This is a genomic window from Bacillus inaquosorum (genome assembly GCF_023238325.1).
GTDB lineage: Bacteria > Bacillota > Bacilli > Bacillales > Bacillaceae > Bacillus > Bacillus inaquosorum.
Genome location: NZ_CP096592.1, coordinates 35,001 through 92,671 on the forward strand (window position 1 = coordinate 35,001; position 57,671 = coordinate 92,671).

General features: G+C 43.2%; 59 protein-coding genes, 2 tRNA genes and 2 rRNA genes (2 of these 63 cut by a window edge). 62 read left to right on the plus strand and 1 reads right to left on the minus strand.

Features of this window, described 5'->3' with window-relative positions; translation table 11 throughout:
* The 13 genes from csfB to rsmI all read left to right on the plus strand — a co-directional run.
* Positions 1 to 162 carry the 3' portion of an anti-sigma-G factor gene (csfB, locus tag M1M80_RS00180; RefSeq protein ID WP_032732378.1) on the plus strand. It extends 33 nt beyond the left edge of the window, so only the last 162 of its 195 coding nucleotides appear in the window; its start codon lies off the left edge, out of view; its stop codon occupies positions 160 to 162.
* Positions 163 to 294: 132 nt separating this feature from the next.
* Positions 295 to 909, plus strand: a complete 615-nt coding sequence (locus tag M1M80_RS00185; protein WP_060397754.1) for a 5-bromo-4-chloroindolyl phosphate hydrolysis family protein — start codon at positions 295 to 297, stop codon at positions 907 to 909.
* 18 nt (positions 910 to 927) lie between these two features.
* The gene (locus M1M80_RS00190; RefSeq protein WP_060397755.1) at positions 928 to 2,085 is read left to right on the plus strand and encodes a toxic anion resistance protein; all 1,158 of its coding nucleotides are present in this window, start codon (positions 928 to 930) and stop codon (positions 2,083 to 2,085) included.
* Between the two features lie 81 nt (positions 2,086 to 2,166).
* Positions 2,167 to 3,609, plus strand: coding sequence for an aminotransferase class I/II-fold pyridoxal phosphate-dependent enzyme (locus tag M1M80_RS00195; RefSeq protein ID WP_060397756.1), 1,443 nt, complete (start codon positions 2,167 to 2,169; stop codon positions 3,607 to 3,609).
* Positions 3,606 to 4,244, plus strand: coding sequence for a dTMP kinase (gene tmk, locus M1M80_RS00200; RefSeq protein WP_060397757.1), 639 nt, complete (start codon positions 3,606 to 3,608; stop codon positions 4,242 to 4,244). Before M1M80_RS00195 ends, tmk begins: the two co-directional genes overlap by 4 nt.
* A gap of 74 nt (positions 4,245 to 4,318) precedes the next feature.
* On the plus strand, positions 4,319 to 4,648 hold the full coding sequence (gene darA / locus M1M80_RS00205; RefSeq protein ID WP_003218295.1) for a cyclic di-AMP receptor DarA: 330 nt from the start codon (positions 4,319 to 4,321) through the stop codon (positions 4,646 to 4,648).
* Positions 4,649 to 4,660: 12 nt separating this feature from the next.
* The gene (locus tag M1M80_RS00210) at positions 4,661 to 5,101 is read left to right on the plus strand and encodes a YaaR family protein (RefSeq protein ID WP_060397758.1); all 441 of its coding nucleotides are present in this window, start codon (positions 4,661 to 4,663) and stop codon (positions 5,099 to 5,101) included.
* 11 nt (positions 5,102 to 5,112) lie between these two features.
* Positions 5,113 to 6,102 carry a DNA polymerase III subunit delta' gene (holB, locus tag M1M80_RS00215; RefSeq protein WP_084993281.1) on the plus strand — a complete coding sequence of 330 codons (990 nt, stop codon included), beginning with the start codon at positions 5,113 to 5,115 and terminating at the stop codon, positions 6,100 to 6,102.
* 2 nt (positions 6,103 to 6,104) lie between these two features.
* Complete coding sequence (gene ricT / locus M1M80_RS00220) at positions 6,105 to 6,932, plus strand: competence/sporulation regulator complex protein RicT (RefSeq protein ID WP_060397760.1); 828 nt, start codon at positions 6,105 to 6,107, stop codon at positions 6,930 to 6,932.
* A gap of 14 nt (positions 6,933 to 6,946) precedes the next feature.
* Positions 6,947 to 7,306, plus strand: a complete 360-nt coding sequence (gene yabA, locus M1M80_RS00225) for a replication initiation-control protein YabA (protein WP_003218308.1) — start codon at positions 6,947 to 6,949, stop codon at positions 7,304 to 7,306.
* Between the two features lie 58 nt (positions 7,307 to 7,364).
* A complete protein-coding gene (locus M1M80_RS00230) occupies positions 7,365 to 8,108 on the plus strand; it encodes a tRNA1(Val) (adenine(37)-N6)-methyltransferase (protein ID WP_060397761.1) in 744 nt (247 codons plus the stop codon).
* The gene (locus M1M80_RS00235) at positions 8,095 to 8,394 is read left to right on the plus strand and encodes a GIY-YIG nuclease family protein (protein ID WP_003242154.1); all 300 of its coding nucleotides are present in this window, start codon (positions 8,095 to 8,097) and stop codon (positions 8,392 to 8,394) included. Before M1M80_RS00230 ends, M1M80_RS00235 begins: the two co-directional genes overlap by 14 nt.
* Positions 8,369 to 9,247, plus strand: a complete 879-nt coding sequence (gene rsmI / locus M1M80_RS00240) for a 16S rRNA (cytidine(1402)-2'-O)-methyltransferase (RefSeq protein WP_060397762.1) — start codon at positions 8,369 to 8,371, stop codon at positions 9,245 to 9,247. The genes M1M80_RS00235 and rsmI overlap by 26 nt, the downstream gene beginning before the upstream one ends.
* Before the next feature lie 48 nt (positions 9,248 to 9,295).
* On the opposite strand, the gene abrB is transcribed toward rsmI, so the two are convergent.
* The gene (gene abrB, locus M1M80_RS00245) at positions 9,296 to 9,586 is read right to left on the minus strand and encodes a transition state genes transcriptional regulator AbrB (protein WP_003226760.1); all 291 of its coding nucleotides are present in this window, start codon (positions 9,584 to 9,586) and stop codon (positions 9,296 to 9,298) included.
* A gap of 494 nt (positions 9,587 to 10,080) precedes the next feature.
* Between abrB and metG the strand changes: the two genes are divergently transcribed.
* From metG to M1M80_RS00490, 49 genes are all read left to right on the plus strand, one after another.
* On the plus strand, positions 10,081 to 12,075 hold the full coding sequence (gene metG / locus M1M80_RS00250) for a methionine--tRNA ligase (RefSeq protein ID WP_060397763.1): 1,995 nt from the start codon (positions 10,081 to 10,083) through the stop codon (positions 12,073 to 12,075).
* A 78-nt stretch (positions 12,076 to 12,153) separates the two neighbouring features.
* The gene (locus tag M1M80_RS00255) at positions 12,154 to 12,921 is read left to right on the plus strand and encodes a TatD family hydrolase (protein ID WP_060397764.1); all 768 of its coding nucleotides are present in this window, start codon (positions 12,154 to 12,156) and stop codon (positions 12,919 to 12,921) included.
* Between the two features lie 155 nt (positions 12,922 to 13,076).
* Positions 13,077 to 14,390: a ubiquitin-like domain-containing protein gene (locus M1M80_RS00260; RefSeq protein ID WP_060397765.1), complete on the plus strand. Its 1,314-nt coding sequence runs from the start codon at positions 13,077 to 13,079 to the stop codon at positions 14,388 to 14,390.
* A 144-nt stretch (positions 14,391 to 14,534) separates the two neighbouring features.
* On the plus strand, positions 14,535 to 15,095 hold the full coding sequence (gene rnmV / locus M1M80_RS00265; protein WP_060397766.1) for a ribonuclease M5: 561 nt from the start codon (positions 14,535 to 14,537) through the stop codon (positions 15,093 to 15,095).
* A complete protein-coding gene (gene rsmA, locus M1M80_RS00270) occupies positions 15,088 to 15,966 on the plus strand; it encodes a 16S rRNA (adenine(1518)-N(6)/adenine(1519)-N(6))-dimethyltransferase RsmA (protein WP_060397767.1) in 879 nt (292 codons plus the stop codon). The genes rnmV and rsmA overlap by 8 nt, the downstream gene beginning before the upstream one ends.
* 160 nt (positions 15,967 to 16,126) lie before the next feature.
* Positions 16,127 to 16,999 (plus strand): sporulation-specific protease PrtG, encoded by an 873-nt coding sequence (prtG, locus tag M1M80_RS00275; RefSeq protein ID WP_060397768.1) that lies wholly within the window; start codon positions 16,127 to 16,129, stop codon positions 16,997 to 16,999.
* Positions 17,000 to 17,209: 210 nt separating this feature from the next.
* On the plus strand, positions 17,210 to 17,470 hold the full coding sequence (gene veg / locus M1M80_RS00280) for a biofilm formation stimulator Veg (protein WP_003218330.1): 261 nt from the start codon (positions 17,210 to 17,212) through the stop codon (positions 17,468 to 17,470).
* A gap of 161 nt (positions 17,471 to 17,631) precedes the next feature.
* Complete coding sequence (locus M1M80_RS00285; RefSeq protein ID WP_003218333.1) at positions 17,632 to 17,817, plus strand: small, acid-soluble spore protein, alpha/beta type; 186 nt, start codon at positions 17,632 to 17,634, stop codon at positions 17,815 to 17,817.
* A 147-nt stretch (positions 17,818 to 17,964) separates the two neighbouring features.
* Positions 17,965 to 18,834: a 4-(cytidine 5'-diphospho)-2-C-methyl-D-erythritol kinase gene (gene ispE / locus M1M80_RS00290; protein WP_003242137.1), complete on the plus strand. Its 870-nt coding sequence runs from the start codon at positions 17,965 to 17,967 to the stop codon at positions 18,832 to 18,834.
* A 55-nt stretch (positions 18,835 to 18,889) separates the two neighbouring features.
* A complete protein-coding gene (purR, locus tag M1M80_RS00295) occupies positions 18,890 to 19,747 on the plus strand; it encodes a pur operon repressor (protein WP_003242134.1) in 858 nt (285 codons plus the stop codon).
* Positions 19,744 to 20,121, plus strand: a complete 378-nt coding sequence (gene ridA, locus M1M80_RS00300) for a 2-iminobutanoate/2-iminopropanoate deaminase (protein WP_003226738.1) — start codon at positions 19,744 to 19,746, stop codon at positions 20,119 to 20,121. The genes purR and ridA overlap by 4 nt, the downstream gene beginning before the upstream one ends.
* Positions 20,122 to 20,316: 195 nt before the next feature.
* Positions 20,317 to 20,610, plus strand: a complete 294-nt coding sequence (spoVG, locus tag M1M80_RS00305; RefSeq protein WP_003218346.1) for a septation regulator SpoVG — start codon at positions 20,317 to 20,319, stop codon at positions 20,608 to 20,610.
* A gap of 192 nt (positions 20,611 to 20,802) precedes the next feature.
* Entirely contained in the window at positions 20,803 to 22,173 is a 1,371-nt protein-coding gene (glmU, locus tag M1M80_RS00310; protein ID WP_060397769.1) for a bifunctional UDP-N-acetylglucosamine diphosphorylase/glucosamine-1-phosphate N-acetyltransferase GlmU, read from the plus strand.
* Between the two features lie 22 nt (positions 22,174 to 22,195).
* Positions 22,196 to 23,149, plus strand: coding sequence for a ribose-phosphate diphosphokinase (locus tag M1M80_RS00315; protein ID WP_003218353.1), 954 nt, complete (start codon positions 22,196 to 22,198; stop codon positions 23,147 to 23,149).
* Positions 23,150 to 23,232: 83 nt separating this feature from the next.
* Positions 23,233 to 23,850 (plus strand): 50S ribosomal protein L25/general stress protein Ctc, encoded by a 618-nt coding sequence (locus M1M80_RS00320; protein WP_060397770.1) that lies wholly within the window; start codon positions 23,233 to 23,235, stop codon positions 23,848 to 23,850.
* Positions 23,851 to 23,956: 106 nt separating this feature from the next.
* The gene (gene pth, locus M1M80_RS00325; protein ID WP_003242126.1) at positions 23,957 to 24,523 is read left to right on the plus strand and encodes an aminoacyl-tRNA hydrolase; all 567 of its coding nucleotides are present in this window, start codon (positions 23,957 to 23,959) and stop codon (positions 24,521 to 24,523) included.
* Positions 24,524 to 24,582: 59 nt separating this feature from the next.
* Complete coding sequence (gene fin, locus M1M80_RS00330; RefSeq protein WP_019257254.1) at positions 24,583 to 24,813, plus strand: anti-sigma-F factor Fin; 231 nt, start codon at positions 24,583 to 24,585, stop codon at positions 24,811 to 24,813.
* 69 nt (positions 24,814 to 24,882) lie between these two features.
* Positions 24,883 to 28,416 (plus strand): transcription-repair coupling factor, encoded by a 3,534-nt coding sequence (gene mfd / locus M1M80_RS00335; protein ID WP_060397771.1) that lies wholly within the window; start codon positions 24,883 to 24,885, stop codon positions 28,414 to 28,416.
* 136 nt (positions 28,417 to 28,552) lie between these two features.
* On the plus strand, positions 28,553 to 29,089 hold the full coding sequence (spoVT, locus tag M1M80_RS00340) for a stage V sporulation protein T (RefSeq protein ID WP_003242120.1): 537 nt from the start codon (positions 28,553 to 28,555) through the stop codon (positions 29,087 to 29,089).
* A 183-nt stretch (positions 29,090 to 29,272) separates the two neighbouring features.
* Positions 29,273 to 30,871: a putative polysaccharide biosynthesis protein gene (locus tag M1M80_RS00345; protein ID WP_060397772.1), complete on the plus strand. Its 1,599-nt coding sequence runs from the start codon at positions 29,273 to 29,275 to the stop codon at positions 30,869 to 30,871.
* Positions 30,861 to 32,330, plus strand: coding sequence for a bifunctional methyltransferase/pyrophosphohydrolase YabN (gene yabN, locus M1M80_RS00350; RefSeq protein ID WP_060397773.1), 1,470 nt, complete (start codon positions 30,861 to 30,863; stop codon positions 32,328 to 32,330). Before M1M80_RS00345 ends, yabN begins: the two co-directional genes overlap by 11 nt.
* A 2-nt stretch (positions 32,331 to 32,332) precedes the next feature.
* Positions 32,333 to 32,593, plus strand: coding sequence for an RNA-binding S4 domain-containing protein (locus M1M80_RS00355; protein ID WP_003226716.1), 261 nt, complete (start codon positions 32,333 to 32,335; stop codon positions 32,591 to 32,593).
* A gap of 78 nt (positions 32,594 to 32,671) precedes the next feature.
* On the plus strand, positions 32,672 to 32,974 hold the full coding sequence (gene yabP / locus M1M80_RS00360; protein WP_003242114.1) for a sporulation protein YabP: 303 nt from the start codon (positions 32,672 to 32,674) through the stop codon (positions 32,972 to 32,974).
* Positions 32,971 to 33,606 (plus strand): spore cortex biosynthesis protein YabQ, encoded by a 636-nt coding sequence (yabQ, locus tag M1M80_RS00365; RefSeq protein WP_060397774.1) that lies wholly within the window; start codon positions 32,971 to 32,973, stop codon positions 33,604 to 33,606. The genes yabP and yabQ overlap by 4 nt, the downstream gene beginning before the upstream one ends.
* Positions 33,607 to 33,623: 17 nt before the next feature.
* Complete coding sequence (gene divIC, locus M1M80_RS00370) at positions 33,624 to 34,001, plus strand: cell division protein DivIC (protein ID WP_003242110.1); 378 nt, start codon at positions 33,624 to 33,626, stop codon at positions 33,999 to 34,001.
* An 80-nt stretch (positions 34,002 to 34,081) separates the two neighbouring features.
* A complete protein-coding gene (locus M1M80_RS00375; protein ID WP_003218379.1) occupies positions 34,082 to 34,468 on the plus strand; it encodes a S1 domain-containing RNA-binding protein in 387 nt (128 codons plus the stop codon).
* Between the two features lie 168 nt (positions 34,469 to 34,636).
* Positions 34,637 to 34,713: transfer RNA gene (locus M1M80_RS00380), tRNA-Met, on the plus strand.
* Positions 34,714 to 34,722: 9 nt separating this feature from the next.
* Positions 34,723 to 34,794 (plus strand) — tRNA-Glu (locus M1M80_RS00385).
* 199 nt (positions 34,795 to 34,993) lie between these two features.
* Positions 34,994 to 37,477: a stage II sporulation protein E gene (gene spoIIE / locus M1M80_RS00390; RefSeq protein ID WP_060397775.1), complete on the plus strand. Its 2,484-nt coding sequence runs from the start codon at positions 34,994 to 34,996 to the stop codon at positions 37,475 to 37,477.
* Positions 37,478 to 37,561: 84 nt separating this feature from the next.
* Positions 37,562 to 38,299, plus strand: coding sequence for a vWA domain-containing protein (locus M1M80_RS00395; RefSeq protein ID WP_003242107.1), 738 nt, complete (start codon positions 37,562 to 37,564; stop codon positions 38,297 to 38,299).
* Entirely contained in the window at positions 38,265 to 39,281 is a 1,017-nt protein-coding gene (gene prkT / locus M1M80_RS00400) for a serine/threonine protein kinase PrkT (protein ID WP_060397776.1), read from the plus strand. Before M1M80_RS00395 ends, prkT begins: the two co-directional genes overlap by 35 nt.
* 103 nt (positions 39,282 to 39,384) lie before the next feature.
* Positions 39,385 to 40,803, plus strand: coding sequence for a tRNA lysidine(34) synthetase TilS (gene tilS / locus M1M80_RS00405; RefSeq protein WP_003242103.1), 1,419 nt, complete (start codon positions 39,385 to 39,387; stop codon positions 40,801 to 40,803).
* Complete coding sequence (gene hpt, locus M1M80_RS00410) at positions 40,800 to 41,342, plus strand: hypoxanthine phosphoribosyltransferase (protein ID WP_003218388.1); 543 nt, start codon at positions 40,800 to 40,802, stop codon at positions 41,340 to 41,342. Before tilS ends, hpt begins: the two co-directional genes overlap by 4 nt.
* Before the next feature lie 97 nt (positions 41,343 to 41,439).
* Complete coding sequence (gene ftsH, locus M1M80_RS00415; protein WP_003242099.1) at positions 41,440 to 43,353, plus strand: ATP-dependent zinc metalloprotease FtsH; 1,914 nt, start codon at positions 41,440 to 41,442, stop codon at positions 43,351 to 43,353.
* Between the two features lie 190 nt (positions 43,354 to 43,543).
* Positions 43,544 to 44,320: a type III pantothenate kinase gene (locus M1M80_RS00420; protein ID WP_060397777.1), complete on the plus strand. Its 777-nt coding sequence runs from the start codon at positions 43,544 to 43,546 to the stop codon at positions 44,318 to 44,320.
* Positions 44,321 to 44,331: 11 nt separating this feature from the next.
* Positions 44,332 to 45,207 (plus strand): redox-regulated molecular chaperone HslO, encoded by an 876-nt coding sequence (gene hslO, locus M1M80_RS00425; RefSeq protein WP_060397778.1) that lies wholly within the window; start codon positions 44,332 to 44,334, stop codon positions 45,205 to 45,207.
* Positions 45,208 to 45,255: 48 nt separating this feature from the next.
* A complete protein-coding gene (locus M1M80_RS00430; protein WP_060397779.1) occupies positions 45,256 to 46,149 on the plus strand; it encodes a peptidyl-prolyl cis-trans isomerase in 894 nt (297 codons plus the stop codon).
* A gap of 75 nt (positions 46,150 to 46,224) precedes the next feature.
* Entirely contained in the window at positions 46,225 to 47,151 is a 927-nt protein-coding gene (gene cysK / locus M1M80_RS00435) for a cysteine synthase A (RefSeq protein WP_003242091.1), read from the plus strand.
* A gap of 163 nt (positions 47,152 to 47,314) precedes the next feature.
* On the plus strand, positions 47,315 to 48,727 hold the full coding sequence (locus tag M1M80_RS00440; protein ID WP_060397780.1) for an anthranilate synthase component I family protein: 1,413 nt from the start codon (positions 47,315 to 47,317) through the stop codon (positions 48,725 to 48,727).
* Between the two features lie 13 nt (positions 48,728 to 48,740).
* On the plus strand, positions 48,741 to 49,325 hold the full coding sequence (gene pabA / locus M1M80_RS00445) for an aminodeoxychorismate/anthranilate synthase component II (RefSeq protein ID WP_060397781.1): 585 nt from the start codon (positions 48,741 to 48,743) through the stop codon (positions 49,323 to 49,325).
* The gene (gene pabC, locus M1M80_RS00450) at positions 49,325 to 50,206 is read left to right on the plus strand and encodes an aminodeoxychorismate lyase (protein WP_060397782.1); all 882 of its coding nucleotides are present in this window, start codon (positions 49,325 to 49,327) and stop codon (positions 50,204 to 50,206) included. The genes pabA and pabC overlap by 1 nt, the downstream gene beginning before the upstream one ends.
* A complete protein-coding gene (gene folP / locus M1M80_RS00455) occupies positions 50,188 to 51,045 on the plus strand; it encodes a dihydropteroate synthase (protein ID WP_060397783.1) in 858 nt (285 codons plus the stop codon). Before pabC ends, folP begins: the two co-directional genes overlap by 19 nt.
* Entirely contained in the window at positions 51,038 to 51,400 is a 363-nt protein-coding gene (folB, locus tag M1M80_RS00460) for a dihydroneopterin aldolase (RefSeq protein WP_003242079.1), read from the plus strand. The genes folP and folB overlap by 8 nt, the downstream gene beginning before the upstream one ends.
* Entirely contained in the window at positions 51,397 to 51,900 is a 504-nt protein-coding gene (folK, locus tag M1M80_RS00465; RefSeq protein WP_060397784.1) for a 2-amino-4-hydroxy-6-hydroxymethyldihydropteridine diphosphokinase, read from the plus strand. The genes folB and folK overlap by 4 nt, the downstream gene beginning before the upstream one ends.
* The gene (locus M1M80_RS00470) at positions 51,852 to 52,070 is read left to right on the plus strand and encodes a helix-turn-helix domain-containing protein (protein ID WP_060397785.1); all 219 of its coding nucleotides are present in this window, start codon (positions 51,852 to 51,854) and stop codon (positions 52,068 to 52,070) included. Before folK ends, M1M80_RS00470 begins: the two co-directional genes overlap by 49 nt.
* A 12-nt stretch (positions 52,071 to 52,082) precedes the next feature.
* The gene (dusB, locus tag M1M80_RS00475) at positions 52,083 to 53,084 is read left to right on the plus strand and encodes a tRNA dihydrouridine synthase DusB (protein WP_003242073.1); all 1,002 of its coding nucleotides are present in this window, start codon (positions 52,083 to 52,085) and stop codon (positions 53,082 to 53,084) included.
* A gap of 91 nt (positions 53,085 to 53,175) precedes the next feature.
* Positions 53,176 to 54,675 (plus strand): lysine--tRNA ligase, encoded by a 1,500-nt coding sequence (lysS, locus tag M1M80_RS00480; protein WP_060397786.1) that lies wholly within the window; start codon positions 53,176 to 53,178, stop codon positions 54,673 to 54,675.
* Between the two features lie 312 nt (positions 54,676 to 54,987).
* Positions 54,988 to 56,537, plus strand: a 16S ribosomal RNA gene (locus M1M80_RS00485).
* A 169-nt stretch (positions 56,538 to 56,706) separates the two neighbouring features.
* Positions 56,707 to 57,671 (plus strand): 23S ribosomal RNA (locus tag M1M80_RS00490); it runs 1,963 nt beyond the window's last position.
* The 16S and 23S rRNA genes sit together here, the layout of an rRNA operon.

The window sequence follows — 57,671 nt, forward strand, 5'->3', positions numbered from 1 at the left end:
GTGATTTGTGATCAAGAGAAGAGTAGAGGCATTCATCTTTATACGAAATTTATATGCTTAGATTGTGAGAGAAAAGTAATTTCTACATCAACTTCCGATCCTGACTATGCCTTTTACGTAAAAAAACTAAAGAGCATTCATACACCGCCATTATATTCTTAGACCTGAAAAGGTCTTTTTTTGTATTCTTTCATAAGGAATGAGTTAATAAAAAGAAGATGAAACTTGTTTAGGGATTGAACGTAGTAGATAATAATATTAAAACTGAGTATATACACAGGAGTCGATTATCTCATGCAGAGATTTCTTCACTTTTTGATATGGAGTTTAACAAGCAGTGCGACTTTTGTTTTCATAGGGATATTGAGCTTTTTCGGTTTAAATCAGTCGCTTTTTTTATCTTTTGTTTATGGGCTCGCTTCAGGAGTGGTCGTATATACAGCTGGCATTTGGAACACCAGACGGTTGTTTCTTAAAAAGCATGCGCTGACAGGAAGAGAATATGCTTACATTAAGAAAAATCTCGAGGAAGCAAGGCTGAAAATCATACGCCTCCGGAAAGCTTTGTTTCAGGCAAAGAGCATACAAACGTTTAAACAAAATGCAGAAATGCTGAGACTTGTCAGAAGGATTTATATTCTCACCAAAAAAGAGCCAAAACGGTTTTATCAGGCCGAGCGCTTTTTTTATCAAACTCTCGATTCGGTTGTTGAATTGACAGAGAAGTATGCCTTTCTATCATCTCATCCAAAAAAAAGCAAAGAACTGTCGATGTCGTTGAGTGAGGCGCGTATCACACTTGCTGAGTTGACAAAGCGTGTAGAGGAGGATTTAACTCAAGTAATGGGTGATGAAATTGATGACCTGCAATTTGAATTAGATGCAGCAAAGCATTCATTAAAGAAATAATGGAAGAGGGTAAGAGCGATGAACCGAGATCAAAGCGACCTTCATATAGATGAATTATTGGCAGACCCTTTTGGCGATATAGAGATACCCAAGGCAGAGGCTGTAAAAGCAGAGAAACAGCAAGTACGTCTTGTTGATGTTCTTCCTGAGGAAAACAAGGAAAAGGCAATTCAGCTCGCTGGACAGATCGATCATAAAAACATGCAGAGCATTGTTTTATACGGCTCTCAAGCTCAGTCTAAGCTGCTGAATTTTTCTCATACCATGATTGATCATGTTCAAAAGAAGGATGTCGGAGAGATTGGCGAAATTCTTGGAGAGCTGATGAAAAAGCTGGAGCAGGTAAATCCTGATGATCTTCAGTCCAAGAAAAAGGGTTTTTTGGCGCGCATGTTTGGAAGAGTATCGAATTCTCTTCAGGAGGTGCTGTCTAAATATCAAAAGACAAGTGTACAGATAGACAGAATCAGCTTGAAGCTGGAGCATTCTAAAAATGCTTTAATCAGTGACAATAAGCTGTTAGAGCAGTTATATGAGAAAAACAAAGAGTATTTCACCGCGCTGAATGTTTATATTGCTGCAGGGGAACTGAAGCTGGAGGAATTAAGAACAAAAACGATTCCTGAACTAAAGCAACAGGCCGAATCAAGTGAGCACAACCAAATGGCCGTTCAAGAAGTAAACGATTTTATTCAATTTGCTGACCGGTTAGATAAAAGGGTGCACGATTTGCTTCTGAGCAGGCAAATTACAATCCAAAGCGCTCCGCAAATCAGGCTGATTCAGAATACAAACCAAGCGTTAGCTGAAAAAATCCAGTCATCCATTGTGACAGCGATTCCGCTTTGGAAAAACCAAGTAGCGATTGCGCTGACGCTTTTAAGGCAGCGCAATGCAGTAGATGCACAGCAAAAAGTAGCTGATACAACCAACGAGCTTTTACTGAAAAACGCTGATCTGTTGAAAACCAATACAATTGAAACTGTGCGGGCGAATGAACGAAGCCTTGTTGATATCGATACTTTAAAAAAGGTGCAGGAAAGCTTAATCAGCACGCTTGAAGAAACGCTGACGATACAAGAAGAAGGACGAATCAAACGCCGTCAGGCAGAAGAAGAGCTCATGATGATGGAAGGCGATCTGAAGCAAAAGCTGCTTACAATAAAGGAAAGATAGTTACCAGTAAGTCTAGCTTTAAGTTCTGTGAGAGGCACGATATAATAAAGTATAAGAAGACACATTCAAAGGATTGTTTTAATGAACACACCTTTATATAAAGCATTGATTCAGCATGCGAGAAGAAATTCTCATTCATTTCATGTTCCGGGACATCACAATGGAGATGTCTTTTTTGATGACGCTAAGTCGATATTCAATCCGCTTCTCACCATTGATGTAACTGAACTGGCAGGATTGGACGATCTCCATCATCCTACTGGGGTGATTAAGGAGGCTCAAGAGCTTGTCAGTCAATTATATGGATCGGCGGAAAGTTTTTTTCTGGTGAATGGTACGACTGTCGGGAACTTAGCAATGATTTTATCTGTTTGTGAACCGGGCGATACAATTTTAGTTCAAAGAAACTGTCATAAATCTGTATTTCATGCTGTTGATTTGGCTGGTGCTGAGCCGGTTTATCTCGCACCTGACATTGATGCAGCGTTGCATGTGCCTACGCATGTTCCGCTTGATACAATTAAAGAAGCCTTGGCAGCATATCCAGATGCGAAAGGCTTGGTGCTGACCAATCCGACATATTACGGGCATAGTGCTGATTTAACCGAAATTATTTCAGAGGCCCATCGTTACGGGATTCCTGTTTTGGTGGATGAAGCGCATGGCGCACATTTTGTTTTGGGGGAACCTTTTCCGGTCTCAGCTTTAAAAATGGGGGCAGATATTGTTGTTCAGTCGGCTCATAAAACGCTGCCTGCCATGACGATGGGTTCTTATTTGCACCTCAACAGCAGCTGCAGAATTGATCGGGATCGTGTGGCAGAGTATTTAACCCGATTACAAAGCAGCAGCCCGTCTTATCCGATCATGGCTTCATTAGACATTGCCCGTGCTTATGTGGAGCATATTATAGAAGAACAAAAGCTTTCTGACATTCTGCAGCGAATACAATCACTTAAACAAACGTTTGATTCACTTACAAATGCAGAAGCTGTCAAACCGGCCGACCCACGGATAATAACGGATCCGTTGAAGCTCACGATTCGTTCAAAACGGGGCCATTCTGGATATACGCTGCAAAACATATTAGAGCGTGTCAACATATTCACTGAGCTTGCTGATGAAAATCAAGTACTGCTCGTTCTTCCATTGGGAGGAAAACGCAGAATAAACGTTGAAACGATTAAAAGCATTGATGAAGAGATTGAAAAAATGCCTCCGGATCAGATGTTTGTTTCTGCAGAATGGGGAGCGCAGCCTGTTACTGTCTTGCCATATCAAAAAAAGGTCTTACAAACGTTCAAGAAAGAATATGTGGACTTTGATGAAGCAGCAGGCCGGCTGAATGCAGAGGATATCATCCCTTATCCTCCGGGGATCCCGATGATCATGGCGGGAGAAAGAATAACGAAAGAAAGTGTGCAAAAGCTCAGCCGCTTGATCAGCATGAAAACGCATGTTCAAGGGAATATGAAAATCAAAGAGAAACAACTACTTGTTTATATAGAAGAGGAGAAATCATGAGCGGTTTATTTATTACATTCGAAGGTCCTGAAGGTGCGGGAAAAACGACTGTTCTGCAGGAAATCAAAAACATACTGACAGCAGAAGGCCTTCAGGTTACAGCAACTCGAGAGCCGGGCGGCATAGACATAGCAGAACAAATTCGAGAGGTTATTCTGAATGAGAACAACACATTAATGGACCCGAAAACAGAAGCTCTCTTATATTCAGCTGCAAGACGCCAGCATTTAGTTGAAAAAGTAAAACCAGCATTGGAACAGGGGCATGTGGTTCTTTGTGACAGATTCATAGACAGTTCGCTCGCATACCAAGGATACGCAAGAGGCCTTGGGATTGATGAGGTTCTGTCAATTAATCAGTTTGCCATCGGAGATATGATGCCCCATGTAACGGTTTATTTTTCAATTGATCCGGAAGTAGGCCTGCAACGTATTCACGCAAACGGCTCGCGGGAGAAAAACAGGCTCGATTTAGAAAAATTAAGCTTCCATACAAAGGTACAGGAAGGTTATCAAGAGCTGATGAAGCGATTCCCGAAAAGATTTCACTCAATTGATGCCAGCCAATCCAAAGATCTCGTCGTTCAGGACGTTCTAAAGGTTATCAATGAAGCGTTGAAAAAAATTCAATTGTGACCTGTTTCCCAATAGTTGATATAATAATGTAAACGAGATCATTGTTGTTTCCAATCTAAAGGAGGCCTTCACAGATGAAATTGATAGTGGCAGTTGTACAGGATCAGGACAGCAACAGACTTTTGAAAACCTTAACGGATCACAACTTTAGAGTCACAAAGCTTGCGACGACGGGAGGATTTCTTAAATCAGGCAATACAACGTTTATGATTGGTGTCGAGGATATACGCGTCGATAAAGCATTGAGTCTCATTAAAGAAAACGGACAGAAACGTGATCAGATGATTGCCCCTGTATCTCCAATGGGCGGAAATGCTGATTCATATGTCCCTTATCCAGTCGAAGTTGAAGTTGGCGGAGCGACAGTATTTGTCCTTCCAGTCGATGAATTTCATCAATTTTAAGGATTTGAAACTGTGAAAATTAATAAAGATATACGTACATTTATAGATAATAAGCAGCTTCCTTCTGTGAAAACATCTGAGATCACAACGTCGTTTAAAACATCAATGGAAAACCAAAGCAGCAAATTGAAATTTGATCAGCTCACCAGGCTGTTATCGGATATAGAAGCGTTTGGAAAAAGACTGACGAAATCCCGGAATTTTAAAGACTTAGCCAGATTTAAAGGACTTGTGAAACGTTTTGTCAAAGAAGCTGTAGACAGCGGTCTTTCACATGAAACGTCGAAAAGCTTTGATCTGTACGGAAACAGCAGAACGCTGGGACTTGTGAAAGAAATAGATGACAAATTGATACAGCTTACGGAAGAAATGATGGATCAGGAAAAACCGGCAATTGATTTGCTGGAGCGTATTGGCGAAATAAAAGGTTTATTGATTAACCTTTACACATAGAGAGTGATACAATGGCAATATCCTGGAAGGAAATGACCGAGCTTCAGCCCAGAGTGATGAAGCTTTTATATAATAGTATTGAGAAGGACAGATTATCACACGCTTATTTGTTTGAGGGGAAAAAAGGAACAGGAAAGCTTGATGCTGCGATGCTTCTTGCGAAAAGCTTTTTTTGCCTGGAGGACGGCGCGGAGCCTTGTGAGAGCTGCCGAAACTGTAAACGGATAGAGTCAGGGAACCACCCTGATCTCCATCTTGTTCAGCCTGATGGTTTGTCGATCAAAAAGGCGCAAATTCAAGCGCTGCAAGAAGAGTTTTCTAAGACGGGGCTTGAATCGCATAAAAAGCTGTATATTATTTCGCACGCAGATCAAATGACAGCAAATGCAGCGAACAGCCTGCTGAAATTTTTAGAAGAACCGAATAAAGACACAATGGCCATCCTCATCACTGAGCAGCCCCAAAGGTTATTGGATACCATCATTTCAAGATGCCAAACCCTTCCTTTTCAGCCTTTGCAGCCTAAAGCAATTGAAGACAGATTAATCGAACAGGACGTTTCGCCTCATATGGCAAGGCTTCTGGCCAACATGACCAACAATGTAGCGGAAGCAGTCGAATTAAGTCGAAATGATGAGTTTGCAGAGTCTAGAGCGAAAGTGATAAAATTATATGAAGTCCTACACCAGCGGAAAGGACATGCTTTTTTCTTTATTCAAGATCAATGGATGCCCTTTTTCAAAGAAAAAACCCATCAAGAAATGGGTCTTGATATGCTCTTATTGATATATCGTGATGTGTTGTCCATCCAAATAGGAAATGAAGATAAATTGATTTATCAAGACTTATTCCAATCAATAAAACAGCATGCGCTACAATCAACACAACAAAGCGTTACGAATCAAATTCTTGCTGTTTTAGAAGCAAAGAAACGGCTTCATTCCAATGTGAATGTACAAGGATTAATGGAGCACTTGGTGTTAATGTTGCAGGAGGGATAAGCTTGTACAATGTAATTGGAGTCCGCTTTAAGAAAGCGGGTAAAATATATTATTTTGATCCAAATGGATTTCATATAGAACATGACAGCTGCGTAATTGTAGAAACTGTCAGAGGCGTTGAGTACGGTCAGGTCGTGATTGCGAATAAACAGGTGGATGAGCATGATGTCGTGCTGCCCCTTCGAAAAGTGATACGTGTGGCTGACGAACGCGATCTTCTCATCGTAGAAGAAAATAAACAGGAAGCTTTATCAGCATTTGATATCTGCCAAAAGAAAGTGGTTGAACATGGCTTGGATATGAAGCTGGTCGATGTCGAATTTACGTTTGACCGCAATAAAGTTATTTTTTACTTCACTGCTGACGGCCGAGTAGACTTTAGAGAGCTTGTAAAGGATTTGGCTTCTATCTTTAAAACAAGAATTGAGCTGCGCCAAATTGGAGTAAGGGATGAGGCGAAAATGCTCGGAGGAATCGGTCCTTGCGGAAGAATGCTTTGCTGTTCAACGTTTCTTGGAGATTTTGAACCCGTTTCCATTAAAATGGCCAAGGATCAGAACTTGTCTTTAAATCCAACGAAGATTTCAGGTCTTTGCGGACGTTTGATGTGCTGTCTAAAATATGAGAACGATGAGTATGAGACGGCAAAAGAGCAGCTTCCGGATATTGGAGAAATGATTACGACAGCAAACGGCCCCGCGAAGGTCGTTGGACTAAATATTCTGGAACGGGTGCTTCAGGTGGAACTGATAAACCGTGAAAAAGTGATAGAATATACTTGGGAAGAGCTCTTGGAAGAGGGCGTCGTATCCGCACAAACCACAGATTAACGAGGTGTGGAACCTTGGATAAAAAAGAGTTATTTGATACAGTCATTAACTTAGAAGAACAAATTGGCTCACTGTACCGGCAGCTGGGGGATTTGAAGCAGCATATCGGTGAGATGATTGAAGAAAATCATCATTTACAGCTTGAAAACAAGCATTTGCGCAAACGGCTGGACGATACGACGCAGCAGATTGAAAAGTTCAAAGCTGATAAAAAAGAATCAAAAACACAGAAGACAGAGCAAACTGATATAGGGGAAGGGTATGATAATCTGGCACGTCTGTATCAAGAAGGATTTCATATCTGCAATGTCCACTATGGAAGCGTTCGAAAAGAAGATTGTCTTTTCTGTCTGTCATTCTTAAATAAAAAATAAGGAAAAGGCTTCCGCATAAGACGGGAGCCTTTTTCAAAGGTACTGAAAGGATAAGAAGATGGTTTCATTACGTGATGATGAAAGATTAGATTATTTGCTCGCAGAGGACATGAAAATCATACAAAGTCCAACAGTGTTTGCTTTTTCATTGGACGCTGTGCTTCTGTCCAAATTTGCGTACGTTCCGATTCAAAAAGGAAAAATCGTTGATTTGTGCACCGGCAATGGCATTGTGCCGCTGCTGCTCAGCACAAGATCAAAAGCAGACATTCTTGGAGTTGAAATTCAAGAAAGACTTCATGATATGGCTGTTCGCAGTGTGGAGTATAATAAGCTGCGGGATCAGATTCAGATCATACATGATGATCTGAAAAACATGCCGGAAAAGCTGGGACATAATCGATATGATGTTGTCACCTGCAATCCGCCGTATTTTAAAACGCCGAAGCAAACTGAGCAAAATATGAATGAGCATCTCAGAATCGCCAGACATGAAATTCACTGCACACTGGAGGATGTCATTTCAGTCAGCAGCAAGCTGCTCAAGCAAGGAGGAAAGGCAGCCCTTGTTCACCGGCCGGGACGGCTTTTGGAGATTTTTGAACTGATGAAGGCTTATCAAATCGAACCGAAGCGTGTGCAATTTGTCTACCCGAAACAAGGGAAAGAAGCCAATACCATCTTGGTTGAAGGCATCAAAGGCGGACGTCCGGATTTAAAAATTCTTCCCCCTTTGTTCGTTTATGACGAACAAAATGAATATACAAAAGAAATCAGGACCATTTTATATGGAGACAAATAACCATTTCTTCTACGTCGTGAAATGTAAGGACAATAGCTGGTATGCCGGGTATACCAACGATCTGCAGAAACGAGTAAAAACACATAATGATGGTAAGGGCGCAAAGTATACAAAAGTAAGACGTCCGGTTGAATTGATTTTTGCCGAAGCTTTCACAACGAAACGGGAAGCCATGCAGGCGGAATATTATTTCAAAAAACTGACTCGAAAGAAAAAAGAGCTTTATATAGAAGAAAAGCGGAACAGCAAGGAGGCTGTATATGTTAAGGCGCCAAATGAGCTTTAATGGAAAGTCGGACATGGGGATTCTATATTTGGTCCCAACCCCAATCGGAAATTTAGAGGATATGACATTCCGGGCGATCGACACGCTGAAATCAGTGGATGCGATTGCTGCGGAAGATACGAGACAAACGAAAAAGCTTTGTCATGTATACGAAATTGAAACACCACTTGTTAGTTATCACGAACATAATAAGGAAAGCAGCGGCCACAAAATCATTGAATGGCTGAAATCGGGAAAAAACATTGCCCTTGTCAGTGACGCCGGGCTGCCGACGATTTCTGATCCTGGAGCGGAAATCGTGAAGGATTTCACGGAGTTAGGCGGTTATGTCGTTCCGCTGCCGGGAGCAAATGCTGCATTAACAGCCCTAATCGCTTCAGGAATTGTACCACAGCCTTTCTTCTTTTACGGTTTTCTTAACAGGCAGAAAAAAGAAAAGAAGAAGGAACTTGAAGCTCTTAAAAAACGGAGAGAAACAATTATCTTTTATGAAGCGCCTCACCGATTGAAGGAAACCTTGTCAGCGATGGCAGAGATATTAGGAGATCGGGAAATGGCTGTAACACGCGAACTCACTAAGAAATATGAAGAGTTTATCAGAGGCTCGATATCCGAAGTCATCGAATGGGCAAACGAAGACCAGATACGTGGTGAGTTTTGTCTTGTCGTAGAGGGAAGTAAAGCAGAGGAATCAGATGAGGAAGCACAATGGTGGGAAACCCTCACCGCGAAAGAACATGTCGAGCATTACATCTCGAAAGGCGCTACTTCTAAAGAAGCTATTAAAAAAGCAGCAGTCGATCGCAATGTCCCAAAGCGTGAAGTGTACGATGCTTACCATATTCAGCAATAAAAAAACGTTCTTGTGTCATAACAAGAACGTTTTTTGTAAAAGAAATGATTATTTAAGGTTTTGAAGTTGGTTTTGGATTTCGCTGATAATTTGCTCAGCGCCTTCTTTACTAAGAACCAATTTACCGCCTGCAAGTTTAAGGTTATCATCAGAAACTTCACCAGTTACTTGGCAAGTCATGTTTGGTTTATATTTTTTAAGGATGATTTTTTCATCATCAACATAAATTTCAAGAGCATCTTTTTCTGCGATTCCAAGAGTACGACGCAATTCGATAGGAATAACTACACGTCCTAATTCATCAACTTTACGTACAATACCAGTAGATTTCATAAACATTCTCCTCCCAAGAGATAATTATTTGTTTAAATTATATTTTTCTTCGTCATTATTCGACAAAATCCTTACCTTCATAGCATAACAAGGTTTCCAATAATCGTCAATCATTTTGTTTACTATTGATTGTAAGAATTAGTTCTTATAGTCAGTAATGTCTCGAAAACTACTGGAATAACAGCATTTTATAAATTTTTAATAAAGCTATAATCCTACTAAAACTCCTTTTAAATCAAGACTTTCGAACCAAGGTTTTTTATTTCATTTGATTATATACGACAAAATTCGACATAAATAGACTTTTTTTATTTTCATTAAAGATTTTTAATTTTAATTATTCTTTTTCAGGGCATACGTATATATTCTTGATCTTAAAGGCTAAGATGGTATCATAGATAAAGGATAAATATAAATAATAATCATATATGATTTGCACTTATCGCCGCTCTCGTCCTTTGGGCGGGAGCTTTTTGACATTCTGATTGGGAGGTTTCAAGATGCCGCAAGAAAACAATACATTTTATATTACAACACCGATTTATTATCCGAGCGGAAAATTACATATCGGCCATGCATATACGACAGTCGCGGGAGATGCAATGGCACGCTACAAAAGATTAAAAGGGTTCGATGTTCGCTATTTAACGGGAACGGACGAGCATGGACAAAAGATTCAGCAAAAAGCTGAGCAGGAAAACATTACACCTCAGGAGTATGTGGATCGCGCAGCGGCAGATATTCAGAAACTGTGGAAACAGCTTGAAATCTCAAACGACGACTTTATCCGTACAACTGAAAAACGGCATAAAGTTGTGATTGAAAAGGTGTTTCAAAAGCTTCTTGATAACGGGGACATCTATCTTGATGAATATGAAGGCTGGTATAGTATCCCAGATGAAACGTTCTACACGGAAACTCAGCTGGTTGATATCGAGCGGAATGAAAAGGGAGAGGTCATCGGCGGAAAAAGCCCTGACAGCGGACACCCAGTTGAATTGATCAAAGAGGAATCATATTTCTTCCGTATGGGAAAATACGCGGATCGTCTTCTGAAATATTATGAAGAAAACCCAACATTCATCCAGCCGGAATCACGCAAAAACGAAATGATTAACAACTTTATCAAGCCTGGACTTGAGGATTTGGCTGTATCGCGTACCACTTTTGACTGGGGCGTGAAGGTGCCGGAAAATCCAAAGCACGTTGTATATGTTTGGATCGACGCGCTATTTAACTATTTAACAGCACTCGGCTATGATACAGAAAATGATGAGCTTTATCAAAAATATTGGCCTGCCGATGTTCATTTAGTCGGTAAGGAGATTGTGCGATTCCATACCATTTACTGGCCAATTATGCTGATGGCTCTTGATCTGCCGCTGCCGAAGCAAGTATTCGCGCATGGCTGGCTTTTAATGAAAGACGGAAAAATGTCGAAATCAAAAGGGAACGTTGTAGATCCCGTTACATTAATTGAACGCTACGGTTTAGACGAACTTCGTTATTACCTGCTTCGCGAAGTGCCGTTTGGATCTGACGGTGTCTTCACGCCGGAAGGTTTTGTTGAGCGGATTAACTATGATTTAGCGAATGATTTAGGAAACCTATTGAATCGTACGGTTGCAATGATCAATAAGTATTTTGACGGACAAATCGGTTCTTACAAAGGTGCCGTAACGGAATTTGATCAAACGCTCACTTCAGTTGCTGAAGAAACAGTGAAGGCTTACGAGAAAGCAATGGAAAACATGGAGTTCTCGGTAGCTCTTTCAACATTATGGCAGCTCATCAGCCGCACAAATAAATACATTGATGAGACAGCTCCATGGGTGCTTGCGAAGGATCCGGCAAAAGAAGAAGAACTGCAATCAGTTATGTATCATCTGGCTGAATCATTGCGTATTTCAGCTGTGTTGCTTCAGCCGTTCTTAACAAAGACACCGGAAAAAATGTTCGAGCAGCTGGGCATTACTGATGAAGCTTTAAAAGCTTGGGACAGCATTACAGCTTTCGGCCAGCTGAAAGATACAAAAGTACAAAAAGGCGAGCCTTTGTTCCCTCGTTTAGAGGCAGAAGAAGAAATTGCTTACATCAAAGGGAAAATGCAGGGCTCAGCGCCAGCTAAAGAAGAAACAAAAGAAGAAGAGCCGCAAGAGGTTGATCGCTTACCTGAAATCACGATCGATCAATTCATGGATGTAGAACTTCGCGTGGCAGAGGTCATCGAAGCAGAGCCGGTGAAAAAAGCAGACCGATTATTGAAGCTGCAGCTGGATCTTGGTTTTGAAAAACGCCAAGTCGTATCCGGTATTGCGAAGCATTATACGCCTGAAGAGCTTGTTGGGAAAAAACTCGTATGTGTAACAAATCTAAAACCGGTTAAGCTGAGAGGAGAGCTTTCTCAAGGTATGATCCTTGCTGGGGAGGCAGACGGCGTATTAAAAGTCGTATCTATCGATCAGTCGTTACCGAAAGGCACAAGAATTAAATAATGACAAACAAAAGGTGTTTCACGTGTAACAATTCGTCGAACACCTTTTGTGTTTCGACAAGAAAGGAGTTTTTCGCTTATGTTGTTTGACACACATGCACATTTAAATGCAGAACAATATGATACTGATCTGGAAGAGGTTATTGAGCGGGCAAAATCTGAAAAAGTAGAACGAATAGTCGTAGTTGGTTTTGACCGACCGACCATTACCCGTGCGATGGAAATGATTGAGGAATATGATTTTATTTATGCAGCCATCGGCTGGCACCCTGTTGACGCGATTGACATGACAGAAGAAGATTTAGCATGGATTAAAGAGCTCTCTGCTCATGAAAAAGTGGTAGCGATAGGTGAAATGGGACTGGATTATCATTGGGATAAATCTCCTAAAGATGTTCAAAAAGAGGTGTTTAGAAAACAAATCGCCTTAGCAAAAGAGGTCAATCTGCCTATTATCATTCATAACCGTGATGCAACGGAGGATGTCGTGACGATTTTAAAAGAGGAAGGCGCAGAAGCCGTGGGCGGAATCATGCACTGCTTTACAGGAAGTACGGAAGTGGCAAGAGAATGCATGAAAATGAATTTTTATTTATCATTTGGGGGACCGGTGACATTTAAAAATGCGAAGAAGCCGAAGGAAGTTGTGAAGGAAATACCAAATGATCGTTTGCTGATTGAAACTGACTGTCCATTTCTCACACCTCATCCTTTTCGCGGGAAAAGAAATGAGCCAAGCTATGTGAAATATGTGGCAGAGCAAATTGCTGAATTAAAAGGAATGACCTTCGAAGAGATTGCATCAATCACGACTGAAAATGCAAAAAGACTTTTCCGTATAAACTGACAAAAAACGCTAGCGGTTTTTGTAAGAGCTTGTCCCTTACAGCGTTTTTCTATAAAAGTTCTACATGCTTTCTTTTCCTCATAGGATAGGTTTGTCGACAAGTCTTTCTTCCGTTTCTCATTGTATTTCAGGATAATGAAGAAGACACTGAGCTTTTGGGAGAAAGAGAAGGGAGGGTTGACAGCCTTTTAGATACTCTATATAATCTCTCCGAGGAGAAGGAGGCGTTTTTCATCATACAAAAAATGAAAAAGCTGTTTTCCGTAAAGCTTAGCAAAAGCAAAGTCATTCTGGTTGCTGCTTGTTTGCTATTGGCAGGAAGCGGGACTGCGTATGCGGCTCATGAGCTGACAAAACAATCAGTCTCAGTTTCTATCAATGGCAAAAAGAAACATATACGCACACATGCAAAAACGGTCGGTGATCTTTTAGAGACGCTTGATATAAAGACAAGAGACGAAGACAAGATCACACCTGCTAAACAGACAAATATAACAGCAGATATGGACGTTGTGTACGAGGCTGCAAAACCTGTGAAGCTTACAATAAACGGGGAAGAAAAGACATTATGGTCAACAGCAAAAACGGTCGGTGCATTACTGGACGAAAAAGATGTTGATGTAAAAGAACACGATCAAATTGATCCCGCAATAGATACAGATATTTCGAAAGACATGAAGATTAACATAGAACCCGCATTTCAGGTTACTGTGAATGATGCAGGAAAACAAAAGAAGATCTGGACGACTTCGACTACGGTCGCTGACTTTTTAAAACAGCAAAAGATGAACATAAAAGACGAAGATGAAATCAAGCCTGCGTTAGATGCAAAGCTGACGAAAGGAAAGGCTGATATTACAATTACTCGTATCGAAAAGGTCACCGATGTAGTTGAAGAGAAAATCGCGTTCGATGTGAAAAAGCAAGAAGACGCTTCTCTTGAAAAAGGGATAGAAAAGGTCGTCCAAAAAGGAAAAGAAGGCAAGCTTAAAAAACATTTCGAAGTCGTTAAAGAAAACGGCAAAGAAGTGTCCAGAGAGCTTGTAAAAGAAGAAACTGCTGAACAAAGCAAAGATAAGGTGGTTGCTGTCGGCACAAAGCAAAGCAGTCCAAAGATTGAAAAGGTCAGTGCTTCCGGTGATTCAAAAACAGTCGTGTCCCGCAGCAATGAATCAACAGGCAAAGTTATGACTGTATCATCTACGGCTTATACAGCAAGCTGCAGCGGTTGTTCAGGACATACAGCTACAGGCGTCAATTTGAAAAATAATCCGAATGCGAAAGTTATCGCTGTAGATCCAAATGTTATTCCGCTAGGCTCCAAAGTTCACGTTGAAGGCTATGGATATGCCATTGCTGCAGATACTGGTTCAGCGATTAAAGGGAACAAAATAGACGTCTTTTTCCCAGAAAAATCATCGGCGTACCGATGGGGAAATAAAACAGTCAAAATTAAAATCTTAAATTAATATATACTTATGTATTCAGAGGGTTTTGCGCCCTCTGTTTTTTTCGTTATAATAGACAAAGTGTATTTTCTGCTTATTAGACGCTCGACATAAGAAAAAGTTTCATGAATATACAAAAGTTTTTATTTTACCTTGGAGGAAATAATGAAAATTAAAGAGATCATTGTGGTCGAGGGGCGTGACGATACGGCCCGCATCAAATTGGCTGTTGATGCAGACACAATTGAAACAAATGGTTCAGCCATCGATGATCGTGTGATTGACCAAATCCGTTTGGCCCAGAAGACCAGAGGCGTCATCATTTTGACGGATCCGGACTTCCCGGGAGAGAAGATCCGCAAAACCATTTCTGAGGCTGTACCCGGCTGTAAGCATGCTTTTTTGCCAAAGCATCTTGCCAAACCTAAAAACAAGCGGGGAATTGGTGTGGAGCACGCATCGATTGAAAGCATTAGGGCATGTTTAGAAAACGTGCACGAAGAGATGGAAGCGCAGCCGAGTGATATTTCAGCTGAGGATCTGATTCATGCCGGACTGATTGGCGGATCTGCAGCCAAACGCCGCCGTGAACGATTGGGTGATTTATTGAAAATCGGCTATACCAATGGCAAACAGCTTCAAAAACGGCTGCAAATGTTTCAAATTAAAAAAAGTGATTTTATGAGTGCGCTCGATACCGTTATGCGGGAGGAACAGAATGAATAAAGACATTGCGACACCGATTAGAACGAAAGAGATACTGAAAAAATACGGTTTTTCTTTTAAAAAGAGCTTAGGACAGAATTTCTTAATTGATACGAACATTTTAGACAGAATTGTCGATCACGCGGAAGTGACGGAGAAAACAGGTGTCATTGAAATCGGCCCGGGAATCGGGGCTTTGACCGAACAACTCGCCAAGCGGGCGAAAAAGGTCGTGGCATTTGAAATTGACCAGCGATTATTACCGATCCTGAAAGATACGCTATCTCCTTACGACAATGTCACTGTCATTCATCAGGATGTATTAAAGGCTGAAGTCAAGTCGGTCATTGAAGAACAATTTCAAGACTGTGATGAGATCATGGTAGTAGCCAACCTTCCTTATTATGTGACAACGCCGATTATCATGAAACTGCTTGAAGAACATCTTCCGCTTAAAGGGATTGTGGTCATGCTGCAAAAAGAAGTGGCTGAGCGCATGGCGGCAGACCCTTCATCTAAGGAATACGGTTCACTTTCAATCGCGGTGCAATTTTATACAGAAGCCAAAACGGTGATGATCGTTCCGAAAACCGTGTTTGTTCCTCAGCCTAACGTAGATTCCGCAGTCATTCGGCTGATTCTCCGCGACGGACCGGCAGTGGACGTGGAAAACGAAGCCTTTTTCTTTCAGTTAATCAAGGCAAGCTTTGCTCAGCGCCGTAAAACGCTGCTCAATAACTTAGTCAACAACCTGCCTGAAGGAAAAGCACAAAAATCAACGATTGAGCAAGTGCTGGAAGAAACAAATATTGACGGCAAGCGCCGAGGTGAATCCCTGTCTATTGAGGAGTTCGCAGCGCTGTCTAACGGATTGTATAAAGCCCTTTTCTAAAAGGGCTTTTTGTTTTGCGCACCACATGGACTGCCGCTACATAGGCTAGAGAAGGACCTTTAATTCAATGATAAGAAAAACTTGGACTCAGCGAAAAAAGGCGCTTTCTCAAGGCTCTTTCTTTCATGATGAGGCTTAGTCTATGTGTGGAGTGAGGAACGTGCAATTTCAAATAGGGGATATGGTAGCCAGAAAATCTTATCAAATGGATGTTTTGTTTCGCATTATAGGAATAGAGCAAACAAGCAAAGGAAATTCAATCGCCATTTTGCATGGCGATGCAGTCAGGCTGATTGCTGATGCGGATTTTTCTGATCTGGTAGCAGTGAAAAAAGATGAGCAGATGATGCGGAAAAAGAAAGATGAGAGCAGAATGAATGAATCGCTCGAATTGCTCCGCCAGGATTATAAGCTGCTCAGAGAAAAGCAGGAGTACTATGCGACAAGCCAATATCAGCATCAGGAGCATTATTTTCATATGCCGGGCAAGGTGCTTCATCTGGACGGTGATGAAGCGTATCTGAAAAAATGCCTGAATGTCTATAAAAAAATTGGAGTGCCGGTTTACGGAATCCATTGCCATGAAAAGAAAATGTCTGCTTCTATTGAAGAATTACTCGACAAATATCGACCTGATATCCTGGTGGTAACAGGGCATGATGCGTACTCGAAGCAAAAGGGCGGCATTGATGATTTGAACGCGTACAGACATTCAAAGCACTTTGTTGAAACGGTTCATAACGCCCGAAAAAAGATCCCTCACTTAGATCAGCTTGTTATTTTTGCAGGGGCCTGCCAATCCCATTTTGAATCACTCATAAAAGCGGGGGCAAATTTCGCGAGTTCTCCATCAAGAGTAAACATCCATGCGCTTGATCCGGTGTATATCGTCGCGAAAATCAGCTTTACGCCATTTATGGAACGAATCAATGTATGGGAAGTGCTCCGTAATACGCTGACAAGAGAGAAAGGGCTTGGAGGTATTGAAACAAGAGGAGTGCTGAGAATTGGAATGCCTTATAAGTCCAATTAACAGATGAAAACCCGCATCGAAGATCTATGCGGGTTTTTTATTTTACATAATGATACATAATTTACCGAAACTTGCGGAAAATAATTGAGGAATCATAGAATTTTGTCAAAATAATTTTATTGACAACGTCTTATTAACGTTGATATAATTTAAATTTTATTTGACAAAAATGGGCTCGTGTTGTACAATAAATGTAGTGAGGTGGATGCAATGGCGAAGACGTTGTCCGATATTAAAAGATCGCTTGATGGGAATTTAGGTAAAAGGCTGACGTTAAAAGCAAACGGTGGCCGCCGAAAAACGATTGAGCGTTCGGGCATTTTAGCTGAGACGTACCCTTCTGTTTTTGTGATACAACTAGATCAAGACGAGAACTCGTTTGAAAGAGTTTCATACAGTTATGCTGATATTTTGACTGAGACTGTTGAGCTGACATTTAATGATGACGCCGCAAGTTCAGTAGCATTTTAACGGGCAGTGAACCTTTTGTTTACTGCTTTTTGTTTTGCCCTTTTTTGGTTTCCAGTAATTTTAACGAAAGTTCCATCTGATTTAACAAAAGATAAAACAGTCACACATATTATCGTGACGTGCACGAATGGCTATCACTTCTAAAAAAGGGGTTGTTTCGTTTGGGCAGACGTCGTGGAGTTATGTCAGATGAGTTTAAATATGAGCTGGCTAAAGATCTTGGTTTTTATGACACAGTCAAAAATGGCGGCTGGGGCGAAATTCGGGCCCGCGATGCCGGTAACATGGTAAAGCGCGCCATTGAAATCGCCGAACAGCAAATGGCTCAGAATCAGAATAACCGATAAGGATGTGACCCGGGGGACGTGCCGTTCCCCGGTTTTTTGTGTTGGATATAAATACATAATGGGCCGCAATATGGATATGTTCATCCTGTACTTCAAATGTGATACAATGTTCATACTTATGTTTAGATGGAGAAGTAGGTGAAAGCTATGCGTATTTTAGAAAAAGCGCCAGCAAAGATCAATCTGTCACTTGACGTAACCCGAAAACGCCCGGATGGCTATCATGAAGTCGAAATGATCATGACGACGATTGATTTAGCGGATCGGATTGAATTGACGGAGCTGGCAGAGGATGAAGTGAGGGTTTCCTCCCACAACCGTTTTGTGCCTGATGACCAAAGAAACTTAGCTTATCAGGCTGCCAAGCTGATCAAGGACAGATACAACGTGAAAAAGGGAGTTTCCATCATGATTACGAAGGTGATTCCGGTGGCTGCCGGTCTTGCCGGCGGAAGCAGTGATGCGGCTGCGACGCTCAGAGGGCTGAACAAACTGTGGAATTTAAATCTTTCTGCAGAAACGCTTGCTGAGCTTGGAGCGGAAATTGGCTCCGACGTTTCATTTTGTGTCTATGGCGGGACTGCACTGGCAACAGGACGAGGTGAGAAAATTAAACACATCAGCACGCCTCCGCACTGCTGGGTCATTTTAGCGAAGCCGACAATCGGTGTTTCAACTGCTGAGGTATACAGACAGCTGAAGCTGGATGATGTAGAACATCCGGATGTACAAGGCATGATTGAGGCTATAGAGGAAAAGAGTTTTCAAAAGATGTGCAGCCGTTTAGGCAATGTGCTTGAATCTGTTACGCTTGATATGCATCCTGAAGTCGCGATGATCAAAAACCAGATGAAACGCTTTGGCGCAGATGCCGTGTTAATGAGCGGGAGCGGCCCGACTGTGTTTGGGCTGGTTCAGTATGAGTCGAAGGTGCAAAGAATTTATAACGGGTTAAGAGGCTTCTGCGATCAAGTTTATGCGGTAAGAATGATCGGCGAACAGAACGCTCTTGATTAAATCCGTATGTTAAGTTATATTGATCTTAAAATATTCGGATTTTGGGGGTAAGTTCATGAAGTTTCGTCGCAGCGGCAGATTGGTGGACTTAACAAATTACTTGTTAACCCATCCGCACGAGTTAATACCGCTAACCTTTTTTTCTGAGCGGTATGAATCTGCAAAATCATCGATCAGTGAAGATTTAACGATTATTAAGCAAACCTTTGAGCAGCAGGGGATCGGTACTTTGCTTACTGTTCCCGGAGCTGCCGGAGGCGTCAAATATATTCCGAAAATGAAGCAGGCTGAAGCTGAAGAGTTTGTGCAGACACTTGGACAGTCGCTGGCAAATCCTGAGCGTATCCTTCCGGGCGGTTATGTATATTTAACGGATATCTTAGGAAAGCCATCTGTACTCTCCAAGGTGGGGAAGCTGTTTGCTTCTGTGTTTGCAGACCGCGAAATTGATGTAGTCATGACCGTTGCCACGAAAGGCATCCCTTTGGCGTACGCAGCTGCGAGCTATCTGAATGTCCCTGTCGTCATCGTTCGCAAAGACAACAAGGTAACAGAAGGCTCCACAGTCAGCATTAATTACGTCTCAGGTTCCTCAAACCGCATTCAAACAATGTCACTAGCGAAAAGAAGCATGAAAACGGGTTCAAACGTACTCATTATTGATGACTTTATGAAAGCAGGCGGCACAATTAATGGTATGATTAACCTGTTGGATGAGTTTAACGCAAATGTGGCGGGGATCGGCGTCTTGGTTGAAGCCGAAGGAGTAGATGAGCGTCTTGTTGATGAATATATGTCACTTCTTACTCTTTCAACCATCAACATGAAAGAGAAGTCCATTGAAATTCAGAATGGCAATTTTCTGCGTTTTTTTAAAGACAATCTTTTAAAGAATGGAGAGACAGAATCATGACAAAAGCAGTCCATACAAAACATGCCCCAGCGGCAATCGGGCCTTATTCGCAAGGGATTATCGTAAATAATATGTTTTACAGCTCAGGCCAAATTCCTTTAACTCCTTCAGGCGAAATGGTGAACGGTGATATTAAGGAGCAGACTCATCAAGTATTCAGCAACTTAAAAGCGGTGCTGGAAGAAGCAGGTGCTTCTTTTGAAACAGTTGTAAAAGCAACTGTATTTATCGCGGACATGGAACAGTTTGCGGAAGTAAACGAAGTGTACGGACAATATTTTGACACACATAAACCGGCGAGATCCTGTGTTGAAGTCGCGAGACTCCCGAAGGACGCGCTGGTCGAGATCGAAGTTATTGCATTGGTAAAATAATAAGAAAAAGTGATTCTGGGTGAGCTCGGAATCACTTTTTTATTTACCTTATGCCCGAAATAAAAGCGTTATGACCTAATTGTGTAACTATATCCTATTTTTTCAAAAAATATTTTAAAAACGAGCAGGATTTCGGAAAAAATCGTGGAATTGATACACTAATGCTTTTATATAGGGAAAAGGTGGTGAACTACTGTGGAAGTTACTGACGTAAGATTACGCCGCGTGAATACCGATGGTCGCATGAGAGCGATTGCATCCATCACGCTGGATCACGAATTTGTTGTACATGATATTCGTGTGATTGATGGAAACAATGGTCTTTTCGTTGCGATGCCGAGTAAACGCACCCCTGATGGAGAGTTCCGCGATATTGCTCATCCAATTAATTCAAGCACGCGAGGAAAGATTCAAGATGCCGTGTTAAATGAGTATCATCGTCTGGGTGACACTGAAGCATTAGAATTCGAAGAAGCTGGAGCTTCTTAAAAAATAACCAAAAAGCAAGGACTGCTGAAAGGGCTGACAAAAGCCTTTTGCCGGCAGTCCTTTTTTAATTCTGATTTTTCAAACTTAATTGCACTCAATAGAAAATTCTTGCACTTCATGAAGTCTCCTTGAAATCAGAAGATATTTAGGATATATTTTTCTATGGATAAAAGGGATATTGGAGGCCAATAAATGGATAAGCGGTTTGCAGTTGTTTTAGCGGCTGGACAAGGAACGAGAATGAAATCGAAGCTTTATAAAGTCCTTCATCCAGTTTGCGGTAAGCCTATGGTAGAGCACGTCGTGGACGAAGCCTTAAAGTTATCTTTATCAAAGCTCGTCACGATTGTCGGACATGGTGCGGAAGAAGTGAAAAAGCAGCTTAGTGATAAAAGCGAGTACGCGCTTCAAGCAGAACAGCTTGGCACTGCTCATGCGGTAAAACAGGCACAGCCATTTCTTGCTGACGAAAAAGGCGTCACGATTGTCATTTGCGGAGATACGCCGCTTTTAACAGCAGAGACAATGGAACAGATGCTGAAAGAACATACACAAAGAGAAGCGAAAGCTACGATTTTAACTGCGGTTGCAGAAGATCCAACCGGATACGGCCGTATTATTCGCGGCGAAAACGGAGCGGTTCAAAAAATCGTTGAGCATAAGGACGCCTCTGAAGAGGAACGTCTTGTGACTGAGATCAATACCGGCACGTATTGTTTTGATAATGAAGCACTATTCCGGGCCATTGATCAGGTGTCTAATGATAATGCTCAAGGCGAGTATTATTTGCCGGATGTCATAGAGATTCTTAAAAACGAAGGCGAAACTGTTGCCGCTTACCAGACTGGTAATTTCCAAGAAACGCTCGGAGTTAATGATAGAGTTGCTCTTTCTCAGGCAGAACAATTTATGAAAGAGCGTATTAATAAAAGGCATATGCAAAATGGCGTAACGCTGATTGACCCGATGAACACGTATATTTCTCCTGACGCTGTCATCGGAAGCGATACTGTGATTTATCCTGGAACTGTGATTAAAGGTGAGGTGCAAATCGGAGAAGATACGATTATCGGCCCTCATACAGAGATTATGAATAGTTCAATTGGCAGCCGTACGGTCATTAAACAATCGGTAGTCAATCACAGTAAAGTGGGGAATGATGTAAACATAGGACCTTTTGCTCACATCAGACCTGATTCTGTCATCGGGAATGAAGTGAAGATCGGGAATTTTGTTGAAATCAAAAAGACTCAATTCGGAGACCGAAGCAAGGCTTCTCATTTAAGCTATGTCGGTGATGCTGAGGTAGGCACAGATGTAAACTTGGGCTGCGGTTCAATAACTGTCAATTATGATGGAAAGAATAAATATTTGACGAAAATTGAAGACGGCGCGTTTATCGGCTGCAACTCCAACTTGGTTGCCCCTGTCACAGTCGGAGAAGGCGCTTATGTAGCGGCAGGTTCAACTGTTACGGAAGATGTACCTGGAAAAGCGCTTGCTATTGCCAGAGCGAGACAAGTAAATAAAGACGATTATGTGAAAAATATTCATAAAAAATAATCCTAAATTCGGAGGTTTATCCATGTCTAATCAATACGGAGATAAGAATTTAAAGATTTTTTCTTTGAATTCGAATCCAGAGCTTGCAAAAGAAATCGCAGATATAGTTGGAGTTCAATTAGGGAAATGTTCTGTCACAAGATTTAGTGACGGGGAAGTCCAAATTAATATCGAAGAAAGTATTCGCGGATGTGACTGTTATATCATCCAGTCTACAAGTGACCCCGTTAACGAGCATATTATGGAACTGCTGATTATGGTAGATGCGTTAAAACGCGCTTCTGCAAAAACGATTAACATTGTTATTCCTTATTACGGTTATGCGCGTCAAGACAGAAAAGCAAGATCCCGTGAGCCAATCACAGCAAAACTTTTCGCTAACCTGCTTGAAACAGCCGGTGCGACTCGTGTGATTGCACTTGACCTGCATGCGCCGCAAATTCAAGGATTCTTTGATATACCGATTGACCACTTAATGGGTGTTCCGATTTTAGGAGAATATTTTGAAGGCAAAAACCTTGAAGATATCGTCATTGTTTCACCAGACCACGGCGGTGTGACACGCGCCCGCAAACTGGCTGACCGACTAAAAGCGCCGATTGCGATTATCGATAAACGCCGTCCGCGTCCAAACGTGGCGGAAGTCATGAATATTGTTGGTAATATCGAAGGGAAGACCGCTATTCTTATCGATGACATTATTGATACTGCAGGTACCATTACACTTGCTGCTAATGCGCTCGTTGAAAACGGGGCGAAAGAAGTATATGCATGCTGTACACACCCTGTACTATCAGGCCCTGCTGTTGAACGGATTAATAATTCAACAATTAAAGAGCTTGTTGTGACAAACAGCATCAAGCTTCCTGAAGAAAAGAAAATTGAACGGTTCAAGCAGCTTTCAGTCGGACCGCTTCTGGCTGAAGCGATTATTCGCGTTCATGAGCAGCAATCAGTCAGCTATCTGTTCAGCTAAACCGATATTTGAGGTTTAAATCCTTATCGTTATGGGTATTGTTTGTAATAGGACAATAAAACGATAATAGGATGGTGCTGAATATGGCAACTTTAACGGCAAAAGAAAGAACGGACTTTACTCGTTCGTCTCTTCGGAATATCCGTACTTCAGGACATGTTCCAGGTATCATATATGGGAAAGACACGGGAAACAAACCTGTATCATTAGACAGTGTGGAGCTGATCAAAACGCTGAGGGACGAAGGTAAAAATACAGTCATCACGCTTGACGTCAGCGGAGAAAAACATTCTGTCATGGTAACAGACCTGCAAACGGACCCGCTGAAAAATGAAATCACTCATGCTGACTTTCAAGTTGTCAATATGAGTGAAGACATTGAGGTGGAAGTTCCGATTCATCTGACCGGAGAAGCCATTGGAGTGAAAAACGGAGGCGTATTGCAGCAGCCGCTGTATGCACTTACTGTAAAGGCTAAGCCAAAAGCCATTCCGCAAACGATTGAGGCTGATATTTCAAAACTCGATGTAAATGAAGTACTGACTATTGCGGATTTGCCTGCTGGCGGTGACTACTCCTTTAATCATGAATCAGATGAGGTCGTAGCTTCTATCCTTCCTCCGCAGCAGCAGGAAGCAGCTGAGATAGATGAAGAGGAATCTGCCGATGCTCAGCCTGAAGGTGAAAACAAAGAACAATAATAGCTTAAGGCGTAACCCTCCCGAGGTTACGTCTTTTGTGCTAGAATGAGAAGAATTATAGCCCGCTATGCAGGCGGGAGTTTATGTGACTAAGGGAGGATTCGCCATGCTTGTAATTGCCGGTCTCGGAAACCCCGGGAAGAACTATGAAAATACACGGCATAATGTCGGATTTATGGTGATAGATCAGCTTGCGAAGGAATGGAATATTGAACTGAATCAAAATAAATTTAACGGATTATACGGAACCGGATTTGTTTCCGGCAAAAAGGTTCTACTTGTTAAACCGCTTACATATATGAATTTATCAGGAGAATGTTTGCGGCCTTTAATGGACTATTATGATGTCGATAATGAAGATTTGACAGTCATTTACGACGATCTTGATCTTCCGACTGGCAAGATCCGTTTAAGAACGAAAGGAAGCGCTGGAGGGCACAATGGCATCAAATCACTGATTCAACATCTTGGAACATCCGAGTTTGACCGCATACGCATCGGAATCGGCCGGCCTGTAAACGGCATGAAGGTCGTTGATTATGTGTTGGGCTCCTTCACAAAGGAGGAGGCACCTGAGATTGACGGAGCGGTCGATAAATCTGTGAAGGCTTGTGAAGCTTCTCTGAGCAAACCGTTTTTAGAAGTCATGAACGAATTTAACGCGAAGGTATAAAATGAATCAACAAAGTCCATACTACACCAAAATGACTTTTTCATCAGGAGGTCCCTTGTATGGCTTTGCATTATTATTGTCGTCATTGCGGAGTGAAAGTAGGCAGTCTTGAATCTTCCATGGTATCGACTGACTCACTTGGATTTCAGCACTTAACAAACGAGGAAAGAAACGATATGATTTCTTATAAAGATAATGGAGATGTCCATGTTTTGACTATATGTGAAGATTGCCAAGAGGCGCTTGACCGAAATCCGCATTACCACGAACATCACACATTTATTCAATAAAAAGCTTTGGTGTAGACACTAGACCAAAGCGTTTTTCTGTTCTCACAGGAAACAGAGAGGAGGGGCCATATGGACAACATTCAAACCTTTATAAAAGAAAGCGATGACTTTAAATCCATCATCAACGGTTTACACGAGGGGCTGAAGGAACAGCTGCTCGCGGGTCTGTCGGGTTCCGCGCGTTCTGTTTTTACTTCTGCCCTGGCTAATGAAACGAATAAGCCTATCTTTCTAATCACCCATAACTTATATCAAGCCCAGAAAGTAACGGATGATCTGACTGCACTTCTAGAGGATCGGTCTGTCCTTTTGTACCCCGTCAATGAACTTATTTCATCAGAAATCGCAGTCGCAAGCCCTGAATTGCGGGCGCAGCGATTAGATGTCATTAATAGATTAACGAATGGAGAAGCGCCAATTGTCGTTGCTCCTGTAGCTGCAATCAGAAGAATGCTGCCGCCTGTAGAGATGTGGAAAAACAGCCAAATGCTCATTCAAGTGGGCTATGATATCGAACCTGATCAGCTTGCATCACGGCTGGTAGAGGTAGGATATGAGCGGTCTGATATGGTTTCTGCACCCGGGGAATTCAGTATTCGCGGAGGAATCATTGACATTTACCCGCTGACTTCAGAGCATCCGGTGAGAATTGAACTTTTTGACACCGAAGTTGATTCAATCCGCAGCTTTAACTCAGATGATCAGCGGTCAATTGAGACGCTTACCTCGATCAATATCGGTCCTGCGAAGGAATTGATTATCAGACCTGAAGAAAAAGCGCGGGCGATGGAAAAAATGGATGAAGGTCTTGCCGCAAGCCTGAAAAAATTAAAGCTCGACAAGCAAAAAGAAATCCTTCACACGAATATTTCTCACGACAAAGAACGCTTGTCTGAAGGCCAGACAGATCAGGAGCTGGTGAAGTATCTCTCATATTTCTATGAAAAGCCTGCTAGTTTACTAGATTATACACCTGATAATACACTTCTGATTTTGGATGAAGTCAGCCGGATTCATGAGATGGAAGAACAGCTTCAAAAAGAAGAAGCGGAGTTCATAACAAACCTTCTTGAGGAAGGGAAGATTTTGCATGACATCAGTTTGTCATTCAGCTTCCAAAAAATAGTGGCTGAGCAAAAACGCCCTCTGCTGTACTATTCTTTATTTTTGCGGCATGTACACCACACGAGTCCGCAAAATATCGTCAATGTGTCAAGCAGACAAATGCAGAGTTTCCATGGCCAAATGAATGTGCTGGCGGGTGAAATGGAACGCTTTAAAAAATCCAACTTCACCGTTGTATTCTTAGGAGCCAACAAGGAACGTACACAGAGATTATCTTCTGTTCTCGCTGATTATGAAATCGAAGCCGCCATGACAGACAGCAAAAAAGCTCTTGCTCAGGGACAGGTCTATATCATGGAAGGCGAGCTCCAATCGGGATTTGAGCTGCCGTTAATGAAGCTTGCCGTTATTACGGAAGAAGAATTGTTCAAAAACCGTGTGAAAAAGAAGCCTCGAAAACAGAAGCTTACAAATGCAGAGCGCATTAAAAGCTATTCCGAGCTTCAAATCGGTGATTATGTCGTTCATATTAATCACGGGATCGGAAAGTATTTAGGAATTGAAACCCTTGAAATCAATGGGATACACAAAGACTATTTAAACATCCATTATCAGGGAAGCGACAAGCTTTATGTCCCTGTAGAACAAATTGACCAGGTGCAAAAATATGTCGGCTCCGAAGGAAAAGAGCCGAAGCTGTATAAATTAGGCGGAAGCGAATGGAAACGGGTCAAGAAAAAAGTAGAGACATCCGTTCAGGATATTGCTGATGATTTAATTAAGCTGTATGCCGAAAGGGAAGCGAGCAAGGGCTATGCGTTTTCTCCTGACCATGAAATGCAGCGTGAATTTGAATCGGCGTTCCCTTATCAAGAAACCGAGGATCAGCTCCGTTCCATTCACGAAATCAAAAAGGACATGGAAAGAGAACGTCCGATGGACCGCTTGCTATGCGGTGATGTAGGCTACGGTAAAACAGAGGTTGCCATACGTGCCGCGTTTAAGGCGATCGGTGACGGAAAGCAGGTAGCTCTGCTCGTTCCGACAACAATTTTGGCACAGCAGCACTATGAAACCATTAAAGAGCGCTTCCAGGACTATCCGATTAATATCGGCCTGCTCAGCAGATTCAGAACGAGAAAAGAAGCGAACGAAACAATCAAAGGATTGAAAAACGGGACTGTTGATATCGTCATCGGGACGCATCGGCTGCTGTCAAAAGATGTCGTGTATAAAGACTTAGGACTCCTCATCATTGATGAAGAGCAGCGTTTCGGTGTAACCCATAAAGAAAAGATCAAACAGATCAAAGCCAATGTTGATGTATTAACTTTAACAGCGACGCCGATTCCGCGTACGCTGCATATGTCTATGCTTGGCGTAAGGGACCTTTCAGTCATCGAGACTCCGCCGGAAAACCGATTCCCCGTACAGACGTATGTTGTGGAATACAACGGCGCCCTTGTCAGAGAGGCGATTGAACGTGAGCTTGCACGCGGAGGCCAGGTCTATTTCTTGTACAACCGGGTAGAGGATATCGAGCGGAAGGCGGATGAAATCTCAATGCTTGTCCCTGACGCAAAGGTAGCGTATGCGCACGGGAAAATGACAGAAAACGAATTAGAAACCGTTATGCTAAGTTTCCTTGAAGGAGAATCAGACGTTCTCGTCAGCACAACCATTATTGAAACAGGCGTTGACATTCCGAACGTCAATACGCTGATCGTATTTGACGCCGACAAGATGGGTCTTTCTCAGCTTTATCAGCTGCGGGGACGCGTCGGCCGGTCTAATCGTGTGGCGTATGCGTACTTCACGTACCGCAGGGATAAAGTGCTGACAGAAGTGGCTGAAAAAAGGCTGCAGGCCATTAAAGAATTCACAGAGCTTGGTTCTGGTTTTAAAATCGCAATGCGTGACTTAACGATTCGCGGAGCCGGGAATCTTCTTGGCGCCCAGCAGCATGGCTTCATCGATTCGGTCGGATTTGACCTCTATTCACAAATGCTGAAGGAGGCCATTGAAGAGCGTAAAGGAGACACAGCGAAGACGGAACAGTTTGAAACAGAAATTGATGTTGAGCTTGATGCATATATTCCGGAAACATATATTCAAGACGGCAAACAGAAAATTGATATGTATAAACGCTTCAGGTCTGTGGCTACAATCGAAGAGAAGAATGAACTTCAAGACGAAATGATCGACCGGTTTGGAAACTATCCAAAAGAAGTCGAATACTTGTTTACTGTTGCAGAAATGAAGGTTTATGCGAAGTATGAACGTGTTGAGCTGATTAAGCAGGATAAAGATGCTGTCAGATTGACAATTTCAGAAGAAGCAAGTGCTGAAATTGACGGCCAGAAGCTGTTTGAGCTCGGCAATAAATATGGAAGACAAATCGGACTGGGAATGGAAGGCAAAAAACTCAAAATCTCCATACAGACGAAAGGCCGAAGTGCCGATGAATGGCTCGAAACCGTGCTGGGCATGCTGAAGGGCTTAAAAGATGTGAAAAAGCAAACCATTTCATCAACGTAAATTTTGTTACTCTCTGGTGTATATTACATTTGATGTTACGGATACTAATTTCAAGCGAGGCGGAAGGTACATAAAGTGACTTGCTTTAGGTCTTTCCCACATGTATATACCATCAAATGAAAGAGAGGCACCAGAGATGAAAGCAACCGGTATCGTACGTCGTATTGATGACTTAGGACGGGTCGTGATTCCTAAAGAAATTCGCAGAACTCTAAGAATCAGGGAAGGCGATCCGCTTGAGATTTTTGTAGATCGTGACGGAGAAGTGATTTTGAAAAAGTACTCTCCGATCAGTGAGCTTGGAGACTTTGCAAAGGAGTATGCAGACGCGCTTTATGACAGTCTCGGGCATTCAGTGCTTATTTGTGACCGTGACGTATATATTGCCGTGTCTGGCAGCTCAAAAAAAGACTACTTAAACAAGTCGATCAGCGAAATGCTGGAAAGAACAATGGATCAGCGCAGTTCCGTGCTTGAGAGTGATGCGAAATCAGTACAGCTTGTGAATGGCATAGATGAGGACATGAATTCTTATACTATCGGCCCGATTGTGGCGAATGGCGATCCGATAGGCGCCGTGGTTATTTTTTCAAAGGATCAGACAATGGGCGAAGTAGAGCATAAAGCCGTTGAGACAGCAGCTGGATTTTTGGCGCGTCAAATGGAACAGTAGGTCTTATTCCTTTTATCGAAAATAGGTATGAAAAGAACAGCTCTCCATGGGATGCTGTTCTTTTTTTCATGCATGCCCAAAAAGGATTCCAAGGGTTGGGATGTGGTATAATAACCTCGTTTTTATTTGTGCCGCGGTAATACGTGAACCGTATTGCCCCTGACGTTGGGAAGGAGCTTTTGGATGGACGATTCAATAGGCGTCAAACGGCATTGGATTTGGCAGGGGGCATTTGTTTTAATTCTGGCAGGCGTTATCTCAAAAATATTAAGCGCCGTGTACAGAGTCCCGTTTCAAAACATTGTCGGCGATGTTGGATTTTATATATATCAGCAGGTTTATCCCTTTCTTGGTATTGCGGTCATGCTGTCAACATCAGGATTTCCGGTCATTATTTCGAAACTGATGAATGATTACAGTGAAAAAAGCCATCACACCATATTAAAAATGTCAGCGTTGTTTTTGTCTTTCATTGGTGTTTTATTATTTCTGTGCTTATATATGGGTGCTGTTCCAATCGCACTTTTTATGGGAGACTCACATCTCGCCGTGTTAATTCAAGTCACTGCGTTTGCATTTCTGCTGTTCCCGTTTGTCGCGTTGCTTAGAGGCGGGTTTCAAGGGCGGTACGATATGCTCCCGTCAGCTTTATCGCAGATGACAGAGCAATTTCTGCGGGTTGCGGTGCTCTTGGGATTATCATTTTGGCTCGTCAAAAAGGGAGCCTCGCTTTATACTGCGGGAGCGGCAGCTGCTTCCGGGTCTCTTGCCGGGAGTTTCATTGCGTTGATGATACTTGGATTTTTTTGGTTTAAAGTGAAAAGAGACAAACAAACGGAAACGCAAAATGAAAATGTCATAACAACAAAAGAACTAATGAAAAAACTGCTTTTATATTCGGTTACAATTTGTGTAAGCAGTTTGCTGCTTTTGTTTATCCAGCTTGTTGATGCTTTGAATTTATATTCTTTGCTTTCGGACGGTGAGGCGAGTGAAGAAGCGAAACGCCTAAAGGGGATTTATGATCGGGGACAGCCCTTGCTGCAGCTTGGTTCAGTTTTCGCAGTGAGCATTGCGACGTCACTCGTTCCGTATATTTCTAAGGCCGTAAAGAACAAAGAGCTGAAGATCATGAAAGAAAAAGTCACGTCTTCTTTAAAACTATGTCTTGTATTGGGTACAGGCGCGTCGGCTGGATTAATTTGCATTCTTGAGCCGGTCAATATCATGCTGTTTCAAAATGGTGAAGGGACAGCTGCATTACAGATATTTAGCTGCTCCATTTTGTTTGCATCTCTGGCAGTCACGGCAGCCGCAGTTTTGCAGGGGGCGGGATACACAGTTTTTCCTGCGATAGCGGTGGGCGCAGGTGTTGCAGTGAAATGGGTGTTAAACACCCTTTTGGTACCGCGCTATGGGATTGAAGGTGCATCACTTGCAACAGCGGCTTCCTTTGCTGCTGTCGCCGGGCTTAACTTGTATCAGCTTCGGCAAAAGGAATGGCTCAATAAGCTAAGAGCCGTTATGATTCCGATTATTGGATGTGCCCTTTTGATGTCGGCTGTCTTGCTTGCGTATATGCGTCTCTGGACTTTCTTGTATCCTGCAGCAGGAAGAGGAGCGGCTGCGATTGAAAGTCTTTCTGCTGTCGCCATTGGTGGCGCGGTGTTTATTTATTGTATGATGAAATTGGGAATATTTACAGATGAAGAGCTGAACAGTGTGCCTTTTGGCAGCAAGTTAAGCAAAATCATGAGAAGGAGAGAACAAAATGGCGGGTAATATTACAGTCGTCGGACTTGGTGCCGGAGACATGGACCAATTGACAATTGGTATACATAAGCTGCTGACAAAAGCTGATACGCTGTATGTCAGAACCAAGGATCATCCCTTAATTCAGGAGCTTGAAAAAGAAACGAAGAACATCCGTTTTTTTGATGATATATATGAGAAACATGACCAGTTCGATGAGGTATATGAAGAAATTGCAAATATCCTCTTAGAAGAGGCACAGCGTGAGGACGTGGTTTATGCTGTACCGGGACACCCTTTTGTCGCGGAAAAAACAGTACAGCTGCTGACGGAGCGGCAGAAAGAGAAAAACGTCCAAGTAAAAGTCGCGGGAGGACAAAGTTTTCTTGATGCCACATTCAATGCCTTGCAAATCGACCCGATTGAAGGCTTTCAATTTGTGGATGCCGGCACATTGTCCGCGGATGAGCTTGAGCTCAGACACCACCTGATCATTTGTCAGGTTTACGACCAAATGACGGCTTCTGAAGTCAAGCTGACATTGATGGAAAAGCTGCCTGATGATTATGAGGTTGTGATCGTGACAGCGGCTGGAAGCCGTGACGAGGAGATCCAGACAGTGCCTTTATTTGAGCTGGACCGTAATGTCGCCTTGAATAACTTAACAAGTGTGTATATTCCGCCGATTAAAGAAGAGAAGCTGCTTTATCACGAATTCTCCGCGTTCCGAAGCATCATCAGAGAGCTTCGCGGGCCTAATGGATGTCCGTGGGATAAAAAGCAAACGCATCAGTCATTAAAACAGTACATGATTGAAGAGTGTTATGAACTTCTTGAAGCAATTGACGAAGAAGACACAGACCATATGATCGAAGAGCTTGGCGACGTTTTGCTTCAGGTCTTACTCCACGCGCAGATTGGCGAAGATGAAGGTTATTTCACAGTTGATGATGTCATAAAAGGTATCAGTGAAAAAATGGTCCGAAGACATCCCCATGTGTTTAAAGATGTTAAGGTTCAGGATGAAAACGATGTTTTGGCAAATTGGGAAGACATAAAAAAAGCCGAAAAAAATACATCCGAAGCATCCTTATTAGACAGCGTGCCGAAAACCCTTCCAGCTCTTTCAAAAGCTGCTAAACTGCAGAAAAAAGCAGCGAAGGTCGGTTTTGATTGGGAAGACGTCAGCGATATTTGGGAAAAAGTAAGCGAGGAAATGAAGGAGTTTTCTTCTGAGGTTTCTGAAGATCCTCATGAACACAATCTCAAGGCTGAGTTTGGCGACATTTTGTTCGCACTTGTGAATGTAGCCCGCTTCTACAAAATAGAACCGGAGGAAGCGCTGGCCATGACCAATGACAAATTCCGGAGACGGTTCTCGTATATTGAGGAATCAGCACAGGAAAAGGGAATCAAGCTGGCTGATATGTCTCTTGAGGACATGGACAAACTGTGGAATGAAGCAAAAGAAACTGAGAGGAGATCATAAATATGAGATTAGATAAATTTTTGAAAGTATCACGGCTGATTAAACGACGTACACTAGCAAAGGAAGTAGCTGACCAGGGACGCATCTCTATTAACGGAAACCAGGCTAAAGCAAGCTCTGACGTAAAACCGGGGGATGAACTAACGGTCCGCTTCGGCCAAAAGCTTGTAACGGTTCAAGTCAATGAGTTGAAAGACACGACGAAAAAAGAAGAAGCTGCAAACATGTATACGATCCTAAAGGAAGAAAAACTCGGCGAATAGGCTTGTTCTAAAAAAATCCCCCGCCTCATACAATGCAGTAATAATGCTAAAAGTATCGAGGATATGGGGGCTGAATAGATGAATTCATATTATGAGCAAAAAGGTTCTTCGTCTGTTCCGGAACAGCATGATGTGACAATGAAAGGCCGGAAGCATTTAGATATTTCTGGGGTTAAGCAAGTGGAGAGCTTTGATAATGAAGAATTCCTGCTGGAAACTGTGATGGGAATGCTCTCAGTCAGAGGCCAAAACCTGCAGATGAAAAATTTAGATGTGGAAAAAGGGATTGTTTCCATTAAAGGCAGGGTATTTGATTTAGTGTACTTAGATGAACAACAAGGGGATAAAGCTAAAGGGTTTTTTAGCAAGTTGTTTAAATGACGCTGACGACACAATTCTATACAATGCTGGCGATGTCCGGTATGGGCCTCTGGCTTGGGGCGTCGCTTGATACATACCGGCTCTTTGTCATTCGTGCCAAAACAGCCAGATGGCTATTATTTATTCATGATATTCTTTTCTGGATTGTGCAAGGGCTGCTTTTCTTTTATGTCTTGCTTCATGTAAATGAGGGAGAATTCAGGCTTTACATCTTTTTAGCGGTTCTGCTGGGCGTTGCGACGTATCAGAGCCTTTGCAAACGAATCTATATAAAAATACTGAAATTCGTCATTTACCTTGTTGTTTCTGTTTATCAATTCTTCAAAAAACTCATTCAGCACGTGTTATTTCGTCCTATTGTGTGGACATGCGGAGCGATCATCTGGCTGGCGGCGTTTTTAGTAAAGAAAACATACCGCCTGATCGTTTTTCTCTTGTTGTGTCTATATAAAATAGCCATGGTTCTGTGTTTTCCGATCCGTTTTATCGCAAAACAATGTTTGAAACTTCTTCCTGAAAAGATGCGTCTAACTTTTAGACGTTATTTTGAAAAAGGTGCAGGATTTCTCAAAAAGAAGAAGAAACTATTGGTAACCATAAGAACGACCATCACACGTTTTTTGAAGAGATGAAAGGAGGACCGTCTGGTTTGAATTTTTCCAGAGAACGAACGATAACTGAAATACAAAACGACTATAAAGAACAAGTAGAGCGGCAGAATCAGCTGAAGAAAAGAAGACGCAAAGGGCTGTACAGACGGTTGACTGTATTCGGCGCCCTAGTATTCCTGACGGCAATTGTGCTGGCAAGCTCTGTATGGTCCCAAACATCTTCCCTTAGCGCAAAAGAAGAAAAGAAGGAACAGCTTGAAAAAGAACTGAAAAGTTTAAAGACAAAACAAGCAGATTTAAAAGAAGAAATATCCAAATTGAAGGATGAGGATTACGTCACAGAGCTTGCCAGAAGGGACTTATTCATGTCTGGAGACGGAGAAATTATCTTCAATGTGGAGAAGAAGAGCAAGTAGCCTTGTTGACACTTAAATTTTTATTTAGGTATAATTAAGCAAACGATCTTTTTATAAGCCTAAGGAGGAGCACTTTTTTTATGTCGATTGAAGTTGGCAGCAAGTTGCAAGGGAAAATAACAGGTATTACAAATTTTGGAGCATTTGTTGAATTGCCTGGAGGCTCAACCGGTCTCGTTCACATCAGTGAGGTAGCTGATAACTATGTCAAAGACATTAACGATCACTTAAAAGTCGGCGACCAAGTTGAAGTGAAAGTCATCAACGTTGAAAAAGACGGGAAAATTGGTTTATCTATTAAAAAAGCTAAAGACCGTCCGCAAGCCAGACCTAGAAATGATTTCCGTCCGAAAGAATCTTTTGAACAGAAAATGAATAAGTTTTTAAAAGACAGCGAAGACCGCTTGTCATCTTTAAAACGCAATACGGAATCAAAACGTGGAGGGCGCGGAGCAAGAAGAGGATAACTTGCTGCTTTCTATAAATAAATGAAGCATCCGTTCATCCCGACGGATGCTTTTTTTGTTATCCTCTTTCGCTTTAAAAGTCAGAAAATTATAACATTAAAGTTTCTGTTGACGAAAAGGACAAACCTTTGTATTATATAACTTGTGCTTAGAAGCACCAAACAATATGGCGGTGTAGCTCAGCTGGCTAGAGCGTACGGTTCATACCCGTGAGGTCGGGGGTTCGATCCCCTCCGCCGCTACCATATTTGTTTGGCCCGTTGGTCAAGCGGTTAAGACACCGCCCTTTCACGGCGGTAACACGGGTTCGAATCCCGTACGGGTCATCCTAAAAAATCGGTTTCTCTTGCAGAAGCCGATTTTTTTCATTTTTAGACAACATTCCAGAAATTCTTTTGATAACCGAATATCAAGGCAGAAACCGTCGAAGATTTCTTTGGTATTGTTACCTTCTTTTGACAAAATCCTATCTGTGTTTTCGCTATAATGACAGGCAACGAATATAACAGGTGGGAGATGAGAGGAATGGAAAAAGCAGAAAGAAGAGTGAACGGGCCAATGGCGGGACAAGCTTTGGAAAAACTCCAATCGTTTTTTAACAGGGGCACGAAGCTGGTGACTCATCATTTGCATTCACTGTTTTTCTATAAAGGATTCATTTATGTCGTCATCGGATTTTTGCTTGGACGGGCTTTCATATTATCCGAGGTGCTTCCTTTCGCACTTCCTTTCTTTGGGGCGATGCTCCTCATCAGAAGAGACAAGGCGCTTTATGCGGTTTTGGCTGTGCTTGCAGGTGCGCTGACCATTTCTCCGAAGCACTCATTGCTCATACTAGCGGCATTGCTGGCATTCTTCGTATTTTCTAAAGTGGCCGCCTTCATCACCGACGATCGTGTGAAATCACTCCCGATTGTCGTGTTTTTCTCCATGGCTGCTGCAAGAGCTGGGTTTGTTTACGCTCAAAATGGCACGTTTACAACCTATGATTATGTGATGGCTGTTGTAGAAGCCGGACTATCCTTTATTTTGACGCTGATTTTCCTTCAGAGCCTTCCGATTTTCACTGTGAAAAAAGTAAAACAATCTTTAAAAATAGAAGAAATCATTTGCTTTATGATACTTATTGCTTCCGTTTTGACGGGGCTTGCGGGCTTGTCCTATCAAGGGATGCAGGCAGAGCATATACTGGCTCGTTATGTTGTACTGAGTTTTTCCTTTATTGGCGGAGCAAGCATTGGCTGTACAGTTGGTGTCGTGACCGGTCTGATTCTTGGTTTGGCGAATATCGGAAATCTTTATCAAATGAGTTTGCTCGCTTTTTCCGGTTTATTAGGCGGTTTACTGAAGGAAGGGAAAAAAGCGGGCGCAGCAATCGGTCTGATTGTTGGATCACTTCTTATTTCTTTGTACGGTGAAGGCTCTGCCGGTCTGATGACAACGCTCTATGAGTCATTAATCGCAGTCGGCCTGTTTTTGCTTACACCTCAATCAATCACTAAAAAAGTGGCGAGATATATTCCGGGAACTGTGGAGCATCTTCAAGAGCAGCAGCAATATGCAAGGAAAATCAGAGATGTCACTGCTCAGAAGGTAGACCAGTTCTCCAATGTATTTCACGCGCTGTCTGAAAGCTTTGCAACCTTTTATCAAGCATCAGACGAACAGACAGATGACAGCGAAGTTGATCTGTTTTTAAGCAAGATCACGGAGCATTCCTGTCAGACGTGCTACAAGAAAAACAGGTGCTGGGTACAGAACTTTGATAAAACATATGACTTAATGAAACAAGTTATGCTTGAAACAGAAGAAAAAGAATATGCATCAAACCGAAGGCTGAAAAAAGAGTTTCATCAGCATTGCTCTAAATCAAAGCAGGTTGAAGAGCTGATTGAAGATGAACTCGCACATCATCATGCCCATTTGACGCTCAAGAAAAAAGTCCAAGACAGCAGGCGTCTTGTTGCTGAACAGCTTTTGGGTGTTTCTGAAGTCATGGCAGACTTTTCTCGGGAAATAAAAAGAGAGCGAGAACAGCACTTTCTGCAGGAAGAGCAAATCATAGAGGCCCTTCAGCATTTCGGAATCGAGATTCAGCATGTAGAGATATATAGTCTTGAACAAGGAAATATCGATATTGAAATGACCATTCCTTTCAGCGGACATGGAGAAAGTGAAAAAATCATTGCCCCTATGCTTTCTGATATTCTGGAGGAACAAATTCTTGTGAAAGCTGAACAGCACTCTCCGCATCCGAGTGGATACAGTCATGTTGCCTTTGGGTCAACCAAATCATACAGGGTGTCTACAGGTGCGGCTCACGCTGCGAAGGGCGGCGGCCTTGTCTCGGGCGACAGCTACAGCATGATGGAGCTAGGAGCCAGAAAATATGCTGCGGCAATCAGTGACGGAATGGGCAATGGCGCAAGGGCGCACTTCGAAAGCAATGAAACGATCAAGCTTCTTGAGAAAATCCTTGAATCGGGGATTGATGAAAAAATAGCAATTAAAACGATCAACAGTATACTGTCCCTAAGGACAACTGATGAGATATATTCCACGCTTGACCTATCTATTATCGATCTTCAAGATGCCAGCTGTAAATTTTTGAAAGTCGGATCGACGCCTAGCTTTATCAAACGGGGAGACCAGGTAATGAAAGTTCAAGCGAGCAATCTGCCAATCGGTATTATAAATGAATTTGATGTGGAGGTTGTGAGTGAGCAGCTGAAAGCGGGTGACCTCTTGATTATGATGAGTGACGGCATTTTTGAGGGGCCTAAGCATGTAGAAAATCATGACTTATGGATGAAACGTAAAATGAAAGGATTAAAAACAAATGACCCGCAGGAGATTGCTGATTTGCTCATGGAGGAAGTCATCCGCACGAGATCCGGCCAAATTGAAGATGACATGACAGTTGTTGTCGTCCGGATTGACCACAACACACCGAAGTGGGCATCCATTCCTGTTCCGGCAATCTTTCAAACTAAACAAGAAATTTCATAACGCTTCCGTATAAATCAAATTTCTTCTGGCGAAGATGGGAATATAGGAATCTGAGAATCCTCGTATTCTCCAGGAGGAATGAATGTGAATAACGGACATTTAAATCAAATTTTGCTGATAACAGATGGCTGCTCGAACCATGGGGAAGACCCGCTTGCAATGGCTGCTTTTGCTAAAGAGCAGGGGATTACGGTAAATGTCATAGGTATAATGGAAGAAAACCAAATTGACCCTGAGGCAATGAAGGAAGTCGAAGGAATTGCGCTTGCCGGAGGCGGCGTGCATCAGGTCGTTTATGCATCTCAGCTTTCGCAAACTGTTCAAATGGTAACAAAAAAAGCAATGACGCAAACCTTACAAGGGGTAGTCAATCAAGAGCTGAAACAAATTCTTGGAAAGAATGTGGAAATGGAGGAGCTTTCTCCGGAAAAACGCGGCGAAGTCATGGAAGTGGTAGACGAGCTTGGAGAAACGGTGCATCTTCAGGTTTTGGTTCTTGTTGATACAAGCGCAAGTATGGCGCCTAAGCTCCCTACAGTAAAAGAGGCGCTGATTGATTTGTCTGTCAGCCTCAATTCCCGAATCGGGAATAACGAATTTGCAATGTGTATATTTCCCGGGAAAAAACAAGAGGTCGAGCTTGTGCTGAACTGGACACCGAAGCTGCAATCTCTTTCCACTCTCTTTGCGAAGCTTTCGACAGGCGGCATCACGCCAACAGGTCCGGCGATACGTGAAGCGACAATGCAATTTGAAAAAATCCGCTCAAGAAGGAGCATGCTGGCAGATGATGAACGACGCTTTGACGAGTTTGGCATGTAGCCTCAAGCCGGGTACGACAATCAAAGGCAAGTGGAATGGAAACACTTATACATTGCGTAAACAGCTTGGAAAAGGGGCCAATGGAATTGTGTATTTGGCAGAAGCATCAGATGGACATGTTGCCTTAAAGTTGAGTGATGACAGCCTGTCTATTACTTCTGAAGTGAATGTCTTGAAATCTTTCTCAAAGGCCCAGTCCGTTACGATGGGGCCTTCTTTTTTTGATACGGATGATGCCTATATTCCCAGTGCCAATACGAAAGTTTCATTTTATGCAATGGAATACATAAAAGGCCCGCTGCTTTTGAAGTATGTCAGTGATAAAGGAGCAGAATGGATACCGGTATTGATGATTCAGCTGTTATCCAGCTTATCGGTACTTCACCAGCAAGGATGGATATTCGGCGATCTTAAACCTGATAATCTGATTGTAACCGGTCCGCCTGCAAGAATCCGCTGCATTGATGTAGGCGGCACGACAAAGGAAGGTCGGGCGATAAAAGAGTATACGGAGTTTTACGACAGAGGCTATTGGGGGTATGGAACAAGAAAAGCAGAGCCATCCTATGATCTGTTCGCAGTTGCCATGATTATGATCAACAGTGTGCATAAAAAAGAATTCAAGAAAACAAACCAGCCTAAGGAACAGCTTAGGTCTCTAATCGATGGAAACCCGCTGCTGCAAAAGTATAAAAAAGTGCTTTTGTCAGCATTAAACGGAGATTATCAATCCGCAGATGAAATGAAGAAGGATATGCTCGACGCGGGGCAAAAGGCAGCACAAAGAAAACAAGCTGCAAAAGCACCACCGCAGCCTGCTACAAGACAAAGACAGCAGAAACCGCGTCAGGGAAAAGTAACAAAGACGCGATACATCCCTAAACAAAAGGCGGCTAAGTCGGGCGGATTATTTGAAACAACACTTATCGTGATCAGCGTTTTAGCGCTTTATTTCGCCTACATTATCTTTTTCTTAATCTGAATGGCACAAACTGCAAAGCCTATGCTTCTTCTTTGCTTGGAAGGATTGAAAGTGATAGGATATGAATATCTTTAAAATACCTGCTCATTGTGAGGAGGACATTGTGAAAAGTGTCAAAGATTTTTTTAGCAAACATCATCTTGCATTAAAAGGGGCGACAATCATTGTAGGCGTTTCCGGCGGTCCGGACTCAATGGCTCTTCTTCACGCGCTGCATACGTTATGCGGCCGTTCAGCAAATATTATCGCGGCTCACGTTGACCATCGGTTCAGGGGCACGGAATCCGAGGAGGACATGCGTTTTGTCCAAGCTTATTGTAAGGCTGAACAGCTCGCATGCGAAACGGCTCAAATCAATGTAACCGCTTATGCAGAGGAAAAAGGTCTCAATAAGCAGGCTGCAGCACGTGATTGCCGCTATCAGTTTTTTGAGGAAATCATGTTGAAGCATCAAGCGGACTATCTGGCGCTTGCGCATCATGGTGATGACCAAGTTGAAACGATGCTTATGAGACTGGCTAAGGGCACGCTTGGAGCAGGACTTGCAGGAATGCAGCCGGTCAGACGTTTTGGGACGGGGCGGATCATCAGGCCGTTCTTAACCATTACAAAGGAAGAGATCCTTCACTATTGCCGTGAAAACGGCTTGAGCTACCGGACGGATGAAAGCAACGCTAAAGATGATTACACAAGAAACAGGTTCAGAAAAACAGTGCTACCATTTTTGAAACAGGAATCACCGGATGTGCATAAAAGGTTTCAGAAAGTGAGTGAGGCACTGACGGAAGATGAGCAATTCTTACAGTCATTAACGAAAGACGAAATGAATAAAGTAATCACAAGCCAGTCTAATACATCAGTTGAAATCAATTCCTCTCAATTGCTTGCCCTCCCGATGCCTTTACAAAGAAGAGGAGTTCAACTAATATTAAACTATCTTTATGAAAACGTTCCATCATCCTTTTCAGCTCATCATATTCAGCAGTTTCTTGATTGGGCGGAAAAGGGCAGTCCTTCAGGAGTATTGGACTTTCCGAAAGGGCTGAAGGTGGTCAAATCATATCAGACATGTTTGTTTACATTTGAACAATGGCAGTGCAAAAATGTTCCCTTTGAATACCAAATAAGCGGAGCTGCTGATGAAACGGCAGTGCTCCCCAATGGATTTCTGATAGAGGCAAAGCATTATGCGGATTTGCCTGAAGAACATGGGAATGCTGTTTTTATTACAAGTGAAAAAAAGGTGCGATTTCCCTTAACGATCCGGACAAGAAAAGCTGGAGACCGGATCAAACTAAAAGGGATGAACGGCTCAAAAAAGGTAAAGGATATATTTATTGATAAGAAATTGCCTCTCCGAGAAAGAGACAACTGGCCGATTGTAACGGACGCAAGCGGTGAAATTATCTGGATACCGGGCTTGAAAAAATCAATTTTTGAAGATCTTGTGATTCCAAACAGCGACCGCATTGTATTACAATATAGACAGCATGAAAAGTGTAGGGGGCAAGCAAAATCATGATGAAACATGATATCGAGAAAGTACTGATCTCAGAGGAAGAGATACAAGAGAAAGTAAAAGAGTTAGGCACAGAATTAACGAGCGAGTATCAAGATACATTTCCGTTGGCAATCGGTGTGTTAAAAGGAGCACTTCCTTTTATGGCGGATCTTATCAAGCATATTGATACATATTTGGAAATGGATTTCATGGATGTATCAAGCTACGGAAATTCTACGGTTTCTTCTGGAGAAGTAAAAATCATTAAAGATTTGGATACATCTGTAGAGGGCCGGGACATCTTAATTATTGAAGATATCATCGACAGTGGGTTAACCTTAAGTTATCTAGTAGAGCTCTTCCGATACCGTAAAGCAAAATCAATTAAGATTGTTACCCTTTTGGATAAACCGAGCGGAAGAAAAGCAGACATCAAAGCAGACTTTGTAGGCTTTGAAGTTCCTGACGCGTTTGTAGTGGGTTACGGACTTGATTATGCTGAGCGCTATCGCAATCTGCCTTATATCGGAGTGTTAAAACCGGCAGTTTATGAAAGCTGATCGGCAGCCTGCTTCCGAGATGGTTATTGTTTGTATTGGAATGATTTTCTATGGTACTATTGAACATAGTTGTGCTTACTGTGGGAGGAGGTAAGGAATGAATCGGGTCTTCCGTAATACCATTTTTTATTTACTTATTTTATTAGTAGTAATCGGGGTTGTGAGCTACTTCCAGACCTCAAATCCGAAAACAGAAAATATGTCGTACAGTACGTTTATCAAAAACCTGGATGACGGGAAAGTTGATAGCGTATCGGTTCAGCCTGTCAGAGGTGTTTATGAGGTAAAAGGACAGCTGAAAAATTACGACAAAGATCAATACTTTTTGACTCATGTTCCTGAAGGAAAGGGAGCAGACCAGATATTTAATGCTTTGAAAAAGACAGACGTAAAGGTTGAGCCCGCTCAAGAAACAAGCGGATGGGTGACATTCCTGACGACCATCATCCCGTTTGTCATTATCTTTATTCTGTTTTTCTTCCTGCTCAATCAGGCTCAAGGCGGCGGCAGCCGTGTCATGAACTTTGGTAAGAGCAAGGCGAAGCTGTATACAGAGGAAAAGAAACGTGTCAAATTTAAAGACGTTGCAGGGGCTGATGAAGAAAAACAAGAACTCGTTGAAGTTGTTGAGTTTCTTAAAGATCCCCGCAAGTTTGCCGAGCTTGGCGCAAGAATACCTAAAGGCGTGCTTTTAGTCGGACCTCCGGGTACCGGTAAAACATTGCTGGCAAAAGCTTGTGCAGGTGAAGCTGGCGTTCCTTTCTTCAGCATCAGCGGATCTGATTTCGTTGAGATGTTTGTAGGTGTCGGTGCTTCCCGTGTACGTGACTTGTTTGAAAATGCGAAAAAGAATGCGCCTTGTTTGATCTTCATTGACGAAATTGACGCAGTGGGACGCCAGCGTGGAGCGGGTCTCGGCGGCGGACACGATGAACGTGAACAGACGCTTAACCAATTGCTTGTTGAAATGGACGGATTCAGCGCCAATGAAGGAATCATCATCATTGCTGCGACGAACCGTGCGGACATCTTGGACCCAGCCTTACTTCGTCCGGGACGTTTTGACCGTCAAATCACAGTGGACCGCCCAGATGTCATTGGCCGTGAAGCTGTATTGAAAGTCCATGCGAGAAACAAACCGCTGGATGAAACGGTTAACCTGAAATCAATTGCCATGAGAACACCAGGCTTCTCAGGCGCGGACTTAGAAAATCTATTGAATGAAGCTGCTCTTGTGGCGGCTCGTCAAAACAAGAAAAAAATCGATGCGCGTGATATTGACGAAGCGACGGACCGTGTCATTGCCGGACCTGCTAAGAAGAGCCGCGTCATCTCCAAGAAAGAACGCAATATCGTGGCTTATCACGAAGGCGGACACACCGTTATCGGACTCGTTTTAGATGAGGCTGATATGGTTCATAAAGTAACGATTGTTCCTCGGGGCCAGGCTGGCGGTTATGCAGTTATGCTTCCAAGAGAAGACCGTTACTTCCAAACAAAGCCGGAGCTGCTTGATAAAATTGTCGGTCTCTTGGGCGGACGTGTCGCTGAAGAAATTATCTTCGGTGAAGTCAGCACAGGAGCGCACAATGACTTCCAGCGTGCGACGAATATTGCAAGACGAATGGTTACAGAATTCGGTATGTCAGAAAAACTGGGACCGTTGCAATTTGGACAGTCTCAGGGTGGTCAGGTATTCTTAGGCCGTGATTTCAACAATGAACAAAACTATAGTGATCAAATCGCTTACGAGATTGATCAGGAAATTCAGCGCATCATCAAAGAATGTTATGAGCGTGCGAAACAAATCCTGACTGAAAATCGTGACAAGCTTGAATTGATTGCTCAAACGCTTCTGAAAGTTGAAACACTTGACGCTGAACAAATCAAACACCTTGTTGATCATGGAACATTGCCTGAACGCAATTTCTCTGATGATGAAAAGAACGATGATGTGAAAGTAAACATTCTGACAAAAACAGAAGAAAAGAAAGACGATACAAAAGAGTAATTCGCTTTCTATCTAAAAACTGCCAGCTGACGCTGGCAGTTTTTTTGTGTAAATCATGCCTCGGCAGCCGCTTTTGCGATCATCCAATTCTGGTATCGATTTGTTTACAAATGAGCCGCTGATCGTGTATGGTATTGTAGAATGTTTGTAAAAGTAATATAGAGAAACTATTCAAAAGTGGTGATAGAGGTTGTTACTGGTTATTGATGTGGGGAACACCAATACTGTTCTTGGTGTATATCATGAGGGAAAATTAGAATATCACTGGCGTATAGAAACAAGCAGGCATAAAACAGAAGATGAGTTTGGGATGGTTTTACGCTCTTTGTTCGAGCACTCTGGGCTCATGTTTGAACAGATAAATGGCATTATTATTTCATCAGTAGTGCCGCCAATTATGTTTGCATTAGAAAGAATGTGCACAAAATACTTTCATATCGAACCGCAAATTGTCGGTCCGGGTATGAAAACCGGTTTAAATATAAAATATGACAATCCGAAAGAAGTGGGAGCAGACAGAATCGTAAATGCTGTCGCAGCGATACACTTATACGGCAATCCGTTAATTGTTGTCGATTTCGGAACTGCCACAACATACTGCTATATTGATGAAAACAAACAATACATGGGCGGAGCGATTGCTCCTGGGATTACGATTTCGACAGAGGCGCTTTACTCGCGTGCGGCAAAGCTTCCGCGTATTGAAATCACCCGGCCTGACAATATTATCGGAAAAAACACTGTAAGCGCGATGCAATCTGGAATTTTATTTGGCTATGTCGGTCAAGTGGAAGGAATCGTCAAGCGAATGAAATGGCAGGCAAAACAGGAACCAAAGGTCATTGCGACAGGAGGCCTTGCGCCGCTCATTGCAAACGAATCAGATTGTATAGATATCGTTGATCCATTCTTAACCCTAAAAGGGCTGGAATTGATTTATGAACGAAACCGCGTAGGAAGTGTATAGGAGGTTTTGTAATGGATTATTTAGTAAAAGCACTTGCGTGTGACGGAAAAGTTCGCGCTTATGCAGCGAGAACAACTGATATGGTAAGTGAGGGACAAAGACGCCATGGTACGTGGCCGACAGCATCCGCTGCACTGGGCCGCACAATGACAGCTTCGCTTATGCTCGGCGCTATGCTGAAGGGCGATGATAAGCTGACAGTGAAAATCGAAGGCGGAGGTCCGATCGGAGCAATTGTGGCTGATGCCAATGCAAAAGGGGAAGTCAGAGCATACGTCTCTAACCCGCAAGTTCATTTTGATTTAAATGAACAAGGCAAGCTTGATGTCAGACGTGCCGTTGGTACAAGCGGAACGTTAAGTGTCGTAAAAGATTTAGGGTTGCGCGAGTTCTTCACAGGACAAGTAGAAATTGTTTCAGGAGAATTGGGCGATGATTTCACCTACTATCTTGTGTCTTCGGAGCAGGTTCCTTCGTCGGTGGGCGTAGGTGTGCTCGTGAATCCTGACAATACCATTCTTGCGGCAGGAGGCTTTATTATTCAGCTTATGCCGGGAACAGACGATGAAACGATCACAAAAATTGAACAGCGTCTATCTCAAGTAGAGCCGATTTCTAAGCTCATCCAAAAAGGGCTTACACCAGAAGAAATTCTGGAAGAAGTCCTAGGCGAGAAGCCTGAGATTTTGGAAACGATGCCTGTCAGGTTCCATTGCCCTTGTTCAAAAGAACGTTTCGAAACAGCCATTTTAGGACTAGGCAAAAAAGAAATTCAAGATATGATAGAAGAAGATGGACAAGCCGAAGCAGTATGCCATTTTTGTAATGAAAAGTACTTATTTACAAAAGAAGAGCTGGAAGGGCTTCGTGACCAAACTACCCGCTAAGCTCTTTAGCGGGTTTTTTTAATTTGAGAAAAGGGGCTGAAAGCAGGTTTGAAATCAAGAACAATCTGGACCGTTATTTTAGGGGCGCTGTTGGTTTGCTGTATTGCTGTTGCATATACGCTGACGAAATCCCAGGCAGGCGCATCGCCGTCCGGTGAGTCTATTGCGACGATCGGAGGCAAAAGCGTGACAAGAGAAGAATGGCTGAAAGAAATGGAAGATCAATATGGAAAGTCGACACTTGAAGATATGATCAATGTCCGAGTCGTTGAGCAGCTCGCCAAAAAGAACGATCTCAAAGTGTCTAAAAGCGAAATTGATCGTGAGTTTTTGCTGATTAAAGCGGTCAACAATTCTTTTTACGAAGACGAACATACAACTGAGAAGGAGTGGAAAGACCAAATTCGTTATAATATCCTCCTTGAAGAGTTGTTAACAAGGGATATTGATATCTCAAACAGTGAAATGAAATCATTCTATAATAAAAATAAAGAACTGTATCAGTTTGATGATTCGTATCGAATTCGGCACATTGTTGTAAAAGATGAAGAAGAAGCGAGAGAAGTCTTGAAAGAACTTGAAGGCGGCTCAAGCTTTGAAGCTGTCGCAGCGGAAAGGTCTACAGACAGATATACATCGCCATATGGCGGAGATTTAGGTTTTGTCACAGAAGCATCAGACAACATTCCGTCAGCATACATTGAAGAAGCAAAAACACTCAATGAGGATGAATGGTCTGAAGAACCGATAAAGGTCAGTAACGGATATGCCGTGATTCAGCTGAAAGAAAAGCTAAAGGCAAGGACATTCTCATATGCTGAAGTAAAGGATCAGATCAGACGGCAAATCGCAATGGATCAGTTAGGTGATAAAGCTACAGTCAAAACGCTTTGGAAAGAAGCCGATGTATCTTGGTTTTATGGGGAAAAAAGTACTAAGTGATTGACAAAAAATTTTGAAATTGATAGATTATATACATAATACCAATACAAATAGTCGGAAATTGAGGTGTCGAGAATGGTACGTGTAGCAAACTCCATTACTGAATTAATTGGGAATACGCCAATCGTTAAATTAAATCGCCTTGCAGATGAAAACAGTGCGGATGTATATCTAAAGCTTGAATACATGAACCCTGGAAGCAGTGTAAAAGACCGTATCGGTTTAGCCATGATTGAAGCCGCTGAAAAAGAAGGAAAATTAAAAGCCGGTGATACAATCATTGAACCGACAAGCGGAAATACTGGAATCGGGCTTGCGATGGTTGCAGCTGCTAAAGGATTAAAAGCCATTTTGGTTATGCCTGATACAATGAGCATGGAGCGCCGCAACCTTCTTCGCGCGTACGGTGCTGAGCTTGTGCTGACTCCTGGTGCGGAAGGCATGAAAGGCGCTATTAAGAAAGCGGAAGAGCTTGCTGAAAAGCACGGATACTTTGTGCCTCAGCAGTTTAACAACCCTTCTAACCCAGAAATTCACCGCCAAACAACGGGTAAAGAAATCGTTGAGCAATTCGGTGATGACCAGGTTGATGCATTTGTAGCCGGGATCGGAACAGGCGGAACGATTACAGGAGCGGGCGAAGTTCTGAAGGAAGCATACCCTTCTATCAAAATATACGCTGTTGAACCGTCAGACTCTCCAGTGCTTGCAGGAGGAAAACCAGGCCCCCACAAAATTCAGGGAATCGGAGCTGGATTTGTGCCGGACATCTTAAACACTGAAGTATACGATGAAATCTTCCCTGTGAAGAATGAAGAAGCATTTGAATATGCGCGCAGAGCTGCACGTGAAGAAGGAATTCTCGGAGGCATCTCATCAGGTGCGGCAATTTATGCTGCTCTTCAAGTAGCGAAAAAACTCGGAAAAGGCAAAAAAGTTTTGGCCATCATTCCAAGTAACGGCGAACGTTATCTGAGCACGCCGCTGTATCAATTCGATTAAAAAAGCAAAACTCCCGGTCCGCCGGGAGTTTTTTTATATTCGTGCATCAAATATGCCGTGTCTGCGACGAATGTTATTCTTGGAAGAGAAATTCACTTTTTTCACTAACAAGATTGCTTTACAATATAAAACAAGCAAAAAAGAAAATAGAGGAATGATATAAATGGCACAACGCAGACCGGCAGGCAAAAAAGTACCTTTTCAAAAAGATTCATTCTTACAACAATTTGAGAAACTTGCGCAATCCAAAAAACAGCATGTACTGCTTGAAAGTGCAAGAGGCGGCAGATACACTATAGCCGGTCTTGATCCAATTGCGACTGTAAAAGGAAAAGACGGAATCACCACTATTAAGCATGGTGATGAGATGCTGTTTCAAGAAGGTGATCCATTACGTGCCTTCCACAGCTGGTTTAAAACGCTGGAAACAGAAACAGATCATGAGCTTCCGGATTTTCAAGGCGGGGCAATCGGTTTTCTCAGCTATGATTACGCACGTTACATTGAAAACTTTAAAATGCTCTCATTAGATGATCTGGAAACACCGGATATTTATTTTCTTGTTTTTGATGATATAGCAGTTTATGACCATCAAGAAGAGACTCTGTGGCTGATTACTCATGTTAATGGTTCTGATCAGGAATCTGCGGAGGTGAAGCTATCTGAGCTGGAGCGGATGTGGCTGACTGAGCTTCCAGCTGTCCCTTCGAGAGAGATGAAGCATGAAACAGAAGGTTCCTTCGCGGCACCATTTACTGAGGACGGATTCTCACAAGCTGTAGAGAAAATCAAACAATACATTGCCAGCGGAGATGTGTTTCAAGTCAATCTATCATTAAGACAGTCACAGTCACTGTCTGCCCATCCATATCAAATATACAAAACACTGAGAGAAGTAAATCCTTCTCCGTATATGGCCTATTTAGAAACACCTGATTTCCAAATCATTTGCGGATCGCCTGAACTTCTTGTCAGCAAAAAGGGCAAACGATTAGAGACGAGACCGATTGCAGGCACCCGTTCCAGAGGGAAAACTGATGAAGAAGACGAGGCGCTCGCAAACGAATTGATCCACAATGAAAAAGAACGCGCTGAACATGTCATGCTGGTTGACCTTGAGCGAAATGATCTGGGAAGAGTATCACGTTACGGGTCTGTGCGCGTGAACGAATTCATGGCAATTGAAAAATACTCGCATGTGATGCACATTGTGTCTAACGTCCAAGGTGAATTGCAGGATGGGTATGATGCTGTAGATATTATTCATGCTGTATTTCCCGGAGGAACCATTACAGGTGCTCCCAAAGTAAGAACAATGGAAATTATAGAAGAACTTGAGCCGACACGCCGCGGGCTTTATACTGGATCTATAGGGTGGTTTGGATTTAATCACGATCTGCAGTTTAATATCGTTATTCGAACCATTTATGCAACCGGGGGGCAGGCATTTATGCAGTCCGGCGCAGGAGTTGTGATTGATTCTGTTCCAAAGCACGAATACAGAGAATCATTCAAAAAAGCTTTTGCGATGCAAAAGGCGTTAGAGCTGAGCAAAGAAGAGACAAAAATTAGATGAGGTGAGCGGAGAAATGATTTTAATGATTGATAACTACGATTCATTCACGTACAACTTGGTGCAGTATTTGGGCGAGCTTGGGGAAGAACTGATTGTGAAACGCAATGATGACATCACGATCGAAGAAATCGAAGAGCTTTCTCCTGATTTTCTGATGATATCACCTGGACCATGCAGTCCTGATGAGGCAGGGATCAGCCTTGAAGCAATTAAACATTTCGCAGGCAAAATTCCCATTTTTGGTGTATGCCTCGGACATCAGTCCATCGCACAAGTGTTTGGCGGTGACGTCGTTAGGGCAGAGCGGCTTATGCACGGGAAAACCTCTGATATCGAGCATGACGGCAAGACGATCTTCGAAGGACTGAAAAATCCCCTTGTCGCGACTCGTTACCACTCGCTGATCGTAAAACCTGAGACGCTGCCAAGCTGTTTTACAGTAACAGCACAAACGAAAGAAGGAGAAATCATGGCCATTCGCCACAATGACCTCCCGATAGAGGGCGTGCAATTTCACCCAGAGTCTATTATGACCTCCTTTGGGAAAGAAATGCTCAGAAATTTCATTGAGACATACCGCAAGGAAGCTATTGCGTGATGATATATGTTAACGGCCGGTATATAGAGGAGAAAGATGCAGTTCTTTCTCCTTTTGACCATGGATTTTTATATGGGATCGGTGTTTTTGAAACCTTCAGGCTCTACGAAGGCTGCCCGTTTTTGCTTGATTGGCATATAGAAAGGCTTGAACGTGCGCTTAAGGATCTGCAAATCGAATATACTGTTTCAAAGGATGAGATCCTCGAGATGCTGGACAAGCTGCTTTGGCTGAATGATATAAAGGATGGCAATGCCCGCGTCAGGCTGGACATATCAGCAGGAATCAGCGATAAAGGCTTTGTCGCCCAGACATACGATAAGCCGACTGTTTTATGCTTTGTGAACCAGCTGAAACCAGAAAGTCTTCCTTTGCAAAAAGAAGGAAAGGTATTATCGATACCGAGAAACACACCAGAGGGGCCGTTCCGATTAAAATCTCATCATTACTTAAATAATATGTATGCGAAACGGGAAATCGGAAATGATCCGGGTGTCGAAGGGATTTTCTTAACTGAGGATGGAGCTGTTGCGGAGGGCATCATATCAAATGTTTTCTGGAGAAAAGGCAGCTGCATCTATACTCCATCGCTCGACACCGGCATTCTGGACGGTGTCACGAGACGTTTTGTCATGGAAAATGCAAAGAAAATAGGACTGGAACTCAAAACGGGCCGATACGAGCTCGAAGCTCTCATGACAGCTGACGAAGCGTGGATGACGAACTCGGTTCTTGAGATCATCCCGTTTACTAAAATAGAAGCAGTAAACTATGCGGGCCGAAGCGGAGAAGCAGCCTCTGCTCTTCAAACGCTATACAAAAAAGAAATAAAGAACATGATTCATGAAAAGGGAGGAAGAGAATGGCGCAGCAAACGATAGACCAAACACAAGTAATCCACACCAAGCCCAGCGCTTTATCATATAAAGAGAAGACATTGGTGATGGGGATTTTAAACGTAACGCCTGACTCTTTCTCAGACGGCGGAAAATATGACAACTTGGACAAGGCGCTGCTGCACGCGAAAGAGATGATCGATGACGGCGCCCATATCATTGATATCGGAGGAGAATCGACAAGGCCTGGCGCTGAGTGTGTGTCAGAGGATGAGGAGATGTCCAGAGTGATTCCGGTAATTGAGCGGATCACAAAAGAATTAGGCGTCCCGATTTCTGTAGATACGTACAAGGCTTCTGTAGCAGATGAAGCTGTGAAAGCCGGCGCATCCATTATCAATGATATTTGGGGAGCGAAACATGATCCTAAGATGGCTTCCGTTGCAGCAGAACACAATGTTCCAATTGTTCTCATGCATAACCGTCCAGAGAGAAATTACAATGACTTATTGCCGGATATGCTGTCGGACTTAATGAAGAGTGTAAAAATCGCTGTTGAGGCCGGAGTAGAAGAGAAGAACATTATCCTTGACCCCGGTATCGGGTTTGCGAAAACCTATCACGATAATTTGGCAGTGATGAACAAACTTGAAATTTTCAGCGGACTGGGATATCCGATTCTTCTGGCAACCTCCCGAAAAAGATTCATCGGACGTGTTCTGGATCTTCCGCCTGAAGAGCGGGCTGAGGGCACAGGTGCGACCGTGTGTCTCGGCATTCAAAAAGGCTGTGACATTGTCAGGGTCCATGACGTAAAACAAATTGCCAGAATGGCCAAAATGATGGACGCGATGCTGAATAAGGGAGGGGTGCACCATGGATAAAGTCTATGTAGAAGGCATGGAGTTTTACGGATACCACGGTGTGTTCAAAGAAGAAAATAAGCTTGGACAGCGGTTTAAAGTTGATTTAACCGCTGAGTTGGATTTAAGTAAAGCCGGACAAACAGACGACCTTGAGCAAACAATTAACTATGCTGAGCTCTATCACGTATGTAAAGATATCGTAGAAGGGGAGCCTGTGAAATTGGTGGAAACGCTGGCGGAACGTATTGCCGACACTGTGCTCAAGAAATTTCAGCCGGTGCAGCAATGTACTGTGAAAGTGATTAAGCCTGACCCGCCAATTCCCGGACACTATAAATCAGTAGCAATCGAAATCACGAGAAAAAAATCATGAACAACATAGCTTATATTGCACTCGGATCTAACATTGGAGATAGAGAAACGTATTTAAGGCAAGCAGTGGCATTACTGCACCAGCATGATGCGGTGACAGTCACTAAAGTGTCGTCCATTTACGAAACTGACCCGGTCGGATACGAGGACCAAAATGAATTTTTGAATATGGCTGTTGAAATCAAGACGTCGCTGAATCCTTTTGAACTCCTTGAACTAACGCAGCATATAGAAAATGACTTAGGCAGAACAAGGGAAGTAAGATGGGGACCGCGGACGGCAGACCTTGACATTTTGCTGTTTAATCGTGAAAATATTGAAACAGAGCAACTAATTGTTCCGCATCCGAGAATGTATGAGCGTTTGTTTGTCCTTGCACCGCTTGCGGAGATTTGCCCGCAGGTTGAAAAAGAGGCAACAAGCGCGGAAACAGACCAAGAAGGTGTAAGAGTATGGAAGCAGAAATCTGGGGTAGACGAATTCGTGCATTCAGAAAGCTGAAAGGTTATACTCAAGAAGGATTTGCAAAAGCATTAGGTATATCAGTTTCTATTCTCGGCGAAATTGAACGCGGAAACCGATTGCCGTCAGCTGCCATTATTCAAGATGTAGCAGATGTTTTAAATATAAGCGCGGACGAATTAGCGCCGCCAGAAAAATATAACAAATGAAAGGAGGAAAAAATGTTTAAAATCGGTGATATTCAATTGAAAAACCGGGTTGTGCTTGCCCCAATGGCTGGTGTCTGCAACTCAGCATTCAGATTGACTGTCAAGGAATTCGGAGCTGGATTGGTATGTGCTGAAATGGTCAGTGATAAAGCGATCCTTTACAACAATGCAAAAACCATGGGTATGCTTTACATTGATGAACGTGAAAAACCGCTTAGCCTTCAAATTTTCGGTGGAAAAAAGGAAACCCTTGTGGAAGCGGCGAAGTTTGTAGATCAAAACACAACTGCTGACATTATTGATATTAATATGGGATGTCCTGTACCAAAGATTACAAAATGTGACGCGGGAGCGAAATGGCTTCTCGATCCAGATAAGATCTATGAAATGGTTTCTGCAGTAGTGGATGCCGTTGATAAACCAGTTACAGTGAAAATGAGAATGGGCTGGGATGAAGACCACATTTTTGCAGTGAAAAACGCACAAGCTGTAGAACGTGCGGGCGGAAAAGCAGTTGCACTTCACGGCCGCACAAGAGTGCAGATGTACGAAGGAACGGCAAACTGGGACATCATCAAAGAAGTAAAACAATCAGTATCGATTCCGGTTATCGGAAACGGCGATGTCAAGACGCCGCAGGATGCTAAGCGCATGCTTGAGGAAACAGGAGTAGACGGTGTCATGATCGGCCGCGCTGCACTGGGCAATCCGTGGATGATTTACCGTACGGTTCAATACCTCGAAACAGGCGAATTAAAAGAAGAGCCGCAAGTACGCGAAAAAATGGCGGTATGCAAACTGCATCTTGACCGCCTGATTAACTTAAAGGGTGAAAACGTAGCGGTAAGAGAAATGAGGAAACACGCTGCGTGGTATCTGAAAGGCGTAAAAGGCAATGCAAAGGTTCGTAATGAAATCAACCATTGCGAGACAAGAGAAGAGCTTGTACAGCTTTTAGATGCATTTACTGTTGAAGTTGAGGCAAAAGAGCTTCAAGACGCAAAAGTAGGATAATACTAACCTCTATTTGCTGCTCACTGCCAGTTTTGCGCTGGCAGTTTTTCTGCTTTTTGCATGAAACAATATCTGTAATGGAGTGATAACAATGAGTCAAGAAGAGCATAACCATGAAGAATTGAACGACCAGCTGCAAGTCAGACGCGATAAAATGAATCAGCTGAGAGATAACGGCATTGATCCGTTCGGCGCACGTTTTGAAAGAACTCATCAGTCTCAGGAAGTTATTTCGGCATATCAAGATCTAACCAAAGAAGAGTTAGAAGAAAAAGCAATTGAAGTCACAATCGCAGGCCGCATGATGACAAAACGCGGCAAAGGAAAAGCCGGCTTTGCGCATCTCCAGGACTTAGAAGGTCAAATCCAAATCTACGTAAGAAAAGACAGTGTCGGTGACAACCAATATGAAATCTTCAAGTCTTCTGACCTCGGTGATCTTATCGGTGTAACCGGAAAAGTCTTCAAAACAAATGTAGGCGAATTGTCTGTTAAAGCCACTTCTTTTGAATTGCTGACAAAAGCGCTACGTCCGCTACCTGACAAATACCATGGTTTAAAAGACGTTGAGCAGCGCTACCGTCAGCGCTACCTGGATCTTATCGTAAATCCAGACAGCAAACATACGTTCATTACACGCAGCAAGATCATTCAAGCTATGAGAAGATACCTTGATGATCATGGATACTTAGAAGTAGAAACACCAACAATGCACAGCATTCCTGGGGGAGCTTCTGCACGTCCGTTTATCACCCATCACAATGCGTTAGATATTCCGCTCTATATGCGTATTGCCATTGAACTGCACCTAAAACGCCTGATCGTCGGCGGTTTAGAAAAAGTATATGAAATCGGCCGTGTTTTCCGTAATGAAGGTGTCTCTACACGCCATAACCCTGAATTCACGATGATTGAGTTGTATGAAGCGTATGCAGACTATAAAGATATCATGAGCTTAACTGAAAACCTTGTTGCTCATATCGCCCAAGAAGTGCTTGGAACAACTACGATCCAATACGGGGATGAACAAATCGATCTTAAACCTGAGTGGAAAAGAATCCATATGGTTGACGCAGTCAAGGAAGCGACTGGTATTGATTTCTGGGAAGAGGTTACTGTTGAGCAGGCACGCGAATATGCAAAAGAACATGGCGTAGAGATTAAAGACTCAATGACAGTAGGCCATATCATCAACGAGTTCTTCGAACAAAAAATTGAAGAAACGCTTATTCAGCCAACGTTTATTTACGGACATCCTGTAGAAATTTCTCCTCTAGCTAAGAAAAACCCAGAGGATCCGCGCTTCACAGACCGTTTTGAACTGTTTATCGTTGGCCGTGAACACGCAAACGCGTTTACAGAGCTGAATGATCCTATTGATCAAAGAGAACGCTTTGAAGCGCAATTAAAAGAGCGTGAAGCTGGTAACGATGAAGCTCATCTAATGGATGAAGATTTTGTTGAAGCTCTGGAATATGGTATGCCGCCAACAGGAGGCTTAGGCATCGGTATCGACCGTCTGGTTATGCTTCTGACGAATGCTCCTTCTATTCGCGATGTGCTGTTATTCCCGCAAATGAGACAACGCTAATAAAGAAGAGCGGCATCCTTTCTCTATGAAGGGATGCCGCTCTTTTTAAATTCCTAAGTATTTCTTCAAAAAAACTATTGCACTATTATTTACAAGGTGGTATATTATTATTCGTTGCCGCTAAACAAGGCGATAACGAAAAAAAGAACTTCAAAAAAGTTATTGACTTCACTGAGTCATCGAGTTATAATAATAAAGTCGCTTGAACGAAGTGAACGAAAATGATCTTTGAAAACTAAACAAGACAAAACGTACCTGTTAATTCATTTTTAAATAAATCGCACAGTGATGTGCGTAGTCAGTCAAACTACTTTATCGGAGAGTTTGATCCTGGCTCAGGACGAACGCTGGCGGCGTGCCTAATACATGCAAGTCGAGCGGACAGATGGGAGCTTGCTCCCTGATGTTAGCGGCGGACGGGTGAGTAACACGTGGGTAACCTGCCTGTAAGACTGGGATAACTCCGGGAAACCGGGGCTAATACCGGATGCTTGTTTGAACCGCATGGTTCAAACATAAAAGGTGGCTTCGGCTACCACTTACAGATGGACCCGCGGCGCATTAGTTAGTTGGTGAGGTAACGGCTCACCAAGGCAACGATGCGTAGCCGACCTGAGAGGGTGATCGGCCACACTGGGACTGAGACACGGCCCAGACTCCTACGGGAGGCAGCAGTAGGGAATCTTCCGCAATGGACGAAAGTCTGACGGAGCAACGCCGCGTGAGTGATGAAGGTTTTCGGATCGTAAAGCTCTGTTGTTAGGGAAGAACAAGTACCGTTCGAATAGGGCGGTACCTTGACGGTACCTAACCAGAAAGCCACGGCTAACTACGTGCCAGCAGCCGCGGTAATACGTAGGTGGCAAGCGTTGTCCGGAATTATTGGGCGTAAAGGGCTCGCAGGCGGTTTCTTAAGTCTGATGTGAAAGCCCCCGGCTCAACCGGGGAGGGTCATTGGAAACTGGGGAACTTGAGTGCAGAAGAGGAGAGTGGAATTCCACGTGTAGCGGTGAAATGCGTAGAGATGTGGAGGAACACCAGTGGCGAAGGCGACTCTCTGGTCTGTAACTGACGCTGAGGAGCGAAAGCGTGGGGAGCGAACAGGATTAGATACCCTGGTAGTCCACGCCGTAAACGATGAGTGCTAAGTGTTAGGGGGTTTCCGCCCCTTAGTGCTGCAGCTAACGCATTAAGCACTCCGCCTGGGGAGTACGGTCGCAAGACTGAAACTCAAAGGAATTGACGGGGGCCCGCACAAGCGGTGGAGCATGTGGTTTAATTCGAAGCAACGCGAAGAACCTTACCAGGTCTTGACATCCTCTGACAATCCTAGAGATAGGACGTCCCCTTCGGGGGCAGAGTGACAGGTGGTGCATGGTTGTCGTCAGCTCGTGTCGTGAGATGTTGGGTTAAGTCCCGCAACGAGCGCAACCCTTGATCTTAGTTGCCAGCATTCAGTTGGGCACTCTAAGGTGACTGCCGGTGACAAACCGGAGGAAGGTGGGGATGACGTCAAATCATCATGCCCCTTATGACCTGGGCTACACACGTGCTACAATGGACAGAACAAAGGGCAGCGAAACCGCGAGGTTAAGCCAATCCCACAAATCTGTTCTCAGTTCGGATCGCAGTCTGCAACTCGACTGCGTGAAGCTGGAATCGCTAGTAATCGCGGATCAGCATGCCGCGGTGAATACGTTCCCGGGCCTTGTACACACCGCCCGTCACACCACGAGAGTTTGTAACACCCGAAGTCGGTGAGGTAACCTTTTAGGAGCCAGCCGCCGAAGGTGGGACAGATGATTGGGGTGAAGTCGTAACAAGGTAGCCGTATCGGAAGGTGCGGCTGGATCACCTCCTTTCTAAGGATATTTACGGAATATAAGACCTTGGGTCTTATAAACAGAACGTTCCCTGTCTTGTTTAGTTTTGAAGGATCATTCCTTCGAAACGTGTTCTTTGAAAACTAGATAACAGTAGACATCACATTCAATTAGTAAGACAAGATATCACGTAGTGATTCTTTTTAACGGTTAAGTTAGAAAGGGCGCACGGTGGATGCCTTGGCACTAGGAGCCGATGAAGGACGGGACGAACACCGATATGCTTCGGGGAGCTGTAAGCAAGCTTTGATCCGGAGATTTCCGAATGGGGAAACCCACCACTCGTAATGGAGTGGTATCCATATCTGAATTCATAGGATATGAGAAGGCAGACCCGGGGAACTGAAACATCTAAGTACCCGGAGGAAGAGAAAGCAAATGCGATTCCCTGAGTAGCGGCGAGCGAAACGGGATTAGCCCAAACCAAGAGGCTTGCCTCTTGGGGTTGTAGGACACTCTGTACGGAGTTACAAAAGAACGAGGTAGATGAAGAGGTCTGGAAAGGCCCGCCATAGGAGGTAACAGCCCTGTAGTCAAAACTTCGTTCTCTCCTGAGTGGATCCTGAGTACGGCGGAACACGTGAAATTCCGTCGGAATCCGGGAGGACCATCTCCCAAGGCTAAATACTCCCTAGTGACCGATAGTGAACCAGTACCGTGAGGGAAAGGTGAAAAGCACCCCGGAAGGGGAGTGAAAGAGATCCTGAAACCGTGTGCCTACAAGTAGTCAGAGCCCGTTAACGGGTGATGGCGTGCCTTTTGTAGAATGAACCGGCGAGTTACGATCCCGTGCAAGGTTAAGCAGAAGATGCGGAGCCGCAGCGAAAGCGAGTCTGAATAGGGCGCATGAGTACGTGGTCGTAGACCCGAAACCAGGTGATCTACCCATGTCCAGGGTGAAGTTCAGGTAACACTGAATGGAGGCCCGAACCCACGCACGTTGAAAAGTGCGGGGATGAGGTGTGGGTAGGGGTGAAATGCCAATCGAACCTGGAGATAGCTGGTTCTCTCCGAAATAGCTTTAGGGCTAGCCTCAAGGTAAGAGTCTTGGAGGTAGAGCACTGATTGGACTAGGGGCCCCTACCGGGTTACCGAATTCAGTCAAACTCCGAA

Coding starts and splice junctions, on each gene's coding strand:
- ftsH (WP_003242099.1), top strand. CDS start 41,440: ATGAATCGGGTCTTCCGTAATACCATTTTTTATTTACTTATTTTATTA.
- folK (WP_060397784.1), top strand. CDS start 51,397: ATGAACAACATAGCTTATATTGCACTCGGATCTAACATTGGAGATAGA.
- rsmA (WP_060397767.1), top strand. CDS start 15,088: ATGAATAAAGACATTGCGACACCGATTAGAACGAAAGAGATACTGAAA.
- ispE (WP_003242137.1), top strand. CDS start 17,965: ATGCGTATTTTAGAAAAAGCGCCAGCAAAGATCAATCTGTCACTTGAC.
- tmk (WP_060397757.1), top strand. CDS start 3,606: ATGAGCGGTTTATTTATTACATTCGAAGGTCCTGAAGGTGCGGGAAAA.
- mfd (WP_060397771.1), top strand. CDS start 24,883: ATGGACAACATTCAAACCTTTATAAAAGAAAGCGATGACTTTAAATCC.
- M1M80_RS00470 (WP_060397785.1), top strand. CDS start 51,852: ATGGAAGCAGAAATCTGGGGTAGACGAATTCGTGCATTCAGAAAGCTG.
- M1M80_RS00185 (WP_060397754.1), top strand. CDS start 295: ATGCAGAGATTTCTTCACTTTTTGATATGGAGTTTAACAAGCAGTGCG.
- M1M80_RS00195 (WP_060397756.1), top strand. CDS start 2,167: ATGAACACACCTTTATATAAAGCATTGATTCAGCATGCGAGAAGAAAT.
- M1M80_RS00375 (WP_003218379.1), top strand. CDS start 34,082: ATGTCGATTGAAGTTGGCAGCAAGTTGCAAGGGAAAATAACAGGTATT.
- yabQ (WP_060397774.1), top strand. CDS start 32,971: ATGACGCTGACGACACAATTCTATACAATGCTGGCGATGTCCGGTATG.
- pth (WP_003242126.1), top strand. CDS start 23,957: ATGCTTGTAATTGCCGGTCTCGGAAACCCCGGGAAGAACTATGAAAAT.
- darA (WP_003218295.1), top strand. CDS start 4,319: ATGAAATTGATAGTGGCAGTTGTACAGGATCAGGACAGCAACAGACTT.
- cysK (WP_003242091.1), top strand. CDS start 46,225: ATGGTACGTGTAGCAAACTCCATTACTGAATTAATTGGGAATACGCCA.
- metG (WP_060397763.1), top strand. CDS start 10,081: ATGCCGCAAGAAAACAATACATTTTATATTACAACACCGATTTATTAT.
- yabN (WP_060397773.1), top strand. CDS start 30,861: ATGGCGGGTAATATTACAGTCGTCGGACTTGGTGCCGGAGACATGGAC.
- M1M80_RS00255 (WP_060397764.1), top strand. CDS start 12,154: ATGTTGTTTGACACACATGCACATTTAAATGCAGAACAATATGATACT.
- M1M80_RS00440 (WP_060397780.1), top strand. CDS start 47,315: ATGGCACAACGCAGACCGGCAGGCAAAAAAGTACCTTTTCAAAAAGAT.
- M1M80_RS00320 (WP_060397770.1), top strand. CDS start 23,233: ATGGCAACTTTAACGGCAAAAGAAAGAACGGACTTTACTCGTTCGTCT.
- veg (WP_003218330.1), top strand. CDS start 17,210: ATGGCGAAGACGTTGTCCGATATTAAAAGATCGCTTGATGGGAATTTA.
- purR (WP_003242134.1), top strand. CDS start 18,890: ATGAAGTTTCGTCGCAGCGGCAGATTGGTGGACTTAACAAATTACTTG.
- M1M80_RS00315 (WP_003218353.1), top strand. CDS start 22,196: ATGTCTAATCAATACGGAGATAAGAATTTAAAGATTTTTTCTTTGAAT.
- hslO (WP_060397778.1), top strand. CDS start 44,332: ATGGATTATTTAGTAAAAGCACTTGCGTGTGACGGAAAAGTTCGCGCT.
- pabC (WP_060397782.1), top strand. CDS start 49,325: ATGATATATGTTAACGGCCGGTATATAGAGGAGAAAGATGCAGTTCTT.
- spoVT (WP_003242120.1), top strand. CDS start 28,553: ATGAAAGCAACCGGTATCGTACGTCGTATTGATGACTTAGGACGGGTC.
- folP (WP_060397783.1), top strand. CDS start 50,188: ATGGCGCAGCAAACGATAGACCAAACACAAGTAATCCACACCAAGCCC.
- M1M80_RS00345 (WP_060397772.1), top strand. CDS start 29,273: ATGGACGATTCAATAGGCGTCAAACGGCATTGGATTTGGCAGGGGGCA.
- pabA (WP_060397781.1), top strand. CDS start 48,741: ATGATTTTAATGATTGATAACTACGATTCATTCACGTACAACTTGGTG.
- rsmI (WP_060397762.1), top strand. CDS start 8,369: ATGTTAAGGCGCCAAATGAGCTTTAATGGAAAGTCGGACATGGGGATT.
- glmU (WP_060397769.1), top strand. CDS start 20,803: ATGGATAAGCGGTTTGCAGTTGTTTTAGCGGCTGGACAAGGAACGAGA.
- folB (WP_003242079.1), top strand. CDS start 51,038: ATGGATAAAGTCTATGTAGAAGGCATGGAGTTTTACGGATACCACGGT.
- lysS (WP_060397786.1), top strand. CDS start 53,176: ATGAGTCAAGAAGAGCATAACCATGAAGAATTGAACGACCAGCTGCAA.
- M1M80_RS00230 (WP_060397761.1), top strand. CDS start 7,365: ATGGTTTCATTACGTGATGATGAAAGATTAGATTATTTGCTCGCAGAG.
- M1M80_RS00235 (WP_003242154.1), top strand. CDS start 8,095: ATGGAGACAAATAACCATTTCTTCTACGTCGTGAAATGTAAGGACAAT.
- prkT (WP_060397776.1), top strand. CDS start 38,265: ATGATGAACGACGCTTTGACGAGTTTGGCATGTAGCCTCAAGCCGGGT.
- hpt (WP_003218388.1), top strand. CDS start 40,800: ATGATGAAACATGATATCGAGAAAGTACTGATCTCAGAGGAAGAGATA.
- yabP (WP_003242114.1), top strand. CDS start 32,672: ATGAATTCATATTATGAGCAAAAAGGTTCTTCGTCTGTTCCGGAACAG.
- fin (WP_019257254.1), top strand. CDS start 24,583: ATGGCTTTGCATTATTATTGTCGTCATTGCGGAGTGAAAGTAGGCAGT.
- rnmV (WP_060397766.1), top strand. CDS start 14,535: ATGAAAATTAAAGAGATCATTGTGGTCGAGGGGCGTGACGATACGGCC.
- dusB (WP_003242073.1), top strand. CDS start 52,083: ATGTTTAAAATCGGTGATATTCAATTGAAAAACCGGGTTGTGCTTGCC.
- ridA (WP_003226738.1), top strand. CDS start 19,744: ATGACAAAAGCAGTCCATACAAAACATGCCCCAGCGGCAATCGGGCCT.
- M1M80_RS00190 (WP_060397755.1), top strand. CDS start 928: ATGAACCGAGATCAAAGCGACCTTCATATAGATGAATTATTGGCAGAC.
- spoIIE (WP_060397775.1), top strand. CDS start 34,994: ATGGAAAAAGCAGAAAGAAGAGTGAACGGGCCAATGGCGGGACAAGCT.
- M1M80_RS00355 (WP_003226716.1), top strand. CDS start 32,333: ATGAGATTAGATAAATTTTTGAAAGTATCACGGCTGATTAAACGACGT.
- holB (WP_084993281.1), top strand. CDS start 5,113: ATGGCAATATCCTGGAAGGAAATGACCGAGCTTCAGCCCAGAGTGATG.
- abrB (WP_003226760.1), bottom strand. CDS start 9,586: ATGTTTATGAAATCTACTGGTATTGTACGTAAAGTTGATGAATTAGGA.